Origin of the sequence: Nonomuraea montanisoli (genome assembly GCF_013363975.1) — a bacterium.
Taxonomy (GTDB): Bacteria; Actinomycetota; Actinomycetes; order Streptosporangiales; family Streptosporangiaceae; genus Nonomuraea; species Nonomuraea montanisoli.
Genome location: NZ_JABWGN010000029.1, coordinates 1 through 56,250, shown reverse-complemented (window position 1 = coordinate 56,250; position 56,250 = coordinate 1). Strand labels below are relative to the sequence as shown.

The window sequence follows — 56,250 nt, the reverse complement described above, 5'->3', positions numbered from 1 at the left end:
GCTCACCAAAGGGCATGACATGCTGGAAGACATGCTGGGCCGGTCGGTGAGTCCCGTCTTCGTCGGACGGGCCGAGGAGTTGGCGTCCCTGTTCCAGGCGCTCGACGAGGCCCGGCGAGGCGCCGCGACAGCCGTGCTTCTCGGCGGCGAGGCCGGCGTCGGCAAGACGAGACTCGTTCAGCGCTTCGCCGAGCAGGCGGCCCACGACGGCACCCTCGTCCTGTACGGCGGCTGCGTCGAACTGTCGGCCGAGGGCCTGGCGTACGCGCCGTTCACCGCCGCTCTGCGGCAGCTCGTCCGTGAGCACGGCCGTGCCAAGGTGTCCGCGTTACTGCCCGAGGGCGCCGAGCGCGACCTGGCCCGGCTGCTCCCCGAGTTCGGCGAGCCCAGCGGCGACGGCGAGACCGACAGCGGCCGCGCCCGCCTGTTCGAGCAGATCCTCACGCTCCTGGAACGGCTGGCCGAGAGCCGCCCGGTCGTCCTGCTCATCGAGGACATCCACTGGGCCGACCGGTCCAGCCGCGACCTGATCGCGTTCCTGTGCCGCAACCTGAGCGCCCCGCAGGTGCTCATCGTCATGACGTACCGCTCCGACGACCTGCACCGCCAGCATCCCCTGCGGCCGGTGCTGGCCGAGCTGGGGCGGGTCGGCGGCGTGCTCCGGCTCGACCTGCCGCGCCTGTCGAAGGACGAGGTGGCCCAGCAGATGGCCGGCATCCTCGGCAGGTCGCCCGCGTACCACAAGGTGGAGAAGGTCTACGACCGCAGCGAGGGCATCCCGCTGTTCGTCGAGGCGCTGCTCGACTGCGGCGTGGACAGCGCGTTCCCGTCCTCGATGCAGGACCTCATCCTCGGCGCGGTCGAGCGGCTGCCCGAGGAGACGCAGCGGGTGCTGCGCATCGCCGCCGCCGGCGGCATCCGCGTCGGCCACGCGCTGCTCGCCGCCGTGAGCGGCCTGTCCGACGTGGAGCTGGAGAGCGCGCTGCGCCCCGCCATCGCCGGCAACGTGCTCCAGATCGCCGACGGCCGCGCCTACCTGTTCCGCCACTCCCTCATCCGCGAGGCCGTCCACGACGAGCTGCTGCCCGGCGAGCACCAGCGGCTGCACGCCCGCTACGCCGAGGAGATCTCCCGCGACCGCTCGCTCGTGCCGCCCGGCCGGGCCAAGGTCGAGCTGGCCCACCACTGGTACGGCGCCCGCGACGACGAGTGGGCGCTGATCTCCGCCTGGGAGGCGGCCCGCGCCTCGTTCCACGCGTTCGCCTACACCGAGGCCATCCCGCTGCTCGAACGCGTGCTCATGCTGTGGGACCGGGTGCCCGACGCGGCCGAGCGCATCGGCGCCGACCACACCGCGGTGCTGGAGAAGGCCAGCGGGGCCGCGCGCGCCAGCGGCGACCTCGACCGGGGCCTGAAGTTCGTCAAGGCGGCGCTGGCCGAGCTGGACGAGACGCGCGAGCCGGCCCGGGTCGCCAGGCTGCTCGTGCGCTGGGCCCAGCTCAAGGTCTACAAGGAGAAGACCGACGTGGTGGAGCAGCTCCGCCACGCGCTCAGCCTCGTCCCCGAGCCCGACCTGGCCCGCGTCGAGGTCATCATGCCGATGTCGCAGCACCTCATGCTGCGCGGCGACACCAAGGAGGGCACCGCGCTCGCCGAGGAGGGCCTGGCCCTGGCCAGGAAGCTCGGCGACCGCTGCCAGGAGGCCGAGCTGCTGCTCAACCTGGCGCTCGGCCACTCGCTCGCCGGCGACACCGAGGCCACGCTGGCCACCAACCTGCGCGCGCTGGAGATCGGCCGCGAGGAGGGCTCCGGCCGCGTGATCACCCGCGCGATCGGCAACAACGTCGACACGCTCAACGACCTCGGCCGCTGGCAGGACGCGCTGGAGCTGGGCGAGGAGGGCTGGCGGCAGGCCAAGAAGTACGGCCGCGTCCGGCTGTCCGGGCTGTTCACCCTGAACAACGTCGCCGAGACGCTGGAGGCGATCGGCCGCTGGGACGAGGCCCTCGAGACCGTCGAGCGGGCGCTCAACCTCGGTCCCGTGCCGCGCAACCGTCACAACCTGCTGCGCATACGGGCCGACGTGGCCATGGGCCGGGGCGAGGTGGACGTCGTGGAGACCACCCTGCGCGAGACGGGCGTGCTGTCGGACCGGCCCGAGGACTTCGTCCAGGACATCACCAACGGCATGCGACAGCACATCGGCTGGCACATGCTCCGGGGGGAGCCGGACGCCGCGCTGGCGGTCGCCGAGCGCACGCTCGCGCGCGCCCAGTCGCCGAAGGCCATGCTCGGCTGGCGGCTGCTCGCCCTGCTGACGGTGGTGTGCGACGCGACGGAGGAGGCGGAGCCGGCCCGGGCCCGCGCGATACGCGAGCAGGCCGCGGAGATCGCCGCCGGGCTCGTGGTGAGCGGGCCGGTCGCCGAGGCGTACCGGCTGTCGTACTCGCGTGACTTCGACGCCGCCGCGGCCGCGTGGGAGCGGCTCAACCGGCCGCACAACCAGGCCAAGGCCCTGCTGCGGGCCGCGAAGATCGCGGCCCGCTCCGGCGACCGCGAGGGCGCCGCGTCGCGGCTGGCGCTGGCCCGGCCGCTCGCGGCCGAGCTGCGGGCCGCGCCGCTGCTGGAGGAGATCGACGTGCTCGGCCGCCGCGTCGGCGCGCCGCAGCAGCCCGACCAGGCGGCGCCCGAGCTGCTCACGCCGCGCGAGCTGGAGGTGCTGCGGCTGGTCGCCCTCGGGCGCACCAACCGCGACATCGCCAAGGAGCTGTTCATCTCGGCCAAGACGGTCAGCGTCCACGTGTCGAACATCCTGGGCAAGCTGGGGGTCACGACCCGCGGGGAGGCCGCCGCCGCGGCCCACCGCCTCTCGCTGCTCTCGCTCTAGCCGCCGCCGGACCGGCGGTCAGACGAACGGCTCGACCAGCAGGATGATGCCGAACACCGCGAACGCGGCGGCGGCGCCGTACTTGATGGCCTTCTCCGGCAGGTGCTTGCCCAGCATGCGGCCCACCACGATGGCCAGCGCGTCGGCGGCGACCATGCCGACGGTGGAGCCGATCCAGGTGCCCAGCCAGCCGTGCTGGGTGGCCAGCGTGATCGTGGCCAGCATGGTCTTGTCGCCCAGCTCGCTCAGGAAGAACGCGACGGTGACGGCGATGATCGCGTGGCGGGTGGTGCGCTGCGCCTTCTGCGACTCCTCCTCGGTCAGCTCGTCGCCCCTGAGCGTCCACAGGGCGAAGCCGAGGAACGCGATCCCGGCCACGATCGAGATGGCCGTGACCGGCAGCGCCTCGCCCACCAGCCCGCCGACGGCCACGCTGAGGAGGTGGACGACGGCCGTGGCCAGGGTGATGCCGGCCAGCACCGGCCAGGGCCTGAAACGGGTGGCGAACGTCATCGCCATGAGCTGGCTCTTGTCGCCCAGCTCCGCCACGAAGATGACGGCGAGACTGATCCAGAAAGCTTCCAACGGTCCTCTTCCGCGCGGCCGGACCGTGAGCGGCCGCCCGGGGGAGATTCCGGGCATGACTCCGGCCCGGCAGCGTCTTGGTGCATGACGTACATGTCCACGACTGCCAGGCCGAAGGTCTCGTCCGCCCGTCTCAGGCCCGCGCGACCGGGCGCCGGAGCGCCAGTGTGTCGATCACGCGATTGGGACTACTCCCCCTCGGGTTGTTTCCGGAGAACTCTAACAAGCCTCCGGGCATGTCTTATTCCGGGCCCGCGTCACTCGGGGGCGGCGTCGAGGGCGCAGCCGACCAGCACCGGCTCGTTGACCAGCGTCACCCCGAACTTCTCGCGCACCCCGTCGCGCACCTCCCTGGCCAGCGCCAGCAGGTCGGCCGCGGTGGCCTCGCCCGTGGGGTTGGTCAGGGCCAGCGTGTGCTTGGTGGAGATGCGGGCCGGGCCGCGGGAGTAGCCCTTGGGGAAGCCCGCCTGCTCGATCAGCCAGGCCGCGGGCACCTTGACGGAACCGTCGGGCAGGCCCCAGCGGGGGTGGCCGGGCGCGCGGGTCTCCAGCCGCTCGGCCTCCTCGGGGCTCAGCACCGGGTTGGTGAAGAACGAGCCCGCGCTGCGGGTGTCGGGGTCGGCCGGGTCGATCACCATGCCCTTGGAGCGGCGCAGCTCCAGCACGGCCGCACGGGCGCTGGCCAGCGGCACCCGCTCGCCGGGCTCGACGCCGAGCCGCCCGGCCAGCTCCTTGTACGCGACGGGCGCCGACAGGCCGGACACGTCCAGCGCGTACGTCACCGCGAGCACCACGTGGCGGCCGGGGTCGCGCTTGAACGCGCTGTCGCGGTAGGAGAAGCCGCACTGCCGCGCCTCCAGGTCGACCACGTGCCGGGTGCGCCGGTCGTAGGCGCGCACGCACCGGATGGTCTGCGAGACCTCCTGGCCGTACGCGCCGACGTTCTGGATGGGGGTGGCGCCGACCAGGCCGGGGATGCCGGACAGGCATTCGAGCCCGGACCAGCCCTCCTCCACGGCGCGGGCGACCAGCGGCTCCCAGCTCTCGCCCGCCTCGACCGTGACGATCACCTGCTCGCCGTCGCGCGAGACCGACACGCCCTCGGAGGCCATCTTGACGACCAGGCCGTCGAAGCCGTCGTCGGCCACGACGACGTTGCTGCCGCCGCCGAGCACCAGGACCCGCCCGCCCGCCCGGTCGGCCTCCGCGACCTCGGAGACCACCTGCTCCGCGGTGGCGGCCTCGACGAATCGGCGGGCGGGGCCGCCCAGGCCCAGCGTGGTGTACGGCGCGAGCATCTCCATGGGCCACAAGCTTAGGAGATGCCGGACCGTGCGCCAGAGGGCCGGCTCAGGACGGAGCAGCCGTTCTGAGGCCGGGGCAGGAGCGGGGTCAGGCGGTTGCGGCGGACGGGCAGAGCGGGGTCAGGCGGTGCGCTGGCGGCGGACGGGCAGGCGGTCGGCCGGGACGACCCTGACGCCGCGCAGTCTCCGGGACAGCTCCGTGCCGTCACGCGTCTCCTCGGGGGCGTCACCGAGGGCGGCCGACCTCCGTACCGCCAGCAGCTCCTCCCCGAGCGCGGGGACGTCCCTCGGGCCCTCTCCCGGCTCGGTCTCGCGCCACGTCCGGCCGTCCGGCTCCTGCCCCGTCCACCCGGCGGCCACCGCGCCGTCGTCGATCGCCGCGACGAGCGGCGTGATCGCGTCCCCCTCCAGCGCGACGGAGCCCTCCATGACGACGAACACCTCGGCCGTGTCCAGGTGCAGCAGCTTGGTCAGGCACTCGCCCCACGTGGCCGTGCCGCCCCGCCATTCCGGCTGCTCCTCGACGTACCAGGCCGTGACGCGCTCCGGGTGGCGCGAGGCCAGCTCGCGCAGGACCGCGCCCGCGCCGTCCACGTCGCCCAGGTCCAGGGCCAGGATGTGCGCGGCGGTGTGGTCGATGACCGACTGGAGCGCCCGCCGGGTGTCCTCGGGGTGGCCGTCCACCAGGAAGCCGACGGTCGTCGTGATGTCCTCGGTGCGTACGCGCTGGCGCTCGGTGTTGACGCCGAGGGCGTCGAGGCGGTTGGCGGCCAGGGTGCCGTCCCAGAGGCGCTGGGCGTGGAGGAGGTCGTCGTCGGGGACGCCGCGCTGTGCGGGGTCGCCGGAGAAGCCGAACTCCGCGGCGGGGTTGCCGCGCGCGCCCGTGCCCGCCTCGCCGGTGCCGGAGCCGGCGCCGCCGGAGCCGCCACCCGTGCCGGTCCCGGCGGGCCGCGCCCGCCCGGTGCCCACGCCGGTGGCGACGGGCCCCCCTTGGCCGGCCGAGGACGGACGGTCGCCGGTGTCCGCCCCCGTACCGCCCGCTCCGGATCCTTCCGGACCGGGACCGCCCGGGCGGGCGCCGCCGGCGGTGTCGCGGCCGGTGCCGATGCCGCCGGCGGTGTCGCGACCGGTGCCGGTGCCGCCGGCGATGTCCTGCGGCCTCGGGGGACGCAGGCGTCGCGACGGGTCGCCGTCGGTCACGGCGGACACGGGGATCGAACGGACCGTGGGCCAGACTGTGACGTGGTGCGGAGCTTCGGTCATGGTCACACGGCTACCCCGAAGCCGCCCGCCCTATCATCGCGCCCGCAGGTCAACGGGCCGGGAAGGCCGCTCAGGCGAGCCGGACGACGGCGCGGGCCTTCGAGAGCACCTGGGCGTCGTCCGCGCGGGCGGTCAGGCCGACGACCACCCGCTGGTCGTCGAGCTTCTCCTCCACCACGCCGCTGACGGTGATCGTGGCCCCCTCGTCGTCGTCCGGGACGACCACCATCGACGAGAAGCGCACCCCGTAGTCCACGACCGCGGCCGGGTCGCCGGCCCAGTCGGTGACGAAGCGGCCGCCCTGCGCCATCGTGTACATGCCGTGCGCGATGACGTCGGGCAGCCCGACGGCCTTGGCGAAGCGCTCGTTCCAGTGGATGGGGTTGAAGTCACCCGAGGCGCCCGCGTACATGACCAGGTTGACCCGCCGCACCCGGTACTCCGCGGCCGGGATCTCCTGGCCGACCTCGACCTCGTCGTACTTCACCGTCGCGGTCATCAGGCCGCACCTCCGCGCTCGACGATCGTGTTGTAGGTGGTGCAGACCGGCTCGCCGGACACGGTGGTGACCTCGCTGCGGATGGTCATCAGCTCGTTGCGGCCGGCGCTGCGGATGTCGGTGATCGTGGCGCGGGTGACCAGCTCGTCGCCGGCGTGGATGGGGCGGGTGTACTCGAAGCGCTGCTCGCCGTGGACGACCATCGCGATGTTCAGGCCGAGGTCGGGGTCCACCAGCGCCTCGCTGCCGCCCTGGAGGCTGAAGACGATGGGGAACGTCGGCGGCGCGACCACGTCGGGGTGCCCGGCCGCCCGGGCGGCCTCCTTGTCCCGGTAGATGGGGTTGGCGTCGCCGATGGCGGCCGCGAACTCCCTGATCTTCACCCGGCTGACCTCGTACGGGGCACTGGACGCGTATGTGCGTCCGACGAAGTCACGGTTCAAGGCCATCTGCGCTCCCTCGCGTGTGCTGCGCCGTCGAGGCAGACGCTAACAGAACAAGGTTCGGCTGTCGCCGTCGCTTTTCCGGGTTTTTGCCGACGGGATCGTGCCTGTGCCGTCCCCTCCACGGCACAGGCCCGAGCCCTGTCTGGAACCACCTGGGCACACGACAAACCGGCGCCTCGATCCGGGGCGCCGGTTGTGTGTGGTGCGTATGGCCAGGTGGTACTGCTGCCTGGCGAGCCGCGCTCGGAAGGAGCTAGCGGGTCTCGCGGTGCGCGCGGTGGCAGCGGCAGTTGGGGCAGTACTTCTTCAGCTCAAGCCGATCCGGGTCGTTGCGCCGGTTCTTCCGCGTGATGTAGTTGCGGTGCTTGCACTCCTGGCAGGCCAGCGTGATCTTCGGCCTAACGTCGGTGGCAGCCACGTGGGAGTGCCTTTCTACGTTTGGGACTAGGACATACCCATGCCCAGGTCGACGACCTGGGGAGGGGCAGTAGCGGAGGCCGGACTTGAACCGGCGACACAACGATTATGAGCCGTTTGCTCTGCCTGACTGAGCTACTCCGCCTTTGAACCGGGTGAAACGACCCGGCCCGTAGAGGATACCCGACCCGTGACGCACATATGTACTTCACCTGATCGGGTAAGTGCTCCCAGTATGCCTCAGGAGCACCGGTCTGACGAATTCAACGTCAACAGCCCGTTCCCGCATTCCGGGAACCGGCCGATCGCTCCAGCGGGTCCGGAGAGGCGGCGGCTCGTTGATCCGCGCCGGAGTGCGGGCCAGCGTAGCAGCGGGGCCAGGCGCGCGCCAACGGCCTGAGCCTCCTACAGGGCCGGGCACACATCGCGATAGGACACACCCTTGAGGTACTGGTTCCACTCCTCCCGGCTCATGGTGCGCCGCGCGCGCTTGCACACCAGCTCGGCGACGCGGTTCCCGTCGACCGGGATCTCGGTCACGGTCCCCGAGCTGTTGCCCGAGACGTACAGCGTGTGGTCGTCGGCGCTGAACGCCAGCAGGTCGAGGATCTCGATGGGGAAGGAGCCGAGCCTCTGCCGCGAAGCGACGTCCCAGATCTGGGCGGTGTACACGTCGTCGAACGTCTCACCGATGGACCTGCTGATCAGGGCGATGAGGGCGCCGTCGTGGCTGAACAGCACGGCTTCGACCTGGCCGTTGCTCGCCACGCGCATGGCGGGCGACAGCTCGGCGCCCTGCGCGCGGTCCCACAGCTCGACCGTGCTGGAGCCGAGGGCCAGGAGCGGTGCCGTGGGGCTGACCGCGATGGCCACCCCGGCCCCGTTGAACCCGCGGCCGACGACCTTGCCGGTGTTCAGGTCGAACATCTTGCCGAGGTTGCTCACCACCGCCGTGCCGTCGCGGGTCGCGACGATGGTCCCCGTGGTGGTGGTGAGCTTGTGCCGGTGGAGCACGCGGCCGGTGTCGGCGGCCAGCACGACCAGCTCGTTGCGCGCGTCGCGCTCGCTCTGCTCCGCGAGCGACAGCACCAGCTCGCGGCCGTCGGGGGTGAACGTCTTCGACAGCACGAACTGTCCCTGGGGAACGGGATGGCGCCAGAGGCGCCTGCCGGTGGCCACCTCCCAGAGGGACACCGCCGCGTCCTCACCGACGGCGGCCAGCCGCTTGCCCGCCGGATCGAACAGCGGGCCGGCGGCGCCCTCGCTGCCGGCCATCGGCACGCCCAGGCGGTGCGTGTCCCAGACGCGCACGGGGTGGGCGTCCTTCGTGGCGGCGATCAGGCGGCCGTCCTGGCTGAACGCGCTGACCTGGTATCCGCTCGGCAGCCTGCCGGAGGAGACGCGGGAGCCGAGGTCGACGGTGATGATCGAGCTGTCGAGCAGATAGCGGATGGTCTTGCCGTCAGGCTCCAGCCAGGCATCGTCGAGCGGGCCCTCCGCCTGGTAGGTGTAGAGCTCGGTGCCCTTGGCGGCGTCCCACAGGTGGATCGTCCTCCCGTCGATGCCGAGCATCCTGCTGCCGTCCCGGCTGACGCGCAGACGCCCGCCCACGAAGTCCTCCGCGGCCGACTCCTGCCAGAACGGCCGGTCCTCGTCGGGCACCTTCCTGGCGGTGGCCAGGTTCCACTCCTCGATGTCGCCGTTCGCGCACAGCAGGCGCCGGCTGTCCGGCGTGAACGCCACCGTGGTGCCGCACTTCTTCGGCGTCCGGGTGTCCACCGCGAGGTCGGAGAGGCGGATCACCTTCAGTCCGCCCTGATTGATCCCGATCCCGGCGACGTAGGCGCCGGACGGCGCGATCGCCAGGGTGGAGTCCGCCTCCAGCGCCGGCGAGGGGGTGTAGGACCTGCCCGTCCTGCTGTCCCACAGGTACTCCAGGGTGCTCTCCCGCATGACCGCGACCAGGCTCTCGTGCGCGTCGAAGACGACGTCGACGCCCGGGGTGCCCTCACTCACGGCGTGCTCGTGCAGCTTCCTGCCCGTCATGGTGTCCCAGGAGGACGCTCCGTTCCTGCTGATGATCACCAGCGTCCTGCCGCTCGGGCTGAGCGCGGCGGCCGTCGGCAGCGCGCCGAACCCGCTCGGCCACTTCCAGAACGTCGTCTGCCGCCGTGAAGGGACGTCGTAGACCCGCACGCCGTCCTCACCGGCGATGACCCGCGTCCGCCCGTCGACCGCCGCCGCCGTCGCGGAGACTCCCTTGGCGCCCGGGTCGCGGAAGACCGCGCTCTCCGGCATGGTCAGCGAGCTCGTCAGGCTCCGCCTGCTGTCGGTGTCCGGGGCCAGCCGCCAGCCCGCCACGCTGAGCAGCATCGCCTTGACCGGATCGGTGGTGCGCCACCTGTCGGCCTCGGCCGCGACCTGCCGCCCCACGGCCTGGTCGCGCTGCCGGGCGACCAGGCGGCTCTGCTCGGCCACCTGCCTGCTCTGCAGCACCGCGAGACCTCCGGCCGCCAGCGCCACCGCCAGCAGCCCGGCCAGCGCGACCGTGGTCAGCCGCCTGCGGCGGATGCGCCTCCTGGTCAGCTCGGTGCCCGCGGCGAGGAAGTCGCGTTCCTGCGGGGTCAGCGTGATGTGCCTGCGCCCGGTGGCGGCCCAGGTGAGCGCGTGGTCGAGACGGCTGCCCTGCAGCAGGTCGCCGTCCTTGCGCCCGTTGTCGTCCCACTGGCGGGCCGCGCTGCTGATCTGGCTCAGGACGGCCAGGCCGTCACGGTCACCGTCCACCCACACCCGCAGCCGCGGCCAGGCACGCAGCAGAGCGGGACGCGACAGCGCCACCGCGTCGCCCTTCTGCGTCACCAGGTAGGAGAAGACCTGCAGGATGCGCTCGATGGCCTGGGCCTCCCGCTCCGAGCGGCCGGCGAGCAGTTCCTCCTTCAGCGCCCAGCGCACGGCCTCGTACCCGTCGTCGGTGACCGCCACCATCCGGAGGAAGACCTCGGCGGCCAGCTCCCGCTCGTCGGGCGCGAGCGCGCCGTACGCGTCCTCGGCGATCGTGCCCAGCGCCGGGTCGGCCGCGTCGGGCACGAACGCGCCCCTGGCCGCGTGGCTGCCCGCGGTCAGCAGCCCGCGCGTGTCCGAGGCGTTGCCGCTGACCAGCGCGAGCAGCAGGTCGCGGGCCGTGGGACGCACCGCGGGATCCTTCTCCATCGCGGCGGCCACCAGCGAGGCCAGCCGGGGCGGCAGCCCCCTCAGGTCGGGCTGCGCCGACAGCACCCGGTGCATGACCCCGCCCAGGTTGTCGGCCCTGAACGGGTCCTCACCCGTGGAGGCGAACACCATGATCGCCCCCCAGGCGAACACGTCGGCGGGCGCGCCCGCCCGCTGTCCGGTGAACACCTCGGGCGCCATGTAGCTGGGCGTGCCGGACACCTCGCCCGTCTTGGTCAGCGACATGTCCACGGTGCGCGCGATGCCGAAGTCGATCACCCGCGGGCCGTCCGGGCCGAGCAGCACGTTGTCCGGCTTGAGGTCTCGGTGGATCACACCCGCGTCGTGCACGGCGGTCAGCGCGGTGGCGATGGCGGTGGCGAGCCGGTGCAGATCGTCCCCGGTGAACCTGCGCCCCTGGCCGACCGCCTGGCGCAGGGTCGGCCCCGCCACGTACTCGCTGACGATGTACGGCCTGCTGCCCGACAGGTCGGAGGCCAGTACCCGGGCGGTGCAGAAGGAGGCCACCCGGCCGGCGGCCGCCACCTCCTTGGCGAACCGGTCGCGGCCCGCCTGGCCGTCGGCCGCATGGAGCATCTTGAGCGCGACCCTGCGCCCTTCGCGGTCGTAGGCGTCGTACACGACTCCCTGGCCGCCGGAGCCGAGCCTGCCCGCGAGCCAGTACTCCCCGATGTGCTGCGGGTCTCCGGCGATCAGCGCTTCCACGGCGAGTTAGATGTCGGGCCCGCCGACAAAGTTCCGCTCGCCGAGTCGGGCGGCCGGTCGGAAACGCATGTACCTGCACCAGGACTCGAACCTGGGACCTCCGCATTATGAGTGCGGCGCTCTCGCCGACTGAGCTATGCAGGCTCCGGCGAACGATCTCGACTATCGCAGCCGCGACGAGCCGGCCGCCACCGGTTTATCCGCTTGATCCGCGCGGCCCGCCGGAACGCGAAACGCCCGACTCCGCGATGCGGGTCGGGCGTCGTGCCTGTTCAGAGTGAGAGCCCCCAAACGGAATCGAACCGTTGACCTTCTCCTTACCATGGAGACGCTCTGCCGACTGAGCTATAGGGGCCTGTCCGGCGCTGCGGACAGGTGTAACCATACACGTCCCTCAGCGATGATGCGAACCGGACGAGGGCGCGCAGGTCGCGTCAGCCGACGGCCTCGAAGCCGCGCCGCGGCCGCAGGGTGACCACCTCGCACAGGTCGGCCAGGTCGACGAGCGCGGCCACCTCGGCGACCGAGAAGCAGTCGGCGACGACCCGCCCGTCGCGGCGCACCCGCAGCACCTGCCGGCCGTCGCGCAGCCCCGGAACGATCTCGAAACCGTCAGGCCCGACCCATCGACTGTCCATAGCGGCACAGATTAGCCCTCGGGTCTCTCATTTTCCGGAAGGCGACAGGCGTTACACCCATACCTGGAGCGTCAGAGCCGGTAGAAGCCGGCGAAGTCCTTGAGGCGGGAGACCGGGTCCACCCGGACGAACGCCCCGGTCTCGGGCGCGTTGATCATCTTTCCGTCGCCGAGATAGATGCCGACGTGGTGGGTGTCGAGGCCCTTCGCGGTGGTCCTGCCGAAGAAGACGAGGTCTCCGGGCAGCGCCGAGACGACCCGGCGCATCCTGCGCACCTGGTCGTTCGTGGTGCCCGGACCCAACACGTCCTGGCCGTGCGCCTGCGCGTACACCCAGCGGGACAGGCCCGAGCAGTCGAGCCCGCGCGTCCGCTCGGCCGGGCACGGCAGGATGCTCCCCCGGTAGCCGACGCACGTGCCCGTCGACGGCCCGGGGTCGCCGCCGTGCCCGCCGCCCCACGAGTACGCGATCCGCTGCCCCTCGATCCGGAGGGCGATCCGCACGATCTCGGGCTGCACGTACGGCATGAGCGGCACCGACGCGGTGGCGGTCACCACAAGGAGCGCCGTCACCAGCGCGATCCGCCGCCTGCTGGACACCCCGGGCTCCCCTCGGTAGGTCAGGCTCTCCTCGGTGGAGATCCTGCCTCATCACCTCACGAGGCGCTCAGGGTCAGCCGTACGGCCCCGACCGTGAACCGCAGTCCCACGGCGCCCTTGGCCGAGCCAGGCCTGGTGGTGAAGGACAGCGTGACCTTCTGTCCCCGCCCCAGTTCGGCGATCTCACAGCGCACCGCCGTGCCGCTGAAGGAGCAGCCGGGCGCCTTCACCACGCGCTGCCCGCCGTACGCGCGGCCGGAGACCTTGATCTGCGTCACCGGGTGCGGCCCCGTGTTGGACACCGTGACCGTGTAGCGGGTCCGGCTCCTGGCCTCGCCCGCCACGGTGATCTCGGCGGGCGGGTTGGCGAGCTCCTCCAGCTCGTCCTGGGTGCCGTTGAAGGTGTTCTGCCCGCCGGGCAGCGCGCCCTTCTCGGCCGACTGCCAGAACGTGTGGCGCTTCCAGCCCTTGGGCAGCTCGCCGGGGTCGGCCGCCCAGCGCGCCAGCCACAGCGGGTTCGCCTTGAACGCGGCGGAGTCGCCCGTGCAGGTGCGCCACCAGCTCGTGGTCGTGTAGATGATCACCCGCCGGCCGGACTCCTGCCGATACCTGTCCGTGAACCCCTTGATCCAGGTCACCATGTCGGCGGGCGACAGGCCGTAGCAGCCGTTCTTGCCGTTGCGGTCCTTGTACGGGTTGTCCTCGAGGTCGAGCACGCCGGGCAGCGTCCAGCCGTCGGCCTTCCAGGCGCCGCCGTTGAGCAGGAAGAACTCCGCCTGCGCCGCGCCGTCGGACTCGTGCGGCTGGGCGAAGTGGTAGGCGCCGCGGACGAGCCCGGCCGCCAGGGCGCCGCCGTACTGCTCCTCGAAGCGCTGGTTGCGGTAGTCGACGCCCTCGGTGGCCTGGACGAAGGCGAACTTCCCGCCGCCGGAGGTCACCGCGCCCCAGTCGACCTCGCCGGTCCAGTTGCTGACGTCCACCCCGGCGATCGCGCCGTCGGCCGCCGCGGCCGGCCCGCCGGAGACGGCCACGGCGCCGGCCGTCACGGCCGCGATCGCGGCACCCCAGAGACGATTCACGGCCGCGATCATCGCGGAGCCCTCACCCGGCCGCAAGTCGAATGAGTTGGCCGTTATAGAAGCGCTTTCTACGAAAAATCGCTTTGTTTCCGAAAAGTGCAGCTCAGTGCGGGAAAAAACCCTGAGCAGCCCTTCGCCGATGACGTCGTTTTCCCAGGTCAGCGCCATATGTGAACGTAACGTTCGCGTTTGCCGCAAAGGGATATGCGGTCGCAGGATGGCCTGGATTCCAAGAACCGACCCCGGCCGGGGTCTCCTCGCCATGCCCAGAGGAGCCACAGCATGATCCACGCCCGGGCGCTGACCCGAGTGTTCACCGTCAAGAAGGAGACCGTCCACGCCGTACGCGGCATCGACCTCGACGTGGAGGCCGGCAGCCTCGTCGCCCTCCTCGGCCCCAACGGGGCCGGCAAGTCCACCACGCTGCGGATGCTCACCACGCTGCTCCCGCCGAGCTCCGGCACCGCGACGGTCGCCGGCCACGACGTCGCCCGCGAGCCCGCCCGGGTGCGCGCCCGCATCGGGTACGTCGGCCAGAAGAGCAGCGCCGGCGAGAACTTCCAGGTCCGCGACGAGCTCGTCAGCCAGGGCCGCTGCTACGGCATGACGACCGCGGCGGCGGCCGAGCGCGCCGACGAGCTGCTCGACCTGCTCGGCCTGCGCGCGCAGGCCCGCCGCAAGCCGGGCACGCTGTCGGGCGGCCAGCGCCGCCGCCTCGACATCGCCCTCGGCCTCGTCCACCGCCCCGACCTGCTCTTCCTGGACGAGCCGTCCACCGGCCTCGACCCCAGGAGCCGTGCCGACATCTGGGAGCACATCACGCGGCTGCGCGAGGTGTACGGCACGACGCTGTTCATGACCACGCACTACCTGGAGGAGGCCGACACCATGGCCGAGCGGGTGGTGATCGTGGACGGCGGCCGGATCATCGCCGACGGCACGGCCGGCCGGCTGAAGAACGAGCTGGCCGGCGACCACATCACGATCACCACCCGGACGGAGACCGAGGCGGCGACGGCGGCGGCCGTGGCCGCCTCGGTGACGGAGGCACCGGACGGCGTCACCGTGGACGGGACGACCGTGCGGGTGCGGGTGGCCCGCGCCCCCGCCGCACTGCCCGCCTACCTGCGCGCGCTGGAGGAGGCGGGCGTCGGAGCCGCCACCGCCGAGACCGCCCGCCCCACCCTCGACGACGTGTTCCTCACCCTCACCGGGAGAAGCCTCACCGATGACGACCTTCCTGCGTGACACCGCCATCGTCTTCAGCCGCGAGATCACCCCGTCGCTGCGCGAACCGGCCGGGCTGGTGCTGGAGATGGGCCAGCCGCTGGTGTTCCTGTTCCTGTACGGTGCGCTGCTGGACGGGGCGGTCGGCTCGTCCTGGCAGTGGTTCGTGCCCGGCATCCTCGTCATGATGTGCCTGACCGGCCCGATGGGCGCCGGCTACACGATGCTGGTGGAGCTGATCGGCGGCTCGCTGGAACGCCTCCTGGTCACCCCGCTCAACCGCACGGCCATGCTCGTCGGCCGGACCATGAAGGTCACCGTGGTGCTGTTCTGCCAGGCCGTCCTCATCGTCGTGCTGGCGCTCCCGCTCGGGTTCCGGCTGTACCCCGTCGGGGCGCTGGCCGGGATCGCGATGCTGCTGCTGTTCGCGACGGGGCTGGGCGCGCTGTCCTTCGTGCTGGCCATCAGGTCGGCGCCGGACGGCACTTTGTTCTGGCTCGTCACGCAGGCGCTGATGTTCCCGCTGCTGCTCCTGTCCGGCGTCTTCCTGCCGATGGACGGCGGTCCGGACTGGCTGCGGGTGGTGGGGGACGTCAACCCCGTCACGCACGTGGTGGACGCGCAGCGGGCGCTCTTCTCCGGCGACCTCACCCACCCGTCGATCCTGTACGGCACGGCCGCCGCGGCGCTGATCGCCGCGGTCGGGCTCGTCGCCGGCAACCGCGCCCTGCGCAAGGGCGTCTAGCCGGGAGCGCTCAGGGGCTGATCGCCAGGAACAGGAACGCGGCGAACAGCCCCAGGTGCACCCCGCTCTGCAGCAGCGTGGCGCGCCCCGGTACGACGGTGAGCGTGGAGACCGCCACGGTCAGCGCCAGCAGCACCATGTGCGTGCCGCCGAGGCCGAGCACCAGCGGTCCCTCCAGCCAGATGGACATGACCGCGATGGCCGGGATCGTCAGCCCGATGCTGGCCATCGCGGAGCCCAGCGCCAGGTTCAGGCTGATCTGGATCTGGTCGCGGCGGGCCGCCCGCACGGCGGCGAGGGTCTCGGGGAGCAGCACCAGCAGCGCGATGACCACGCCGACGACGGCCTGCGGCATCCCGGCGTTCGCCACGGCCAGCTCGATGATCGGCGACTCGACCTTGGCCAGGCCGACGACGGACACGAGGGCCACGAGCAGCAGCCCGAGACTGGTCAGCGCCGTCCGCCCGGACGGCCTCGGTGCGTGCTTTTCCGCGCCTGTCCCCTGCCCGGCGGCCTCCGTGTGCGGGGTGGCCACGGGGAGGAAGTAGTCGCGGTGCCGCACGGTCTGGGTGAGGACGAACAGCCCGTACATCGCCAACGACACCACGGCCGCGAACCCGAGCTGGGCCGGTGAGAAGGCGGGCCCGCGCGCGCTCGTCGTGAACGACGGCAGAACCAGGCTGAGCGTGCTCAGCGTGGCCACCGTCGCCAGCGCCCCGCCGGTGCCCTCGGCGTTGAAGACCGCGACGCGCCGCCGCAGCGTGCCGGCGAGCAGCGACAGCCCGACGATGCCGTTGCACGTGATCATCACGGCGGCGAACACGGTGTCGCGGGCCAGCGACGCCGTCTTCTCCCCTCCCGACAGCATCAGGCTGACGATCAGCGCCACCTCGATCACCGTCACGGCCACCGCCAGCACCAGCGATCCGAACGGCTCGCCGACCCGGTGCGCGATCACCTCCGCGTGGTGGACGGCGGCCAGCACGGCCCCGGCCAGCAGCAGGGCCACCAGGACCCCCGTGACCGCGGACAGGCTCCGCCCCCAGGTGAGCGCCAGCGCGACCAACGCCAGCGCCGGAACGGCCACGGTCCACCATCGCGCGATGTGACGACGCATATAGGGTGTTACGCCCTTTCTTTCGCAGAAACAACGGCAATCACTCTCATCATGCCCGTTTCATGCGAGAAGTCGCCCTAGATCAGCCGCGCACCGCCGTCACCGTGGCGCCCGGAGGGACCTCCAGGGTGGTGGCGGAGCCGTCGGGGAAGGCGGCGGTCCACGTGTACGCCACCTGGCCGGACAGGTTGGTGAGCGTCGTGGCGTCCCCGCCGTCGTGGCGCACCGCGACGCTCCCCCGCCCGATCGGGATGCCGCTGACGGCCGCCCAGCCGATCTCCGCGGGCAGCCCCGACAGGGTGGACAGCGCGTTCGCCGGCGCGTCGGGCCGGACCCCGAGCAGGCCCGCCACCACCTGGCTGACCAGCGTGAACGAGACCTCCGGATAGTCGCCGTTGAGCCCGCCCGCCACATGCCCGCCGGTGCGCGCGTGGAAGATCTCCCGCATCCACCGCCAGGCCGCCTCCGGCCTGCCGTTGCGGAAGAAGACGTCGGGCAGGTACGTCCACGCCTCGACGTTGCCGGGGCGGCCGGGGCCGCTCGCCTGCGCGTCGACGTAGTCGAGATAGGCGGGGTCGTCGCGCAGGCCCTTCAACGGCATGAAGAAGCTGTTCTCGGCGCCCCAGCCGGTGACCGGCCGGCCGTCGAGGGTGAAGCCGCGGGCGCCCTTCCAGTCCTGCTCGTAGTGGCGGCGCAGCTCGGCGGCCCGCGCCTCGAACCGGTCACCGTCCTCGCCGCGCGCCCTGGCCAGCGCGGCCATGGCCAGGTGGGCGGCGTACTGCGTGGCGAGGCCGTCGCCGGCCACCGCCAGCGGCTCGCCGCTCAGCTCGTTGTAGCTGGCGACGCCCTCGAAGATGCTCGTCCCGCGCGCGGTGGCGGGCAGGGCGATCGCGTTCGCGCAGTAGTCGCGCAGCACGGGGTCGTGGACGTAGACGGGGTCCCCGGTCCAGCGATGGAGCTCCGCCACGCACTCCACCAGTTCGAAGACCGCGGGCACCTCCCGGACGAACGCGTCGGGCCCGCGGTAGTCGATCGACAGGTACGAGCCGTCGAAGTTGAACGCCCACACCGGACGATGGCCGTGCTCCGCGGTGGCGGAGGCGGCGAAGCGGCGCAGCATCGTCAGGTTGGCCTCGGTCAGGCCGAGCAGGTGCGCGCCCGCCGCCTGGTGGACGAAGTCGCGCAGGTAGAAGCCGCTGCGGTGGGCGTACCCGGCCCAGTAGGACGGCAGGTAGACGCCCTCGCCGGTGCCCCGCGGGCAGTGTTCGTCGACGTTGACGGGACCACGCGTCCCGCCGGGGTGGGCCCAGCGCAGCGCGCGGTCGCGCGCCCAGGAGAACAGCTCCAGGAGCTCGTCATGGCTGGATTCACAGTGCATTCGGGGGTCCCAGGCTCGGGCGGACCACCGGCTCGCCGGGGAGGACGAGCCCGGCCCGCGGAGTGACGCCGTCCTCGATGATCTGGAGGAGGCGGCTGATCAGGGCCTTCGCGATGCGGTGCAGCGGCAGCCGCACCGTGGTCAGCGCCGGCTGGAGCCACGCGGTGACCGGCAGGTCGTCGAAGGCGGCCACGGCCAGGTCGGTGCCGATCTCCAGCCCCTCCGCGCGCGCCACGGTGTAGACGCCGAGCGCGAGCCAGTCGCCCCCGGCCACGATCGCGGTGGGCCGGTCGCGGCCCGTCAGCAGCTCGCGGGTCGCCCTGACGATCTCGCCGGGGTCGTCGCCCGGCACGGAGTAGACCTGCCCGGCCAGGCCGTGGCGCCGCACCCCGGCCAGGAACCCGTCGCGCCGGTCGTCCATCCACGGCAGCCCGGAGGAGGAGGCCAGGAAGGCCACCCGCCGGTGCCCCCTGGCCGCCACCAGGCCGACCATGTCGATCATCGCCTGCGCGCTGTCGACGTCCACCCAGGACTGCGGCTGGTCGGGGCCGGTCCGGCCGAAGGCGGCGAACGGGAAGCCCGCCCTCGTCAGATGGGCCAGGCGCGGATCGTCGCGCAGCACGTCCGACAGCAGGAAGCCGTCCACGGTCCGCGCGGCGATCAGCTCGTCGAGCGCCTGCTCCTGGCTCTGGCCGGGGCGCGGGCGCACGAGCAGGACGCGGTACCCCGCCTCGCCCGACGCCGCAACGACCGCTTCGAGGAAGCCGCCCATGAGCGCGTTGGGGTTGGCCGGATCGTCGACGGGCGCCGGATAGGCGATGATCCGCCTGGTGCCCGATCTCAGGCTGCGGGCCGACTGGTCGGGCCGGTAGCCGAGCTCCTCGATGACCGCGGAGACGCGTTCCAGGGTCTCCGGTTTCAGCCGGTGCGGGGCGTTGAGGGCGTTGGAGACCGTCTGGCGGGACACGCCGGCCACCCGCGCGACGTCCTCGACGGTGACCCCGCGCGCGCGTGGCCGGCGTGCCGCCACTCAGTCTCTCCTCAGCGTGAGCAGACCGCCCGTGGGCACCTCGACGACGCTCGCCCCGGAGTCCAGCGCGAGCTGGGCCGTGTGGACCAGGCTCCCCCGGCAGTCGCGGACCTCCACGCGCGCCGGGCCCGCGCCGAAGAGGACCACGCGCGGGTCGCCGGCGGCGTTGGCGACGAGCAGGTCGCCGGACTCCGGCACCTCGACGGGCAGCGGCGCGTAGCGCGCGACGATCGTGGCCCGCTCGTCGCTCGCCCGCACCAGCGGGTAGCCGTGCTCGGGCTGCTCGGGCTCCAGCGTGCCCGACTGCAGCGTCCCCAGGTGCTCGCGGAAGACGCCCAGCCAGAACCGGAGCGCGGCGAGCTGGTCGGGCCGCTGCGCCGCCAGGTCCACCGAGATCTGCGGCACCGAGAACAGCACGTTGATCAGGTGGACGGCCACCTGCTCCGCGGGCTCGTCGGGGTGCCACAGGAGCATGTCGGAGTGGACGGCCACGGGGCCGGCCGCGAGCCGCAGGTCCACGGTCCGCTGCCGGTTCTCCTGCGGGCTGAGCGGGCAGTCCGTCGCCCTGACCATGTTCGCGTACGGCCACAGGCCGGGGCTCGTGTACGGCTGGCGGTGCTCGACGAGCAGCTCCGGCCGGACCCGGCGCAGCCGCGCGTCCAGGTCGCGGAGCAGCCGCCTGACCCCCTCGTCCACCTCGGCGCAGTCGGCCCCCTCGGCCGGGGCGGGGTCGCCGCCCGGGGTCGCGAAGCGGTCCACGAAGTCGATCTTCAGGCCGTCCATGCCCCACGCCTCGACCGCCTGCGCGAGCCGGTCGATGAGGAACTCGCGCACCTCCGCGTGGCGCGGGTCCAGCACGGCGGCGTCCATGTGGTCGAGGTAGCGCAGGCACCTGCCCTCGAAGCGCTCGAAGGCGGCGTTGTGCTTGCCGACGAACGGCAGGGCGTACCAGAGCATGTACGCCATGCCGAGCTCGCGCACCCGCGCCACATGCCCGGACATGTCAGGAAATGCGGTGGTGTTCGGCTCCCAGTCGCCGCAGAACGCGTAGCCGCGGGCCCGGTCGGCGGTCTGCCAGCCGTCGTCCACGATGATCGTCTCGCAGCCCAGCTCCTTGGCCAGCCGCGCCTGGAGCTCGACGGACTCGGCGCCGACCTCCTGGTGCATGCTGTACCACGTCGAGTAGACCGGCAGCCGGGCGCGCTCCGGAGTGAGCGGCAGGTCGCCCGCCTCCGCCTGCCACCAGGCCGCCATCCCGGACACCGCCGCGGAGAACGGCTGCCCCGACAGGTCCAGCCGGAACCGCAGCCCGTCCCCGTGCAGGGTGAACGCGAACTCGCCCGTCTCCTCGATCACCCCGCCCGTGAAGCTCACCGGCGCCACGGGCTCGGCCACGCCGACCGTGCAGACGTTGGCCCCGGCCGCGCCGACGAGGGAGACCACCGGCGCGCCCGCGGTCAGCCTGGACGTCAGCGGCGCGTTCCAGATCGGGGGCACCCAGCGGGCGCCGCCGATCGGCGTCCAGAACGCGCTGACGCCCACGCACGGCACCCGCCACTGCGCGGCCGTGGCGCCCGGCGCGTCGACCAGCCAGACGCCCTCGGCGACCTGGCTCACCTCCGCCTCGTCCGCTCCCGCCAGGGCCAGTTCGATGGCGCCGGCCCGTACCGTGCTCGTCTCACCGAGCGCGTAGGGCTCCCAGACCTGCATGCTTATCCCTTCGTGGCACCGGCCAGCAGGCCGGAGATGAACTGTTTCTGGAGGACGAGGAAGAGGACCATCATCGGCAGCGAGGAGATCGCGGTGCCCACCATGACCTGGCCGAAGTCGGTCCTGGCCTGCGCTTGCAATGTCGCCAGGGCGACCGGCAGCGTGAACATCTCCGGGGTCCGCAGCGCGATCAGCGGCCACAGGAAGTCGTTCCACGCCCCGAGGAAGAGGAAGACGCCCAGCGCCGCCAGCACCGGGCGCATGACCGGGACCACCACCCGCCACAGCACGCGCAGCTCGCCCGCCCCGTCCACTCGGGCGGCGTCCAGGAGCTCGTCCGGGATGGCGAGCAGGGACTGCCGCATGAGGAAGATGCCGAAGGGGACCGTCAGGTTGGGCAGGATCAGCGCCGGCAAGCTGTCGATCAGATCGAGGTCGTTCATCATCTCGAAGATCGGAATGATCGTGACGCCGCCGGGGATCACCAGCGTGGACAGCAGCAGCACGAAGAACGCGTTCCTGCCGCGGAACTCGAACTTGGCGAAGGCGTACCCGGCCAGCAGCGCCACGACGATCGCGATCGAGGTCTGCACGATCGCGACGAACAGCGTGTTGCCCAGGACGTGGACCAGGCTGATCGACTCCTCGAGTTTGGCCGTGTTCGCCCCGAGCTGGTCGCCCGGATAGAACTTCGGCGTCTCGGCGAAGATCTCGGAGTTGGCGTGGGTGGCGGCCATCGCCAGCCAGTAGAACGGCCCGACGCACAGCGCGAACACCGCGGCCAGCACGAACGTCAGCGCCCAGCCCTTCACTTCTTGCCTCCGGTGAGCTTGAGCTGGAGCAGTCCGAACCCGGCGACGATCAGCGTGAGCGCGTAGGCGATCGCCGCGGCGTAGCCGAAGTCGAAGTAGCGGAATCCGTTCTCGTAGAGATACAGCGAGATGGTGAGGGTGGAGTTGTCCGGGCCGCCGCCGGTGAGCACGAACGGTTCGTCGAACAGTTGCAGCGTGCCGATCGTGGACAGCACGACCGTCAGCAGCAGGATCGGCCGCAGCTGCGGAACCGTGATCGACCAGAACCGGCGGGCCGCCCCGGCGCCGTCGACCATCGCCGCCTCGTAGAGCTCCTTGGGGATGCTCTGCAGCCCGGCGAGGTAGATCACCGCGTTGTAGCCGGTGTAGTGCCAGGTGAGTGCGATGACGACGGCGATGCGGGCCCAGAAGGGGCTGCCCAGCCAGTCGATCGCGTCGATGCCGAAGATGCCGAGCAGCCAGTTGAGCAGGCCGGAGTCCTTGCTCAGGATCACCGAGAACATCACGCCGTAGGCCACCAGGCCGGTCAGTGACGGCATGAAGACGCCCAGCCGCCACAGGCCGCGCAGCCGTAGGAGCGGGGAGTTGAGCCCGAGCGCGAGCACCAGCGCGAGCAGCAGCATGATCGGCACCTGGACGACGAGGATCAACGCGGTGTTCCACAACGAGGTCCAGAACAGCGGGTCGTTCACCAGCCGGACGTAGTTGTCCAGCCCGACGAAGGTGCGGGCCGCGCCCGCGCCGGTGGTCAGGCTGATGTACAGCGCGGCGAGGATCGGATACGCCTTGAAGGACACGAAGCCGAGCAGCGCGGGCAGGATCAGCAGGTAGGGGATGTTCCTCTTGGTGATCAGCCGCGGCCGATGGGAGCGGGGCGAGCCGCCACCCTCGGTGGCGGCCTCCCGGGTCATCGTGAGTGTCATCCCGCGAGCTTCCTGCCGGTCTGCTGCGCGAGCTGCTGGGCGGCGGTGGCCAGGGTCGCCGCCGGGTCGGCGCCCTTGGTCAGGACCTGTGTCTGGGCGTCGCTGGCGATCTTCAGGGCCCTGGCGTAGTCACTGGAGTAGAAGGTGGCGTCGGCCCCCTCGTTCAGCGAGTCCACGAACGTCTTGAGCGTGGGCTGCCCGCCGTAGTACTCCGTCGGGGAGGAGAACATCGGGTCGGAGTAGGCCGCGGTCAGGGCGGGGAAGACGCCGCCCTCCTTGAAGACCTTGTTGATGACCTCGGGCTTGGTCAGCGCGTACTCGATGAACTTGAACGCCTTGGCCTGGTGCTTGCTGGTGCCGGAGATGGCCAGATGGGTGGAGTTGACGATCGCGGTCCGCTTTCCGCCCGGGGTGACCGCCGGCGGCTGCATGACCCGCCACAGGCCCTTCTGCTCCGGGCGCATCTCCGGGATGTAGCTCGCCGCCCAGGCCGCCCACGGCAGCACGGCCAGCTTGCCGCTGCTGATCAGCTTCTTGGCGGTGCCCTCGCCGGAGGTGTCGGCGACGATCCCGGCGTCGTTCATCTTCTTGATCAGGGTCATCGCCTGTACCGCGGGCGCCGAGCTGAGTGTGACGTCGCCCTGCTGGTTGAAGTAGAAGGCGCCCTGCTGCTGCAGGAGCGACTGGTAGAAGTCCATGTCCATGCTGCCGGCGGCCGGCTTGTTCAGGCCGATCAGGGACGCCCCGGTCTTCTCCTTGAGCTTCTTGCCCGCTTCGATGGCGTCGTCCCAGGTCTGGATCGCGGCTGGGTCGATCCCGGCCTTCTCGAAGAGGTCGGAGCGGTAGAAGAAGCCGATCGGGTTGACCTCCCAGGGCATCGCGTAGACGCCGCCGTCCTTGCCGGTCACCGTGGGCCACAGGCCCTTGGCGAAGGCGTCCTTGTACTTGTCCGCGCCGAGCTTGCGCAGGTCGGCCAGGCCGCCGGGGAACTTGTCCACGTAGCTGGGCAGGTAGTCGATGCCGATGTGCAGGATGTCGCCGAGGCCCTTGCCGCCCGCCGCCATGCCGACGGTGATCTTCTCCCAGATCGTCGGGTTGCCGATCACCTGGACGTCGACCTTGATGTTCGGGTTGGCCTGCTCGAAGTCCTTGGCGACGGCGGCCAGGCCGTCCGAGGCGGGCTTCCAGCTCCACACGGTGATCTTGACCGGGCCGCCGCCGCCCTCCGCCTTCTCTCCGCCGCCGCAGGCGGCGAGGGCGAGGGTACCGGCGAGGGTGAGCGCGAGGACTCCACGACGGTTGATCATGCGCGTGCTTCCTTTCGGGGGATGAGCGCCGCGTCGGATATGAACGTTCAAACGATCTTCTACCTGGCTTTACGGGGCAGGAGAGGGGATGTTTGCCGGCCAACCGGCGGGCGACTTGGGGTTAAGGTATTTGATCGTTCATATTGTGCGCAAGAGGGCGCGCCGGGTTCGCAGGACGTCCGGCAGTCCGGCGGCGAGGCGGTCGTAGTCCTCGCGCGTGTTGTAGATCTGCGCCGACAGGCGGAGCAGCCCGACCGGCTCGACCTTGATCTGGCATCCGAGGCGGTCGAGGATCTCGGCGCACAGCGCGTCGGCCTCCGCCTTGGTCGTGCCCAGCCCGGACGCCAGCCGTACCACCCGCATCGGCACGCCGGGGTGGCCGGTCGCCTGCGGGGCGTCCGCGCACAGACCGGCCTCGTGCAGGGACTCCGCCACGACCCGCTGACCGTAGGCCGCCAGCGCCGTGTTGTGCGCACGCACCCGGTCGAGCCCGAGCCGTTCCAGCAGGTCCAGCCCGTACGGCGCGGCCAGCAGGGCGGTGTAGTCACGCGTGCCCTGGAACTCCACCGCGTCCGGGAACCCGTCGCCGTAGGAGACGACCAGCGGCCTGACCCGGCCCCTCCAGTGCGGCGCGACGTGCAGCAGCGCGGCCGGACGCGGCGCGAACGCCCACTTGTGCAGGTTGCCGACCCAGAAGTCGGCGTTCACCGCGTCGAGGTCCACCGGCAGCATCCCCGGTGCGTGGGCGCCGTCCACCACCGAGACGACGTCCCGGGCGGCCAGTTCCCCGGCCAGCCGGGCGACCGGCAGGAGGCGGGCCCCGGCCGAGCTGACGTGGTCGAGGACCGCGAGCCGGGTCCGCGCGGTGACCCCGCCGAGGACCGCCGCCACCGGATCGTCGCCCAGCGCCACCCTGACCAGTCTCGCCCCGCTCTCCCCGGCCCGCCGGCGCAGCGCGCGCTCCACGGCCGCGTACCCGTGGTCGGTGTAGAGGATCTCGTCGCCCGCCGCGAGCGGCACCGACTCCAAGGCGACGGCGACCCCCTCGGTCGCGTTGGCGACGAATGCCGCTCCGGAGCTGTTTCCGGAGCTGTTGAGGAAGGCGGCGACCCGCTCCCGCGCCACGGCCAGGCGCGCGGGCAGCCGGGCGAAGAACCGGTCGGGCGCCCGCTCCATCTCGGCCCGCAGCTCCGACTGCCGCTCCTGCACCTCGACCGGCACCGCGCCGTACGAACCGTGGTTGAGCTGGATCACCTCCGGATCCAGCGAGAACATCTCCCTCGCCCCAGGGATCGCTGTAATCTCCACAAGACCTCCCAGATCGTCATATGTGACATCGCGCATGATATGAACGTTCACAGGACCTAGGATGTCCGGGCCATGGCCGCGCCCTCGCCCCGAGGAGGAGAACCCGAGCATGCCGGCGCAACGGCCCCGCGGGGTCAGCATCCAGGACGTCGCGCGCGCGGCGGGCGTGTCCCGGCAGACCGTCTCCAACGCGATCAACGCCCCGCACAAGCTGCGCGCCGACACCCTCGAACGGGTCACCGCGCTGATCGAGGAGATGGGCTACCGTCCCGACCAGTCGGCGCGCAGCCTGCGCTCCGGCACGCGCCGGGTCATCGCCTACACCACCCCGGAGACCGACCCGGACAACCCCAACGCGCTCATGAGCGGCTTCCTGGAGGCGATGGTCGCCGCCGCCGGCGAGGCGGGCTACCGCATCCTGCTGGTGCGCCCCCGTCCCGGCCAGAGCAAGGCGCGGGCGCTGGAGGACGTCATCGCCGCGCGCACCGCCGACGCGATCCTGCTCTCCGACGTGCTGGAGGACGACCCGTGCGTGGACTACCTGCACGAGACCGGCTTCCCCTTCGCGGTCTTCGGCCGCACCAGGCCCGGCATGCCCCAGGCGTGGGTGGACGTCGACTCGGCGCAGGCGATGATCGACATGGTGGGCCTGCTGACGTCCCACGGCCACCGGCGGGTGGCCTACCTCGGCACGTCGGCGGCGCTGCCCTGGCTGCGGCACCGGGAGGCCGGGTTCCGCATCGGGATGCGCCGCTTCGGCCTGGTCGGCCACGAGGCGTTCGTCGACGGCCTGGACGAGGTGATGGCCGTGACGCGTGACCTGCTGAACCGCTCGCCCCGCCCCACCGCGCTGGTCCTGGACGACGACTGGCTGGCGCCCGGCGCGTACGCCGCCGCCCAGGCCGAGGGGCTGACCGTCGGCGTGGATCTCGCGGTGACCGGGTTCAACGACATGCCGTACACCCGGCTGCTCCAGCCGGCGCTGACCACCGTCCGGCTGCCGCTGCGGCGCATCGCGGACGCCCTGGTGAGCCGGCTCCTCCAGAGCGTCGAGGAGGGGACGCCGCCCGAGGCCGGGCTGCTGCTCGCGGGCGACCCGGTGCTCCGGGCGAGCATGACCACGGTCGCGTAGGCGGCCGGGTTCGTCGCCGCCGCCGCCGTGGTGCGCCGCGGAACGGCACTCCCGGTGGACAATGGGGCGATGACCCGTGTCCTCGCGTCCATCACCGTGCCGTGGATCCCCGCACCGCACCGCCTGGAGGTCGCGCTGACCCGGAGGCTGCCGCCGGTGGAGCAGACCACCTCCGCGTTCGCGTTCGTCCTCGACGCCGCGGGCCGCACGCTGCTGACCCGCGTCGCCCGCGAGGGGCGCGGCTGGGACATCCCGGGCGGCCACCTCGACCCGGGTGAGCGGGCCGCCGACGCCGCCTCCCGTGAGCTGGCCGAGGAGACCGGCCTCGCGCTGCCGCCCGAGCGGCTGTCGGTGTTCGCCTGGCAGCGCATCGAGCTGACCGGCCCCGCCCCGGCCGGCTACCGCTACGCGTCGCTGACGTACATGGTGATGTTCGAGGCCCGCCTCGCCGAGCCCGGGCCGCCCACCGCGCCGCCCGCCGGCTCGGAGAGCACGGGCGCCGAGTGGCTGACGCCCGAGGAGGTCGAGCGGCGCTGCACCGGCCAGGTCTGGCTCACCGCCCACCGCGCCCTGCTGGCCCGCGACTCCCCCTGAACAGGGAAGGGCACCGCCCGGTCGAACGCTGAAGGGCGCCGCCCGGTCGAACCGGTCGGCGCCCTTCAGGATCAGGCCGTGCCCGCGCGGGTCACGAGCAGTGCTCGAACCCGCTGTCGTAGGTGTACGTGCCCGCCTTGCCGCCCCACTTGACGCACTTGTCGGCGGCGGCGGCGATCACCGGCCCGGCGTAGTACGAGAAGTTGCCGCTGTTGGTGACGCGGGTCTGGCCCTCCACCTCCAGGTAGGCGCTGGTGGCCGTGGCCTGGCCGATCGAGGCGGTCTTGATCGTGGCCACGCAGTTCTTGCCGCTGGTGGAGTTGTAGAGCAGGTAGACCTTGCCCGCCGTGCCGAGGGGCGCGGAGTCGATGACCTTGTAGCCGCTGCCGCACACCGACTCGGGGGTGTGCGGGTTGGTGGGCCCGCCGGTGCCGTTGACGTAGTTCATGTACGTCGTCCAGTTCCAGTAGGGACCGGGGTCGGTGTGGTCGGCGGTGGGCACCTCGCTGTGCCCGATGATGTGGCTGCGGTCCTTCGGGATGCCGTAGCGGTCGGCGATGTTGCGGGTCAGCGCGGCCGAGGAGCGGTACATCGCGTCGGTGAACCAGGACGCCTGGTCCACCCAGCCCTCGTGCTCGATGCCGACCGAGCGGCGGTTGTAGTCGCCGGCGTGGAAGGCCCGGTCCTTCTCCCTGACCATCTGCGTGATGGCGCCGTCGGAGGAGCGGACCACGTAGTGCGCGGAGGTCGGGTTCGGCCGGGGCCCGGTCTGGAACCAGTCGATCGTCCCGGCGTAGGTGCCCTGCGCGACATGGATGACGATCCGGTCGATGGCATCGCTGGTGGGCCGGTCGGAGACGGCATAGTTGGAGCTGTGGGCGGCCGCCCAGGTGGCGCCGGGGTAGTCCACCGCGGCCGCGGCCAGCGTGGAGTTCTCGCCGAGCTTCTGGACCTTGGCGTACGAGCCGCGGTCGGGCTCCACGGCGCGGGCCGCCACCTTCACCGTCTCGCCCTCGGGGGTGGAGGCGCTGACGCCGCCGCCGAGGAGGTCGTACACGGTGTCGGCGTACAGCTTGGCCACCTCGGGCTGGGAGGCGTTGCCGTACCTGGCGACCGCGGAGTACCACTTCGCCGGGTCCTTGCGCGCGTCGGCGCCCAGCCCCAGCTCGTCGGCGAGGGCGCGGAGCACGGCGGCGCCGCCGGTGATGTTGGCCGTGGTGTCGGTCTTCAGGGAGGCCACGGGCAGCTTCGTCAGCGTGGCGGCCCGCTCCAGCGAGTGCGTCTTGGGGTTGCTCACGAGGTGCATCACGCCGTAGCCGCCGGAGGCGCTGGGCTTGCCGCCGTGCCCGTCGAGGTGGGTCTCGGCGTAGGCGACGGACACCAGCAGATCGCGGGGCACCTCGTACGCGGCGGAGGCCCGCGCGAAGGCGTCGGCGACGGGACCGGCGCTGGTGGCGCCGGCCGGTTGCCCGATGAGAAGCGAGAGGGGGATGATCGCGCCCGCCAGCAGCGCGGCTGGACGTCGGAGACGAGGCTTCACGTGTTTCTCCTCAACGTTACGTCGGAGGACTCGCACGACACCGTCTCCGGCCTCGGCCGGCGCCGCGTCAGCCGAGCCCCCGAAACGCTCCTGCTGGCGACAAGCGTGATCGGGCCACGCATAAAGATCGTCCAGAAAACGCACGACGCCGACCGGCCCTTCGGCGCACCGTACGATCGCCTTCGAGAACCGGGGGGATCGTGTGGACGAGAACGTGTCGCTGGCCCAGCTCACCCGCCGCCTCGAAGAGGTGGTCGGCGTGCTGAGCGGCGTCCCCGTGGAGGTCGAGCGGGTGGAGGACAACGAGCGCGTCCGGCGGCAGATCCTGGAGCTGGCCGGCTCGTCCCGGGAGCTGCGCGCCCTGCAGCCGGTGGGCTCGCGGGAGGAGGGCCGCGAGGAGCAGCGCAGCAGGCTCGACGTGCTCGGCGCCCTGCGGCGCGGGATGAGGATGCGCACGGTCGTCCACTCCAGCGTCCTGGACGACGACGTCAAGGCGGCCCGGCTCAGGGAGCTGCACGCCGCCGGCGACCTGCACCGGGTCATCGACGAGCAGGTGCAGCAGCTCCTCGTCTTCGACCACGCCGTGGCGTTCCTCCGCATCACCCCTGTCGCGTACTCGCCCGGAGCCCTGGTGATCAGGCAGCAGAGCCTCATCACGGCCCTCATCGACCTGTTCGAACTGACCTGGTCCCGCGCCAGGGAGGTGACCGAGCCGACGCCTCGCCTGACCCCGCGCGAGCGCGAGGTGCTCGCCCTGATGGCCGAGGGGCGCTCCAACGGCGCCATCGCCGGCGCCCTGTCCATCACGGAGGCGGCCGTCGGCAAGCACGTGGCGAGCCTGTTCGCCAAGCTGGAGCTGCCGGCGACCCAGGACGACAACCGGCGGGTGCTGGCGGTGCTCGCCCACCTTCGCGGGACGGCGAGGTAGTGCCAGACCCACCCCGTCCTCGTCCCACCCCCCGCGCGGCCGGGATCCGGCGGACGATTCAATGAGCGCCATGCAACGAATGACTGGATTATTGGTGGGCGCCGTCTTCGGCGCGGTCTTCGTGGTCGTCAACGCCCAGAGCCCGCTGAACACCGTGGCCGTCAACATCCTGCGGGTCGCCGCCTGCCTGGGTGCCGCGGCCGTCGTGGCCATGTGGTTCGCCACGGCCCGGAAGGAGCGGACCGCCCCGGAGCGGCCCGCACCGGAGGCGCGGAAGGGCATGTTCGGCCGCGGATACCTGATCATCGTGGCCGCCGAGGTGCTGCTGCTCTTCGGCGGGCTGCGGGTGCTGGCCGTCCTGGGAGGTCCCGAGCAGGGCAACGTGGCGTGGGTGGCGTTCGTGGTCGGCGTGCACTTCGTCGCGCTGGCGCCGGTCTGGAAGGACCGGAGCATCGCCGTGCCCGGCGCCGTCCTCACCCTGCTGGGGGTGGCGGGCCTGGTCATGGCCTCGACGTCGGCCGTCGCCTGGGTGCCGCTGCTCAGCGGCGTGCTGTCGGGGGTGGTGCTCCTGGCCGGCTCCGTCACCTTCGGGTGGCGCTCTCTTGTCGGTGCCTCCTGATTGTGTGGTCGCCACTGATCACACGACTGTAGGAGTACGGATGGAGCGGCGGTTCCCGGCGGAGGACGAGGAACGTCTCTGGAGCCTGGTGGAGGCGGCGTGGGCACCCCTGGGCGCCGAGGTCGGCCAGGCGCGGTGGGCGCTGGCGAACCGGACGTCCGGTGAGGACCTCAGTGGCCGGCCGCCGTTCACGGTGGTGGCGGAGGCCCTCGACGACTTCCTGAGCAACCTGCGCTTCATCAGCGAGGAGCTGCCGTCGGACGAGCTCGTCCGCCTCGACCGGGTCGTCGAGGCCAAGCTGTACGACATCGACCGCGCCGACCTCCACGAGATCACCGAGGGCTCCGACGACGGTTTCCTGTACGCCCGCGGCTTCGTCGTGGCGCTGGGCCGCGACTTCTACGCCGCCGTTACCGACGACCCGAAGACCGCGGTGCCCGACGCCTGGTGCGAACGGATGTGTTACTTCTTCGCCCACCTCCACCACCAGCGCCACGGGGACTTCCCCGACACCGGGTCGGGGATCAGCCGCGAGTCGTGCTCCAACGCGGCGGGCTGGCGCGACTCCTAGCCACCGGCGCCCGCCTCGTCCCGGGACACGTTGTCCCGGGACGAGGCGGGTGGCATCCGGGACCCGATCAGGGACGCGCGCCCCTGCCGGCCCGGGACGGCGGACGCCGATCGTGGACACCGTCACACCCCGACGGCCCCGCAGGAGGCACTCATGGACGCGCGCATCACCGACGAGCCGGCCAAGGCCCGCACGGATCTTCCCCCGGCTGCTCCCCCGAGGGGCGTCAACGGATCACGACCGGCTGGTGCGTCTCGGCCGGTCGGTGAATCGCGGTCGGCTGGTGTGGTGCGACCTCTCAGCGCCGCCGCCGTCCGCCGCGCCGGCGCCGGGCTCACGGCCGGGGCGCTCACCTGGGCAACGGCCATCTCCATCTTCGGCTCGACCGGCGTCGGCGTGGGCGAGCGCGTCGTCGACCTGACCGGCCTGTGCTTCCAGCTCGGCGTGTTGTGCCTGCTGTGGGTGCAACTGCGGACCCGGGCCATCGGCACCTCCCGCGCCGCCGCCGTCGCGCTCCGCGTCGAGGCGGTCGTGCTCGGCGTGGCCTCCGTCTGGTCGCTGCTGCACGGCGTCCTGCCCGACGACCTCAAGAACGGGGCCTGGCTGGCCCCGCTGGACATGTGCTGGCCGCTGTCGATGCTCGGCATGGCCGCCATCAGCGTGAAGCTCGCCGTCACCGGCCGGTGGAGCGGGCTGCTGCGCTGGTGGCCGCTGGTCGCCGAGAGCTGGGCGGTCGTCACCGTCCCCGCCTTCCTGCTGGTCGGCGAGGACCTCTCCCGCTGGGTGGGCGCCGGCCACCTGGTCATCGGGTACGCGGCGCTCGGGCTGATGCTCGTCACCCGGCCGGGCCAGGTCCTGGGCTCCCCCGTCTCCGGAAAGGCGTGAGCAGGTGGAGTTCCGAGTCCTCGGACCGTTGGAGGCGCGCGACGACACGGGCGGGGCCGCCGCGCTCGGCGGCCCCCGTCCGCGCACCGTGCTGGCCCGGCTGCTGGCCGCGCCGGGCGCGCTCGTCTCCACCGACGCCCTGCTGCACGCCATGTACGGGGACACGCCGCCGCCCAGCGCCCTGCCGTCGCTGCACTCGTACGTGTCCCATCTGCGCCGTGCCCTCGAACCCGGGCGGCGGCCGCGCTCCCGGCCGGCCCTGCTGGTCAGCCGCCCGCCCGGCTACCTGCTGGCGACCGAGCAGGTGGACGCGGTCCGCTTCACCGAGCTCGTGGACCAGGCGGGACGGCAACCGCCCCGCGCGGCCCTGGCCTGCCTGGAGGAGGCGCTGAGCCTGTGGCGCGGGCAGCCGTACGCCGAGTTCGACGACCAGCCGTGGGCGGTCGCGGAGGTCAGGCGGCTGACGGAGTCGCGGCTCGTCGCCGTGGAGCGGCGCGCACGGGCGCTGCTCGCGCTGCGCCGGCCCGACGCCGTGGTCGCGACGCTGGAGGCCGAGACGACGGCCAACCCGCTGCGCGAGCGGCTGTGGTGCCTGCTCGCGCTCTCGCTGTACCGTACGGGCCGGCAGGCGGAGGCGCTGGGCGTGCTGCGCCGGGCGGGCCGGCTGCTGGCCGACCAGCTCGGCCTGGACCCGGGCCCCGAGCTGCGGGCCCTGGAACGCGACATCCTCCACCACGCCGACTCCCTCGGCGCGCACCTCGGCACCCCCGCCCCCGCCCTCACCCCCACCCCCACCCCCGCCTCCGCCGAGCCCCGGCGTCCCGCACCGGAGCCGTCGACCGCTCCCCCGCTCCGCGAATGCGCCCTTCGCCGGCCGGCGGCCCTGCGCCGCGCCAGGGGTGCCGCATCAGAAGTGTCGGTCCGGGCCCGTACCCTGTGCCGGTGGCGGCAGCCATGAACCTGCCCGCCACCCTCACACACCCCGGACGGCACGAATCGAGGCAGGATCTTGAGCACGGTCATCTCCCAGGACGGCACGGTCATCGACTACGACCGCTACGGTGACGGACCGGCGATCATCTTCATCGGCGGTGCCACCCAGTACCGCGCCATCGACCCGAGCACCGCGGAGGTCGCGCGACGGCTCGCCGACGAGGGTTTCACCGCGATCGACTACGACCGGCGCGGACGCGGCCGGTCCGGTGACACCGCGCCGTGGGCGCTGGAGCGGGAGGTCGAGGACGTCGCGGCGCTGGTCAAGGCGGCCGGCGGCACCGCGACCCTCTACAGCAGCTCGTCCGGGGCGACCGTGGCGCTGGCGGCCGCGCAGGCCGGCGTCGGCGTCACCGCGCTCGCCCTCTACGAGCCGCCGCTGTTCGCCGGCCTCGACCACGGCGTGCACCTCGACACGTTGCGCGCCCTGCTGGCCGAGGGCAAGCACGACGAGGCGATGCGCTACGAGATGACGGCCGTGTTCGGCGTGCCGGCCGAGGCCGTCGAGGGCATGGCGCAGGGCCCCGGCTGGGCCGACCTGGTGGCGGTCGCCCCCACGCTCGTCTACGACCTCGCCTCCGTCCACGACGTCAACACCGACCCCGACTGGGCGGCCCGCTGGTCCTCGGTCACGGTGCCGGCGATCGTGTACTCCGGCACCGAGACCTTCCCCGGCATGCCGGAGACCGCCGACGCGGTCGCGGCCGCCCTCCCCGACGCGAGCCGCCGCGTCCTGCCGGGCCAGGGCCACGGCCCCACCCCCGACGCCATCGTCCCGGTGCTCCTGGAGTTCCTCCGCTGAGCCGAGCCGACCGCTTGGCCCACGCGGGGCGGGACCGTCCTGACGCCGGCACCGCGTGGGGCGGGACATCCCGTCCGGTGCGAGCATGGAGCCATGACATCGACCGGAAAGGGCCATGCCGCGTAGGCGCCCTTCCGAGGTCCGTACGCGGCGATCGTCGTGCGGCACCCACAGAGACCTGATCCACCATGTCCCGGGGCCCGGCCGTCGTCCCATGGTCGCGGTGATCGCCCTGGCGCTCCCGATCGACCGGTACTTCGTCAGCCGGGCCGCGCCGGTTCCCCACACGTCCCCTGAATCGCCGTGGTGGTGGCGACAACGGCGGTGACGTGGGGCGTCTTGCCCGCTGTTGTGCGGTTCTGGCACCTTGTTCGCCATGCCCGAAAATCTGTCCGCGGAGGCACCGGCCACAGGCTCGGAACTCCCGAACAGTCGGGATCTCCTGGGCACTCGTGAGGCGACCGGCCGTGTGTCCCGGATCGCCGGGTACGTCCTCGCCGGCGTCGTCCACCTCCTGGCCCCGGCATTCCTCGGGACCGGCGTGTACCTGATCACCCGCCTGAACGTGCCCGGGGTCCTCTTCGGTCTCGTGGCGCTGGATTTCGCGTGGCTGCTGCGTCCCCGCCCCGCCCCCTTCCCCGCCTCGGCCGTGCCGCTCCCCCGCTCGGACGCCCCGCACCTGTACGCCCTGGTCGACCGGATCGGCGCGGAGCTGGGAGCGCCCCGGACGGACCTGATCGTCATCAGCGGCGCGGTCAATGCCTCGTTCCGCACCTACGGATGGCGGCGCAGCCGCATGGTGGAGATCGGCTACCCGCTCTGGCTGATCCTCGGCCCGCAGGAACGCGTCGCACTCCTGGCCCACGAGATGGCGCACTCCCGCAACGGCGACGCCCAGCACGGCCTCGTCGTGGGCAGCGCCCTGCACTCGCTCCACCGCCTGTGCCTGGCCACCGGCTTCGCGTGGCAGCCCGGTGACGGGATGTCCGCCCTCGTCACCGCATGCCTCCACACCGTCCTGAACGTCCCCGCCCGCTTCCTGATCTTCGTCTTGGAACGCCTGCTGTACCGGTCCTCCCAGCTCGCCGAACACCGTGCCGACGAGATGGAGGCCCAGGTGGCCGGTGCCGCTGCCGCCGCCTCGCTGCTGGACGCCCTGACCACCCGGGCGCCCTCCGCCGACCGCTTCCTGCGCTCCAGCGCCGTGGCCGTCGGCACCTGGGACCTGTGGACCGCCCTTCGTACCCACGTGGACGATCTCCCCGAAGCCGAACGCGAACGCCGCCGCGCTGCCGCCCGCCTCGAGAGGACGCGGGTGGACACCGCCCATCCGCCGACGCACGTCCGCATGGGACGCGTGCTGGCCCTGCCGTATCCGGAGCCCCGAGTGCCCGCCACGGGGATGGAGCAGATCGCCGCCGAACTGCACAAGGCGGCCGTACGCGTGGCGCAGAGCCTCCGCGAGAACGCCCAGTCGGCCCTCTACCAGTGAGCCGGGGTCACCGACGCCGGAAATGCGATCGACAAGGCCGCCGCCGTCCGCCTATGGTGCGGGCCATGACGGAGAACCCCATCACGGCTCGGTGCGAGTGCGGTGCGACAGCCGGCCCGCTGGGGGTGTGCGCGGACTACTACCACCAGATCCTGTCCGACGAGCAGGCCGATCCGCAGATGTACAGCTGGCACACACCGGTGGTCCTCGCGTACCTCCTGCAGCACCCCTCCCGGGCCCGCGAGAAGTACCTCGACGGCCAGTTCCGCCAGTTGCAGCTCTACGTGGACAAGGGCCTCGACGCGCTGCTGCGCGTGGCGGCCCACCAGGTGGCGCGCAACAGGCACGGGTCACAGTCGGGCTACGACATGGCGCCCCTGGAGCCGTACGAGCCGCTCCCGGCGGGCGGACCTCCGGCGCGCTTCCGCACCGGTTTCTCCGCGTTGCCGGTCAGGGAGGGCAGCTTCGTGGCCGACGGGCACGCGGCGTACGGCCGCCACATCGAGCTCATCGCCGAGGCGACCGTGGAGGCGTGGAGATCCCTCCAGAGCTGACGCACGCCCCCACCGCGCGTGACCGCCCCTTGCTCTACAGCCTGTAGAGTGTGCGCGATCATCCGAGTGGGAAGGTGAGGCATGCTGCGCTGGTTCCGGGTCGTGGCGGTGGCCGAGGCGTGCTCGTGGGCGGGCCTGCTGGTCGGGATGTTCTTCAAGTACGTGGTCGCCACCGGCGAACTCGGCGTGAAGATCTTCGGGCCGATCCACGGGGCGCTGTTCGTGCTGTACGCGGCCGGCGTGATCCTCTCGGCGCGGGAGGCCGGCTGGAGCCGGGGCGCGGTGGTGCTCGGCCTGGCGTGCGCGGTGCCGCCGTTCACCTCGGTGTGGTTCGAACGCCGGATGGCGGCGCGCACACCGGCCGGCCGGCTCGCCTGACCCCGGCCACCGCGGCGCTCAGCGCTTCGCGGCCTTCCGGTAGTGGTCCAGGACGTGCTGCCGCAGCAGGTGGCCGAAGCCGGCGTGTTCGAGGCGTAGCCCGAGCTGCTCCGGGGTGGTCCCGAGGGCGGCGGCCGTCCGCCCGATGTGCCAGTCGTGCGCGGCCAGCCTGGTCAGCAGGTAGCCGCGCCTGATCTGCGCCTGCGAGAGGCGGAAGGTCTTCAGGTAGGCGACCCGCCCGCCGTCGGAGGTGATCGTCTCCCCGATGTGGTTCTCCCGCTGCGGCTCGAAGCGCGGCAGGAACCGGGAGAGCCGGAACGGCCCGAACCGGTAGATCTCCTCCACCCGGCCGGGGGACGACAGCATTCCCGCCGCCATGGTCGTGTCGTGGAAGGACGCCCACTCCCGAGCGTGCCGCTCGGCCGCCGCGCGCAGGTCGTCCAGCGAGGCCACGCCCGAGGTGTCCAGCACGGCGGGGACATCGCGTACCGGGTGGTACAGCGCGTACTCGTGGATCAGCTCGCCGTACAGGTCGTGGATGAGCGTCGGGTGCAGCGCCCGGTAGTCGTCGGGGTGCGGCACCACGGTCGCGGCGGCGAGCGAGTCGGCCACGTAGATCATCAGCCCGCACTGACCGGGGTGGATCTCGAAGACCCGCAGGGCGTCCGCCAGCCCGCTGATCTCGGCGCCGCTGTAGACGGCCTCCACCCGCGGCGACAGGTCGCGGCGCGACCACTCCTCCCAGACGATCTCCGGCCCGTTGAAGTGCAGCGCCAGGTAGCCCTCCACGGCCAGGTGCATCGGCAGGAAGCGCAGCCTGTTCCTGTCGACGCGCCGCGCCATGCGGCGCCGCGTCCTGATCCCCATCCGGCGGGCCGGCTCGTCGATCTGGGTCCCGTACGCGGCGGCGGGCGTCCCGTCGCCGGTCCAGGAGGCGACGAAGGCGTGCGGGACGTAGGCCCAGTAGTCGGTCTTGTCCGGCAGCGACACCACGGACAGCTCGTCACCGTAGATCTTGGCGTGCAGCCGCAGGTCGAGGATGGGCTCGCGGCGGACGAGCGGCACCAGGCGCACCGATCCCCAGGTCTGCGCGGGCCGCGTCTCCAGCCCGGTCAGGTCGATCATCGCCCCGCCACCCTCTCCGCCGCCCTCTCGGCCAGGTATCCGCGCAGCTCGGCCAGGCCGGTACGGCCCTCGGCGAACTGGGCCAGCTCGACCAGCACCGGGAGGTCCTCCGCGTCGCGGATGCCCGTGGTGGGCACGCCGGGCGCCAGCCGGCGCACCTCGAAGCCGCCGGCGTCGTACACCGGGTTGACGTGCACGATGCTCACCTTCCGATCGGGGTCCAGCCGGGTGCGCCAGACGCGCAGCACCTCTCCGGCCAGCCCCGGCGGCGCGTTGTCCCAGCCGTCGGAGACGATGACGAGCCGTTCCGGGGCCGTCTCCAGCCCGTCGATGATCCGCTGCCCGAGCGGCGTAGGACCGGTCGGCTGCGCCATCAGCGGGTCGTCGCCGCCCGACAGCCAGAGTCCGCGGTAGTCGCCCGCCAGCGCCTCCAGCAGGTGATGGCAGGCCACGGCGACCGCGAGCGGCCGGCGCCGCTTGGTGACCGAGCCGAAGGCGGAGAAGCTGTCGTCGAGGACGGCCGTGACGCGTCCCCAGGTCCCCGCGCGCGTTCCGGCCGCGCGCGCCGCCGACGCGCGGAAGGCCGCGGTGAGTTCGGCACGGCGGCGCGCCCGGGTCCGGAAGGGGAGCGACAGCGCGTAGGAGGCCAGCCGCACCAAGGGCATCGCGGCCAGGTCGGCCTCGACGCCCTGGTCTCGCGCGGACTCGGCCAGCCGCATCCGCTCCAGCCTGGTCAGCCGCGGCGCGATCCGCTCCAGGAAGACCTCGCGCCTGATCCCGTGCCGCGCGGCGAAGCCCTCGGCCACCGTGTACGGCAGCTCGTAGACGGCGGCCTTCTCGTAGTGCGCGCGGCGCCAGGCGTCCAGGAGCGGGTGGTCGAACCTGGTGCGGCCGCGCGGCGCGAAGAGGAAGTCGCCCAGCTCGCCCTCCAGCCGCAGGTGGGCGTGGCGCACCGCGTCCTTGAGCGCCGTGCGGTACTTGACCGCGTCGAAGGCCAGGTCGGAGCGGCCCGACAGCCATCCGGCGATGATCGCCCGGGTGCGCCGGTTGTTGACGCCGAGCCGCCGCAGGTCCTGGAACAGCCGGTAGACGCGCTGCGGCGCCATCCGTGACAGCCGCCACGCGATCAGGGCGCCGTCGCCTGCGTGCCGTACGAGCAGGTTGCGGATGATCATCGCGGCGTTGTGGTCGTTGATCTCCAGCGCCAGCGTCGCCGCGTAGATCTCGGGGTAGTTGCCGTCGATGTAGCTGTGCAGGAACCGGAGCGAGAGCCGCTGCTCGGCCTGCGTGCCGTGGAACTCGCGCTGCCCGGTCGACGTGATCGCCGCATTGACGAACAGCAGGACGTCTTCGCACTCGATCAGGTCGGCGAACGTCTCCATGATCGCCCCCTTGTCCGGGTCGGCCGGGGAATGAGGGCACGAACTGCGAAGGCGTCGCTTCATAGGCGGGTTCCGGAAGTCGCACCGAAGTCCCGCGGCCGACTGGAGAAGACGGTACCAACGATCACAAAAGGCGTCAGCTGAATATCAAGCCGTAGGAAGCGCAGAAGCGGGGGTGAATCCCTTCTTCTCCTCACATCTGCTGTGGATATCGCCTCCGGGCCGCGGCGCCACTCCTTCACCGGGCCGCTGCTCATCGAGGTGCTCCAGGCCGCTGAGCCGCTGTTCGACCCGGCCGAGCGCAAGGACCGGCTGCGCTGTCTGATCGCGGTGCCGGGACGGGACGGCCACCGCACGGTGCTGTCGTGGGGCGAGCTCGATCCCGAGTTCGGCAACACGCCGGCGCTGCCGGCCGTCAGCATGGACTGCCGGCCGCTGGACGATGACGGGCCGCACCTGGTGATGCCGGGTGATCGCTGCGGGGCGCGGCACATCAGCCAGGTCACCGACCTCAGGGTGTGCGCCGACGACCGGCTGTGGGGATGAGCGCGTCACCGCCGTCGAGCGGGAGCTCGTTCAGGCGGGGTAGGCGTGGGTCTCGGTGGCCTTGACCGAGGCCCAGATCGTCTGGCCCGGGGTGAGGTCGAGGTCGGCGACGGCCGCGGGGGTGATGTCGGCGAACGCCGTGACGGGGCCCTCCAGGTGGACGCGTACGTTGTCGCCGTGCCGTTCGATGCCGTCGATGCGCGCCTGCCAGAGGTTGCGCGGGCTGCCGTCCGGACGGGAGCGGTAGAGCGCCACGGCGGCCGGCGGGAAGGCCACGAACGCGGCTCCGTCGAGGTGCTCGGAGGTGTGCAGCAGCAGTTCGCCGGCCTTGACCCGGGTCCCGTCGGCCACGCCGCGATACAGGTTGAGCCCGACGAGCCGGGCGACGTAGTCGGTGCGCGGGTGGCGGGCCACCTCGGCGGGGGCGCCCTGCTGGACGATCGCGCCGTTCTCGATGACGACCAGCCGGTCGGCCAGCACCATCGCGTCCAGCGGGTCATGGGTGACCAGCACGGTGGCGCCGCCGAAGTCGGCCAGGTGACGGCGCAGCTCCGAGCGCACCTCCAGGCGGGTGTGCGCGTCGAGGGCGGCCAGCGGCTCGTCCAGCAGCAGCAGTTCGGGCCGTACGGCCAGCGCCCGGGCGAGCGCGACGCGCTGGGCCTGGCCGCCGGAGAGCTGGCGCGGCCTGGCGGCGGCGCGGTCGGCCAGGCCGACGCGTTCCAGGAGGGCGGCGGCCGTGCGGCGCGCCTCGGCCTTGGAGGCGCCCTGGCATCTGGGACCGAAGGCGACGTTGTCCAGCGCCGACAGGTGCGGGAAGAGCAGGTAGTTCTGGAAGACCATGCCGATCGGCCGCTGCTCGGGGGCCAGGGTGTGCAGCGGGTGCCCGTCCAGGACGATCTCGCCCTTCGACAGGGCGACGAGGCCGGCCAGGGCGCGCAGGGCGGTGGTCTTGCCCGCGCCGTTCGGGCCGAGCAGCGCGACCACCTCGCCCGCCCGGACGTCGAGCGCGATGTCGAGGGTGAAGGCCGGCCGGGTGACCACGAGCCGGGCGTGGAGGGTCACGGCGCGCTCACCCACCGGTCACGCAGGCCGGCCAGGATGACCACCGAGACGGCCAGCAGCACCAGGCTGAGCACGATCGCCGCCTCCGGCTCGGTCTCCAGCGCCAGGTAGACGGCCAGCGGCATGGTGCGGGTGGTGCCGGGGAAGTTGCCCGCGAACGTGATCGTGGCGCCGAACTCGCCCAGCGCCCGCGCCCAGCACAGCACCGCTCCCGCCACCACGCCCGGCATGACCATGGGCAGAGTGACGCGGCGGAAGACCGTCCAGCGGGAGGCGCCGAGCGTCGCGGCGGCCTCCTCGTAACGCCGGTCGGCGGCCCGCAGCGCACCCTCCACGCTGATGACCAGGAACGGCATCGCCACGAACGCCTCGGCGACGACCACACCCGCCGTGGTGAACGGCAACGTGATCCCGAACGCCGACTCCAGCCACTGCCCGATCAGCCCGCGCCGCCCCAGCACCAGCAGCAGCGCCACGCCGCCCACCACCGGCGGCAGCACCAGCGGCACGGTCACCAGCGCCCGCACCAGGCGCCGGCCCGGGAAGTCGACCCGGGCCAGCAGCCAGGCCAGCGGCACCCCGAGCAGCAGGCTCATGGCGGTGGCGACGGTGGCCGTCACCAGCGACAGCCGCAGCGCCTCCAGCACGTACGGCTCGGCCAGCCGCGCCGGCAGCGTGGACCACGGCGCGCGCACCAGCAGCCCGGCCAGCGGCAGCACCAGGAACGCCAGTCCTGCCAGCGCCGGCACGAGCAGCATCCACGGCGGCCGCCCGGAAAGCCTGCGGATCGGGCCCGGCCCCTCGGCGGCCCCGCCACGCGAACCCGCCGAGTCGAGCTGTTCCGGCGCCGAAGAGCTCATCCGGATCAGGGACCCTCGAAGCCGGCCTTGGTCAGCACGTCCTTGCCCTGCGGCGACAGCACCAGGTCAACGAACTGCTTGGCGAGGTCACCGGCCGGCGCCTTGGCCAGGGCGGCGATCGGGTAGTCGTTGATCGCCTTGTCGGCTTCGGGGAAGGCGATGCCCTGGACCTTGCCCGCCGAGGCGATCACGTCCGTCCTGTAGACCAGGGCCGCGTCCACCTCGCCCAGCTCGACCTTGGTCAGCGTGGCCTTGACGTCCTGTTCCAGCGTCACCGGCTTGACCTTGAGCCCGGCCGCGTCCAGCGCCTTGACCGCCGCCGCCCCGCACGGCACCTGCTCGGCGCAGAGCGCGACCTTCACCTTGGGATCGGTCAGATCCTGCAGGTCGTCCACCTTGGCCGGGTTGTCCTTGGGTACGGCGATCTCCAGCTTGTTGCGGACGAACGTCGTGGGCGAGGCGGCCAGCGAGGCGTCGGTCACGGTCTTCATCGTGGCCGGGCTGGCCGCGGCGAACACGTCCGCCGGCGCGCCCTGCGCGATCTGCTGCGCGAGCGTCGCGCTGGAGCCGAAGTTGAACTTCACCGACGTGCCGGGGTGGGCCGCCTCGAAGTGCTTGCCGAGATCGGTGAACGTGCCGGTCAGGGACGCCGCCGCGAACACGGTCAGCTCCTTCGCCTGCCTGGCTCCGCCGGTGGGGGCGGCCGCCGGGCCGGCCGGTTCGCTGGAACCGCATCCTGACAGGCCGAGCGCGAGCGCGACGGGGAGGGCGACGGTCCACCGCGAAAGGGCCCGCCGGGAGACGGCCCACCGGGAAAGCGGGGAAAGCCGGGAAAGCCGGGAAAAAGGCCTCAACACCAAGGGGCTCCTCACAGGCTGCTGGGAACGCGCTCGTGACCGGGGATCTCGACGACGACGTTGGTGGACTTGATCACGGCGATCGCCACCACTCCCACCTCCAGGCCCAGCTCGTCGGCGGCCTGGCGGCTCATCAGCGACACCACCCGGAACGGCCCGGCGGCGATCTCCACCTGCGCCATCACCGCGTCCCGGACCACCTCGGTCACGATCCCGCGGAAGCGGTTACGCGCCGAGGAACGGTTGCTGCTCTCGGTCTCCCCGACCTGAGCACGGGCGAAGGCCGCCAGATCGGCGCCGTTCACCTGCCGGTGACCGTGCTCGTCCCGCTCGGCCGCCAGCCGCCCCGCGTCCACCCACCGGCGGACCGTGTCGGCGCTGACCCCGAGCAACGCCGCGGCCTCGCTGATCCGAAACGTCGTCACAAGCCTCACCATACCGCTCGCACATACCAGCCTGAAGACCGCCTGCGCTCCGAAACAGCGGCACAATTCCGCCCCCTGTCATGGCATCCACGAGGCCGGCACCCATCGTCGCGGCCGCCGGACCGGACGCGAGAGGCCCGCCACCGCGTCTCCGCCGGTGACGGGCCTCTTCCTCCGCGGATCCGCGTCAGGCGATCGAGACGTGCTCCTTGATGGCGGCGGCGATCCCTTTCCGGTCGTAGCCGGCGGTGGGCAGGGTGGCGCTGTGAGCGTGGCGGACGACGCCCGCGGAGTCGACGAGGATGCTGCCGGACTGCTGCAACGAGCCGAAGACCTTCCTGCCCAGGCCGATCAGCTCGTGCGGGGTGTCCCCGCGGCCGACGAGGACGGGGAACGGCACCCCACGCCTGGCCTTCCACGCGGCGGCTTCGCCGCGGTCCTCAGGCACCGCGACCAGCACTTCGACGCCGTCGTTCGCGAACTCGCCACGGCGCCGGACGAGGTCCTGGACGTGCCGGTTGCAGACCGGGCACGACGTCGACCGCATGAAGTAGATCAGGACGGCGTGCCTGCCCCGGTAGTCGGACAGGCGGACGGCACGGCCGTCGGTGTCCTCGAGCGCCACGTCGGGCGCGGGGGATCCAATGTCGAGCATGGCGGAACTTCCTCTTCGTACTCGGGTTGTGGAAACGCGGACCTTCGGCGGTCCCGGGTCAGGCGGACCTCAGGCGGGGCCGGTCATGCCGTTCAGGCCGAGCCGGAGCCTGTTGCGGGCCCGGTGCAGCTGGGACTTCATCGCGGCGTTGCTCAGGCCGAGCGACTTCGCGACCATCGGCCCGGGATAGCCCAGGACGTCCCGCATGATCAGCACTCTGCGCTGGACGTCCGGCAGATCCTGGATCGCCTGCGCGACCAGCTCGGCCTCCAGGCGCCGGATGGCCTCGTCCTCGGCCGAGGAGACGAGACCGGCTTCAGCCTCGTCCTGACGCTCGGACAGCAGCCGCTCGTCCTGGCGCTCGAACACCATCCGAGCGCGGCGCAGGCACTCGTTCCGGACGATACGGAACATCCACGACGCCAGCGCCCCGGTGGCGCGGAGCGAACCAATCTTCCGATAGAGGATGATCAGCGCTTCCTGCGCGGCGTCCTCGGCATCCTGCGGAGAGGCGCACAGGTGCTCCGCGAAGCGTCGCACGTGAGCATGGGCCCCGTAGAGCACCGCGGCGATCGACTCGCGATCGCCGGCCTGCGCGGCCTCGATGAGCTGCGCGCTCGCCCAAGCCCGCATCGCGGCATCCCCCACACCCGTCTCCTTCCCCAGCGTGGCCATCACCTCATAAGAGGGCCCCACAGTACGAAAGGATTCACCCGACTTCCTCCGGCGCTCATGGACGGATACCGGGCTGCCGCGCTCGACGTCGCGGGAGAGATCGCGACCACGGCACGGATGCGACTGGGCGGAGACCGATGACCGGCCTCCACCAACGCGCCGACCAGCGCCGCCCCGATCCCTCCGGTGGCCCCGGTCACCAGTACGTGTCCCATGACGGCTCCCCTCCTCGGCGCGGCTACCGTGACCGCGGATGGGAAGGACCAGGTACGGGTGCTTCTCCGGGAGGGACTCGGAAGGGGGCCGGGACATGGACGGCTGGTACGTGGACGACCGGTGCACCAACTGCGACACCGCCCGTCAGCTCGCGCCCGACCTGATCGGCGAGGTCGGCGGAAGGTCGCGGATCCTGCGCCAGCCGAACGACGAGGCGGAGACACGGCGCCTCCACGCGGCCGCCTTCGCCTGTCCCACACGCTCGATCCGCCGGACGTCCGGGCAGCCGGACCAGGCGCTCGATCCCTTTCCGATGGCCCTGGACGACGGCGTCCTGCTGTGCGGGCACAACTCCCGGCACACCGCCGGAGCCAACTCCTACCTGCTGCTGCGGCCGTCCGGCACGGCCATGATGATCGACACACCGCGGTGGAGCCACGGGCTCGCCGAGCGTTACGCGGCGGCGGGCCGGGTCACCGACGTCCTGCTCACCCACCGGGACCACGCCGCGCACGGCCGCCGCTACGCGGACCGTTTCGGCGCTCGCCTGTGGATCCACGAGGGCGACCTCGACGCGGCGCCGGACGCGGACCGCGTGATCCGTGGCCTCGAACCCGTGGAGATCAGCGACGGGGTCACCGCCCATCCGCTGCCCGGCCACACCCGGGGCAGTGTGCTCTACCTCGCGGATGACCGGTACTGCTTCAGCGGCGACAGCTTCTACTGGTCGCGCACCACCGGTGATCTGGAGGTCGCGGAGAGCGTGACGTGGTACTCCGTCGAGGAACTGGCCGCCTCCCTGGCCAGGACGGCCGGACGGCTGCGCTTCGAATGGGTTCTGCCGGGCCATGGTGACCGCCGTCGGCTGGCCGCCGACGAGATGTCCCGGCGGCTGCGGGCGCTGGCGGAACGCACGCGACGGCTTCGGCCCACGCCGATCGACTTCAGGGCCGTGCGCTGGTGACGTTCGTCCCGTAGGCACGAGCCTGATTCCGGTGCGGTCGAAAGGCGCTGCCAGAGGCCTGACGCGCGCACCCGCCTGATCGATACGTTCATGCGCATGGGCAACGCGACAAGACCCCTGACCTTGACGGATGTCACCACGACATTAGCCATGACGCTCGACGCGCTCGCGGCGGCGGGCGCCGACACGGCGTACCGCGTGTGCGGCACCAGCGCCGCGCTCCTGCAAGGCGTCCCCCTCCCCGCCGGCGACATCGACATCCTGCTCGCCGATCGAGCAGACGTGGACACGTTCGCCGCGGCGCTCTCGTCGTTCCCCTGCCTCTACGCCGCCGCCTGGATCCCCGAATCCGCGCAGTACTTCACCCGCTTCTCGGTGAACGGCGTCTGGGTGGAGCTCAGCACCGTCGAGAGGCACGTCGATTCGGACGCGATGGAATGCGTGGGCAGCGGGCCATGGCAGCATTTCGTCCTGGTCCCCTGCGGCTCCCACCAGGTGCCGGTGATCCGGCTGGAACTCCGGTTGGCCACGGAGCTCCTGCGGGACCGGCCTGATCGATACGACCCGCTCCTCGACCACATGGGTGCGCACGGGTTCGATCCCGACCTGTTGCGACGGGGGATGGACGCCTGCAGCATCCCTGATCAGGGCCGGCGGCTGGTTCGGGACCGCCTGGCCGCCGTCGCAACCGAGATCCAAGTCGATCACCAGTGAGCCCTGCGACGCTCCGCGAGGTAAGCGAAAACACCTCGCAGGAGACACGCAGATGAGCAAGAAGACGTTATCCACCGCGGCAGCCGCCCTGACCGCCCTGGCGGCCGTGGCCGTGGCGGCTCCCGCGCCCGCGTCCGCGTCCGCCGCGGCCGTGACGATCAGGGTCGAGCGCGCCCACTCCGAGATGGTGCAGGAGTGGAGCGCCTCGTTCACCTGCCCAACGAACACGGTGCTCACCGGACGCTCGCACTACGGCGACGAGACCGACCCCACCACGTACTACTGCAGCTTCATCCTCATCAACGGCGAGCAGGCCCAGGTCTACCTCGGCGACTGGACCGCCCGCCAGAAGGAGAGCCGGTCCGACTACAGCGCCCCCGACCACCAGGCGGTCGCCGGCAGGTGGCACGAAGGCGACGAGAACGGCTACACGAGGTACCGCAGCGCCGGTATCTACTGGCGGGGCCAGCGGGTGCTGCTGGCCAACGGCGACATCAGCGGCGAGTACCGGGAGAGCAACCACCTCTGGCAGGCGGACGAGAACAAGGTCATGACCGGCCGGCTGCACAACGGCGACGAGAACGGCAAGACCTACTACCGGTTCGCCACCGTGACCTTCGCGGGCTGATCCCGCCGACCGCCGCCGTCCTCGAAGCGGCGGCGATCCGCTGACCGTCGCGTGATCGCACCTCGACGCGTGATCGCACCTCGAAAGGAACCGAAGACAATGAGAACGTACGGCAAGGCCCTGTCCGTCGTCGCCGCGGCCGCCGCCCTGTCGGCCGCCGCCATGGCCTCTCCCGCCTCGGCGGCGGTGACGATCAAGATGGAACGCGTCTACAGCGAGAGCGTGTGGGAGTCGATGGGCATCCAGTTCACCTGCCCGCCGAACCAGGTGCTCACCGGACGCTCGCACTACGGCGACGAGAGGAAGCAGACCACCTACTACTGCAGCCGGATCCTGATCAACGACGAGCAGGTCCAGGTGCACGCCGGTGACTGGACCTCCCCGCAGAGGGAGAGCAGGTCCGACTACAGCGCCCCCGACCGCCAGGTGATCGTCGGCAGATGGCACCAGGGCGACGAGAACGGCGACACGAGGTACCGCACCGCCGCGCTGTACTGGCAGGGACGGCAGGTGATGCTCACCGACGGGAACGTCAGCGGTGAGTACAAGGAGAGCAGCCACACCTGGCAGGCGGACGAGAACAAGATCATGACCGGTCGTGTCCACTACGGGGACGAGAACGGCAAGACCTGGTACCGGTTCGCCACCGTGTCGTTCGCGGGCTGATCTCCAGCGCGTGAACACCGCCGTCGAGCCCTACCGCCGGGCCCCCGACGCCTCCCTGGCCATGACCCGCCCGCTCCGGGACACTCCCGCCCTGTGCGCACGGCAACGGGAGCGACTCCGGCGGCCGTCCGGACCTTGTCAGTCTCCTGGACGAAGCCTTCGCCGCGCTCGCCGGTCCGCGGTGACAGTGGCTTGCAAGGCCGTCGCGGTGCAGTATGAGGCTTTTCGACGGCTTAGGCGGAGTATCGGTGCACGTAAGCATGACATGTCCGAACTGCGGGGCGGCATTGCCCGATACCGGGACCGGGCCTCAGGAGCCGGTGACCAGGTGCCCGGGGTGTGCGTTACCTCTGCAGGGACCCGCCGCGCACGAGCTCTGGCAGGTGAACCAGGCGCTCGCCGCGCTGAGGGATCAGCAGGCGCGGCTGCAGGCCCGCCGTACGGAACTGCTCGGCATCATGCGCGCCGGCGCGGCGAAGGGGCCGCCGGCCGGATCCGGCGTCACGGGGGCCGGCGTCACGGGGGCCGGCGTCACGGGGGCCGGCGTCACGGCGCGGGAGGTCTCCCCGGGTGCCGCGAAGAACGTCCTGCTCATCCTCGGCGGCCTGCTGCTGACGGTGGCGGCGGTGGTGTTCACCGTGGTGAGCTGGGGGCTGATGGGCATCGGCGGGCGCGCGGCCGTGCTGGCTGCGTTCACCGCGCTGGTCATGCTGGCGCCGGTCGTGCTGATCCGGCGGCGGCTCACCGCGACGGCCGAGACCGTGGCCGGGTTCGCGGTCGCGCTGCTGCTGCTCGACGGCTACGCGGCCAGGCGGGTGGGATTCCTCGGGGTCGACTCCCTCGACGTGCTGGACTACACGGCCGGGGTGCTCGGGCTCACCGCGCTCGTCCTGGTGGCCTATGCCCGGGTGACCCGGCTTCGCGGACCTGCTCCGGTCGCCGTGGTGCTGGCGCAGCCGGTCCTGCCGCTGCTGAGCGGCGACTGGCCGGCGACCTGGCTGGTGGCCATGCTGGTGGCCACGGCGGCGCTGGACGTTTTCCTGGTCCGCCATGGCCGGGGAGCGGTGAGGGTGACGGCCGTCCTGGCCGGCAGCGGGGTCGCGACGCTCGCCCTGCTGGGGGGTGCGACGTACGCGCTGGGGTCCCCGTCCGTCGGTCAGGCCCTGGTCCGGTCGGTGCCGCTGGTCGCGCTCGCTCTGCTCGGCGGGTTCGTGACGTGGCTGCTGACCAGGCCGGGCACGGCTGAGGGGCGGATCTGGGCCTCCGCCGTCACCGTCGGAACCACGCTCACGCTGATCGCCGCGCCGGCCGCGCTGGCACAGCCGGCGCTGAACGGCGCGGACTGGCGTCCCCTGGCCTACCTCGTCCCCGCACTCGCCGTCGGGCTCGCGGCCTCCTGGTTGCCCTGGCGGAGGGTACGGCCGGCGGGCATGGCCACGGGCGGGCTGGTGGCGCTGCTGACCGTGCTGACGCTGTTGTCTCGGCTCCTGGTCACGCTGGCGGCGCCGCTCGCCTGGCTGGACGTGCTCTGGACGGGCACGTGGAACGGACCGGAGTGGCAGCCGTCCGAGCCGGTCTCGCCGGCGGACGTGGTGGCGCTGGGCGCGGTGACAGCCGGCCTCCTGGCGGCGGCCGTGCGCGGCAGCGGCAGCGGCAGGCGGCCGACGGAGACGGAGACGGAGACGGCGTCGGCGTCGGCGTCGGCCGGAGGGGAGCTGTCCGGCGCGCCGGGATCCAGGGCGCCGGAGTCCGGCACGCCGGGATCCAGGGGGCCGGAGGCCGGTGTGCCGGGGTCCCGGGCGCTGCTGGCCGGCGCGCTGGTGTCCGGGGCGCTCATGGTCGCGCTCGCCCCGCAAACCTTCGCAATGCCCTACCCGGCCGCGGTGGCGGTGCAGGCGGTGCTGGCCGTGGCGTCGGCGGTGGCCGCCACGCTGAGCCGGACGCCCTGGTGGGCGACGGCCTGCGCGCTCGTCGCCGGTCCGGCCGCGGTACGGGCGGCGGCGTACGCGTTCGGCAGCGAGCAGGCGACGCTGACCGTGCTGCCGATCCTGGCGGCGGCCGCGACCGCCATGGCGCTGACGGCCAGACTGAACAGTCTCCGGGGCTGGGGACTGGGCTTCGCCGCGCTGTTCCTGGGGCTGGAGGCGGTGGCGGTGGGGTTCTCGCTGGGCCTGCGCGTCCTGGTCGCGGCGAGCTCGGGATGCGCCGTGGCCGGTGTGCTGGTGCTGCTCATGTCGCTGTGGGCGGCCCCGGCCGTCCGAGGCGGCGCGAACGGCCTCAGGTACACCGGCACCGTCCTGCTGTTGCTGGCCTCGTGGCTGCGGCTGGCGGCGGACGAGGTCACCGTCGTCGAGACGTACACGGTGCCGTGCTCGCTGGTCCTGCTGGGATCCGGCTGGTGGCGACGGCGGCGCGGAGCACCGGTTTCGTCCTGGGCGGCCTATGGTGCGGGCCTCTCCTTCACGATGCTGCCCAGCCTGGTGGCGGTGTACGCGGGCACGGAATGGCGGCGGTCGCTGGTGCTCGGCGTGCTGGCGCTGGCGGTGCTGCTCGCCGGCGCCCGGCTCCGGCTCCAGGCCCCTACGACGATCGGTGCCGTCGTGGTCGCCGGGGTCGCGGTGCGGGAACTGGCCCCGTACGTGTCGCAGCTGCTCCTCACCGTGCCGAACTGGGTGCCGATCGCCGTGGGCGGGTTGCTGCTCGTGGTGGTCGGGGCGACGTACGAGGCCCGGATGCGGGACCTGCGCCGGTTGCGCGACACCCTGACGGCGATGGGCTGACCCCTTTGCAGCGCGCTCGCGGAACCCTCCTTCCCACCGCAATCCCGGATCCACCGGCGCACTGCCTAGCAGATCGGATACCTCGCGTGGGGCGAGCCACGCTCGGATGATCTCGACGGCGAGCCAGTGGCCCCGCGGCACGCGCTGTGGTCCTGGATGCCGGTGACGTGCTCACGGAGGCGGGGCGCGGAGTTCTCGGTGCCCGGTCTGCGGTAGCGCGGCCCAGGGCGTCAGCACACGGCGGCGGCCTGTCTGCGCATCAGCAGGTGGCCGCGGCGGAATCGTTCGCCCTCCAGAGGCTCGCGCAACATCCGCGCCACCTCGACGAACTCCTCCTTGCGGGCCAGGTCGGCCAGGTCGTCGATCGGCCACCGGTAGGCCGGCGTGACCTTGTGGTCGAACTCCTGCACCGGGCCGCCCTCGGACTCGAAGAAGCCGAGCAGGAGGTGACCGCCCGGGGCCAGCACCCGGCGGAACTCGGCGAAGTACGGCGGCAGCTCCGGCGGCGGGACGTGGATCATGGAGTACCAGGAGAGCAGATCGCCCAGCTCGCCGTCGGCGACGTCGAAGGCGCCCATCGAGCCGACCTCGAAACGCAGGTCAGGGTAGTCCCTGCGGGCGATGTCGATCAACGCCGGAGACAGGTCGATGCCGAAGGCGTCCAGTCCGAGGTCACGCAGGTGTGCCGTCATGTACCCGGGACCGCAGCCGGCCTCGACGACGGGCCGGGGTCCGTCGGCCCGTACGAGTTCGGCGAACGCCGCGACTATCGCGCGATCCACCGGCAGGCGGTCGAGCGAGTCTCGGACGAAGTCGGCGTAGATGTCGGCGAGGGCGTCGTAGGCGTCCGCCGTCGCTGTCAGATAGGGGGAGGATTCGGCCACGGCGGACGACTGTAGTTCATCGGTCGGCAGAAATCGTCGATCATCGACCGGTCGGCGCGTCGGTTCGTTCGTCCGATCAAGCCGACCGTACGAGCGGCGGTCACACCGGGTAAGGCGTCCGCCTACGCGTGGGACAGCGTGCGGCGGAAATGGGCCGCTGCGGCGTCCACAGCCGTCGTGACCTGCGGTTCCTGGTCATAGAAGGCGAACTGGTCCCCCTCGGTCCAGACGAACTCCTTGGGCCCGGCCAGCCCGGCGTGGAAGCGCCGCGCCCCGTGCGGGATGGCGGCGTCCTCGCTGTGGACGAGCAGGACGGGCCGGCTGAGACGGGGGGCGAGGGAGATCGAGTCGTAGCCGAGCCAGCCCGGCCATGCCATCACCGCGAAGCGGTTGGGCCACTGCGGGAGGCCGCCGCGGTCGGGGTTGAGGTAGAAGTCGATGTCGAACGGCATGGCCGCGCGAGGGTCGGAGCCGCTGACGACCGGCACGTACTCGACCTCGCCGGTCGCCTCGTACGTCGCGCGGGCCCGTGCGGCGTCGGCGAGCTTGTCCGCGACGCCCTCCTCGCCGCCGTACACCTCCCGGCAGATCTCGGGGTCGTGCAGCCAGGGCGCGACGAGCGCCAGCGACCGGATGCGGGGATCGTCGACGGCGTTCCCGCTCATGTACATCGCGGCCGCGCAGACGCCGAGGGCGCCGAGACGGGTGGCGTCCACCGCGGGATGTCCGGCGAGGAAGGTGACCGCGTGGTTGATGTCGCGGACCTTGCGTTCCGGCACCTCGTAGTCGCGCGGCTCGCCCTCGGACTCGCCGTAGCCGGTGAAGTCGAAGGACAGGGCGGCGAAGCCGCGGTCGGCGAGCCGCTCGGCGTACCGGTCGGCCATCAGCTCCTTGACGCTCGTCCAGGTGCCCGCCACCACGATGCCCGGCGCCGGGCCGGCGCCGGCGGGCAGAAACAGGTTCCCGGTCAGCGTCACGTCGCCGGCGGAGAACGTCACCTTCTGCACGGTGGTCATGAACGTTCGCTCCTTCGATCAGTTCGCATAGGTCAGTTCGGCTCTGGTGATGGACGAGCCGTCGACGGTGAAGGCGTAGTAGGCCTCGAAGCCTCCCTGGCCGCCGGGGGCGAAGCGCACCAGGAGGCGCTGGTGGTCGGGCCGGTTCTCGGCGACCCTGACGACGGTCAGGGCGCCGCCGATGACCTCGGCCCGGGCCCAGTCGCGGATCGCGGCGCGCCCCTTGAAACGCCGCCCGACGTCGATGAGCTCCGCGTCGGCGGCGAACGCTCCCGCCAGCGCGTCGAGGTCGCGGCCGTTGACCGCGGTGACGTAGGCGCTCACCGGCGCCAGCAGCCCGGCCACCCCTTGCGCGGGGGTGTCCGCGCAGGCGGCGGGCGTCTTCGCGGGGTCCTCGGCGGACAGCTCCCGCGCGACGGCCTTGATGTTCTCCTGCACGATGGTCGGAAGGTCCGCGACCGGCGGATAGCCGGGGTAGGCGCGGTCCAGCTCCGCGATGATCGACTTCTGCTCGCCGGGGCCGGCCGTCCTGCCCTCGGGCGAGTCCGGGGCGACGGCCGGCCGCACCAGCCCGCGGAACGCCTGGAGATACCGGCGCTGCTCGTCGATCAACGCGCGGGCCGGGCCCGCGGCGCCGTGTCCCGGGTACATCGTCCTGGCCCCGGAGAAGCGCCCACCGAGCTGGTCGAGGACCTGGAGCCAGCCGCAGCTCGTCCCCTCGATCAGCGCGGGCGTGACCTTGCCGGTCGCCAGGTCGCCGGAGAAGAGGTCGCCGGTGTCGGGGCGGTAGTAGACGTTCGCGATGTCGGACTCGCCGTGCGCGAACGTGGCGGTCTCGAAGCGGAGGCCGCCGACCTGCACCGGTGCGCCGTCCTCGAACGTCCGGTCGGCGTAGGTGACCTTGGCGGGGAAGTCCGCGTTCGCCGAACGGGCCAGCGGGTAGAAGCCCCGGCCGTCCTCCCGCATCGTCTTGTCGGTCGCTCTGGACGCGTAGACGGGGGCCTGCGGGAACGCCTCGTGGAAGGCGCCCGCCCCGCCCACATGGTCGGGATGGGAGTGGGTGAGCAGGATGGCGGCGACCGGCTTGCCGGACTTCCTGATCTCCGCCACCGCCTTCCGGGCATCGGTCGGCGTGCGCAGGGTGTCGATGACGACCAGGCCCTCCGGCGCCTGGATCCAGTAGGTGTTGACCGAGCCCGGGTTGGACGAGGCGAAGCGTCCCGGCTCCGCCTTCTGCGCGGGCGTCGCCGCGGGCTTGTCGTCGTTCGAACAGCCCGCCACCGACGCGATCGCGCATGCGGCGGCGGAGCTTGCGGCCAGAAGGCGCCGCAATCTCTGGTTCATCGAAAACCTTCGTGGAGTCGGAGTGCGAGCGGGTTCAGCGGAAGTCGTCCGCGTGGGCCTGCGCCCACTGCTCGAAGGTGCGGGGCTCGCGGCCCGTGACCTCGCGGACGGTCGGGCGGACGATCGACTCGTCGAGCGAGCCGTTCACGTAGAAGTCGAAGAACGCGTCCACGTACTCGACGGGCGTGGTGGCGAGCAGGTCGGTGCGCGCCTCCTCGTTCGTCAGGCCCACGAACCGCAGGTCGCGGCCGAGGACCTCGGCCAGCACGGCGACCTGGTCGGCGGGCGGCATCGCGACCGGACCGGTCGGGCGGAGGATCTCGCCCCGGTACTCCTCCGACAGCAGCGCGCGGGCGGCGACGGCCCCGATGTCGTACGGGTCGACGCTCGCCGTCCGGACGTCCGGGAACGGGACCCGCACCTGATCGCCGGCCCGGAGCTGCGGCAGCCAGCGCAGAGCGTTGGACATGAACGCGCTCGGCCGCAGGAACGTCCACGGCAGCCCGGACTCCCGCACGGCGGACTCGGACGCGGCCATGAAACGGGTCACCGCGTTGGTCATGTCGCCGCTCCCGGCCGAGCCGCCGGACAGCAGCACGACCTGTTCCACTCCCGCCCGCCGGGCCTCGGCCAGCAGGCCCGGCATGTCCGCGTACCCGGGGAGCAGGAACACCGCGCGGGCCCCGCCCAGCGCTCCGGTCATGCTCTCCGGCCGGTTGAGGTCACCCGTCGCCGCCTCGACGCCGTCCGGCAGCGACACGGTGTCCGGCTCCCGCACCAGCGCCCGGACGGGTTCACCCGCTGCGACCAGGGCCCGGACCACTTCGGAACCGACGTTGCCCGTCGCACCCGTCACCAAGATCATTTCATTTCCTTCACAAGCGTTCACCAAGGGAGTGGGCGGCCGTCGCGGAAGAACCCGCCGGTCGGGCCGTCGTCGGGCAGTGTGGCCGCCCAGACGACGCCGGCCGCGCCCGCGGAGACGGGACGGCCGCCCGGGCCTCCCATGTCCGTCGCGACCCAGCCCGGGCAGATCGCGTTCACCAGGACACCGTCACCGCGAAGCTCCGCCGCCAGCATGCGGGTCAGGGCGTTGAGGGCCACCTTGGTGACGCTGTACGCCGGGGTGCCGCCGCCCATGTTGGTCAGCGAGGCCGCCTCGCTGGACACGTTGACGATCCGGGGGTGCGGGCTCTCGCGCAGGAGCGGCAGCAGCTCCTGGATCAGCCGCCAGGGACCGTAGAGGTTCGTCTCGGCGGCCTCGCGGACGACGTCCAGGTCGGCGGACGCGCCGCTCTGCCAGGTGTCGTAGGTGATGGCGGCATTGTTGACCAGGACGTCCAGCCGTCCGTACCGCTCGGCGACAGCGGCCGCCGCCGCCGCGACGTCCTCCTCGGAGGTGACGTCGAGCCGCAGCGGGACGACGTCACCGCCGATCTCCTTGACCGCGGCCCCGGCCGCCTCGGGCGATCGGGCGGTGAGAAGGACGGTGTGGCCGAGTGCCGCCAGCTCGCGGCAGACCTCCCGGCCGATCCCCCGGTTGCCGCCGGTCACGAGCGCGATCATCGGTTTCCGGCCGCCAGGGACATCAGGTTCCGGTTGCCGTCCGCCCAGGTGGCGGTCATCACCACAGCGCCGATCTTCCACGCGCCGTCCGAGCGGACCAGGTCGAAGCGGTAGGTGCCGCCCAGCGTCCACAGCGGCGAGCCGAACGGATCGGCGAGGCGGTGCGTGGCCTGGAACGACGCCGTGCAGAGCGCGGTGTCGCCGCCGACGGTCACCAGGTGGTTCGTGATCAGGTGCTGCGTGGCGTCGAACGCGCCGAGCAGGCCCGACCACGCCTCGACGATCTGCGCCGGCGTCAGCACGGCAGGCTCGCCGCCGTTCAGGCTGGTGTAGTCCAGGGTCACCGAATCCGCGAACACCTCGCCCAGGCGGTCCCACTCACGCTGGTCGGCGTGCCATGCCATGCGGGTGCAGGTCTCGATGATCGCCAGGCGATCCTCCGTGGTGCTCATGCCGCCATCGTGGCGGCGAACTTCCCGGTACGTCCAATATCTGCTGTAATAGCCAACGGCTATGGATGCTCATCTGCGGGACCTGAGGTATTTCGTGACCGTGGCGGAGGAGCTCAGCTTCACCCGCGCGGCCGAGCGCCTGTTCATCGCGCAGCCGACGCTCAGCAAGCAGATCCGCCAGCTCGAAGATCTGATGCGGGTGAGGCTGTTCGACCGCGACCGGCGCACGGTGCGGCTCACCGCGGCGGGTGAGGCGCTGCTGCCGGCCGCCCGCGAGTTGCTCCTGCAGTGGGACGAGGCCCAGCGGGCCGTCGGCGACGCCGCCGCCGCCGAAGCCTCACGGCTGACCGTCGGCATGTCGACCAGCGTCGGGCGCGGCCTCCTGGGAACGCTGCGCGAACGGTTCACCGCCCGCCGTCCGGGCTGCGACCTGCGGCTGCGCCAGGTCAACTGGACCGACCCCACGGCGGGGCTGGCCGAGGGCGAGGTCGACGTGGCGTTCGTCTGGCTGCCGTTCCCCGGCCAGGACGATCTCAACATCCGGGTCGTGGCCCGGGAGCCGCGCTGGGTCGCGTTCCGGAACGACCACTGGCTGGCCGAACGGGACGAGGTCGACTTCGCCGAGCTCCTGGACGAGAACTTCCTCGCGCTCCCCGAGAGCGCCGGCCCGCTCCGCGACCACTGGCTCGCGACCGACGAGCGCGGCGGGCGGCCACCGGTGACCTGCACGACCGTGACGAACGCCGAGGAGACCTTCGCGGCGCTCGAGAGCGGCGACGCCATCGTCCTGCTCGCCGCCGGCAACGCCGAGATCTACCGGCGGCCGGGGATCATGACCATCCCGGTCACAGGCCTGTCCCCCAGCGTGCTCGCCCTCGCGTGGCGGCCCGGCGATCATCGCAGCATCATCCGCGACCTGGTCGAGGCCCTCTCGTCCGAGCCTTCGTCCGAGCCGTCGTAATCTTTCGAGGTGGCGAACACGTCGGAAGATCTCGCATTGCCCCCTGCCCTGGCCGAGGTGGCCGAAATCGGCTTCGCGTGGGAGTGGGACGAGGAGGCGGACGAAGCCCGCGGCTGTGACTTCGAGCTGTACAACCGGTTCGAGGAGCCTGGCCGGACGACGTGGTGGTTCCGTCTGTGGACCGGCAACCAGGAGGTCGACGGCAGCGAGTTCCGCTTCTTCGGCGCGACCGGGACGGGTGACTACACCGGCTTCTGGCTGGTACGTCCTGATGCGGCGATCACCGACCAGCCCGTCGTCCACATCGGCTCCGAGGGGGAGCGCGGGGTGATCGCCCGCGATCTCGGCGACCTCCTCTGGCTGTTCGCCGCCGGCCTGGGACCCGGCGAGGCCTTCGCGGACCCCAACTCCACGGCGCAGCCGAACGAGGCCTTCCGTGCCATCGCCGAGCGGCACGCACCCGGCGGCCGCCGTTCCCCCACCGAGATCGTGACCGCCGCGCAAGCGGAGTTCCCGCATTTCTCCGATCTCATCGACGCGATGTGCCGCTGAGCCGCTCCCCGCCCCTGTGTCAGCGGCGACGTCAGGACGGCGCCAGCCCCGTGTCAGAGCGGTCGGCGATGGTGGTGGACATCGAAAGAACGCACCACAAGGAGCACATCATGCAGCAGTTCGCCACCCCCGCCCCGATCGCCGCCGTCCTGGACATCCCCGCCGGACGCATCCGGTTCCTCGCCGCCGACCGCGCCGACACCACGGTCGAGGTCCGGCCCG

General features: G+C 72.2%; 55 protein-coding genes and 3 tRNA genes. 22 read left to right on the top strand and 36 right to left on the bottom strand.

What is annotated here, in order from left to right; genetic code table 11:
• Positions 1–19 precede the first annotated feature (19 nt).
• Positions 20–2,887 carry a helix-turn-helix transcriptional regulator gene (locus HTZ77_RS48615; protein WP_175595719.1) on the top strand — a complete coding sequence of 956 codons (2,868 nt, stop codon included), beginning with the start codon at positions 20–22 and terminating at the stop codon, positions 2,885–2,887.
• Between the two features lie 18 nt (positions 2,888–2,905).
• Here the strand turns inward: HTZ77_RS48615 and HTZ77_RS43825 are convergent, their stop codons facing one another.
• The 13 genes from HTZ77_RS43825 to HTZ77_RS43765 all read right to left on the bottom strand — a co-directional run bounded on the left by HTZ77_RS43825 (position 2,906) and on the right by HTZ77_RS43765 (position 13,653).
• Positions 2,906–3,472: a TMEM165/GDT1 family protein gene (locus HTZ77_RS43825; protein WP_205304710.1), complete on the bottom strand. Its 567-nt coding sequence runs from the start codon at positions 3,470–3,472 to the stop codon at positions 2,906–2,908.
• A gap of 257 nt (positions 3,473–3,729) precedes the next feature.
• Positions 3,730–4,770: a UDP-N-acetylmuramate dehydrogenase gene (locus HTZ77_RS43820; RefSeq protein WP_175595727.1), complete on the bottom strand. Its 1,041-nt coding sequence runs from the start codon at positions 4,768–4,770 to the stop codon at positions 3,730–3,732.
• A 126-nt stretch (positions 4,771–4,896) separates the two neighbouring features.
• The gene (locus HTZ77_RS43815) at positions 4,897–6,039 is read right to left on the bottom strand and encodes a hypothetical protein (protein WP_175595717.1); all 1,143 of its coding nucleotides are present in this window, start codon (positions 6,037–6,039) and stop codon (positions 4,897–4,899) included.
• 70 nt (positions 6,040–6,109) lie between these two features.
• Entirely contained in the window at positions 6,110–6,538 is a 429-nt protein-coding gene (locus HTZ77_RS43810) for a MaoC family dehydratase (protein WP_175595716.1), read from the bottom strand.
• Positions 6,538–6,987, bottom strand: a complete 450-nt coding sequence (locus tag HTZ77_RS43805; RefSeq protein WP_175595715.1) for a MaoC family dehydratase N-terminal domain-containing protein — start codon at positions 6,985–6,987, stop codon at positions 6,538–6,540. The genes HTZ77_RS43810 and HTZ77_RS43805 overlap by 1 nt, the downstream gene beginning before the upstream one ends.
• 250 nt (positions 6,988–7,237) lie before the next feature.
• Positions 7,238–7,402 (bottom strand): 50S ribosomal protein L33, encoded by a 165-nt coding sequence (gene rpmG / locus HTZ77_RS43800; RefSeq protein WP_019632658.1) that lies wholly within the window; start codon positions 7,400–7,402, stop codon positions 7,238–7,240.
• Between the two features lie 70 nt (positions 7,403–7,472).
• Positions 7,473–7,546: transfer RNA gene (locus tag HTZ77_RS43795), tRNA-Met, on the bottom strand.
• A gap of 260 nt (positions 7,547–7,806) precedes the next feature.
• Positions 7,807–11,337, bottom strand: a complete 3,531-nt coding sequence (locus HTZ77_RS43790; RefSeq protein WP_175595714.1) for a protein kinase domain-containing protein — start codon at positions 11,335–11,337, stop codon at positions 7,807–7,809.
• Between the two features lie 70 nt (positions 11,338–11,407).
• Positions 11,408–11,481: transfer RNA gene (locus HTZ77_RS43785), tRNA-Met, on the bottom strand.
• Positions 11,482–11,619: 138 nt separating this feature from the next.
• Positions 11,620–11,692: transfer RNA gene (locus HTZ77_RS43780), tRNA-Thr, on the bottom strand.
• A 79-nt stretch (positions 11,693–11,771) separates the two neighbouring features.
• Positions 11,772–11,975: a transposase gene (locus tag HTZ77_RS43775; RefSeq protein WP_175595713.1), complete on the bottom strand. Its 204-nt coding sequence runs from the start codon at positions 11,973–11,975 to the stop codon at positions 11,772–11,774.
• 71 nt (positions 11,976–12,046) lie between these two features.
• On the bottom strand, positions 12,047–12,574 hold the full coding sequence (locus tag HTZ77_RS43770) for a C40 family peptidase (protein WP_328809116.1): 528 nt from the start codon (positions 12,572–12,574) through the stop codon (positions 12,047–12,049).
• Between the two features lie 56 nt (positions 12,575–12,630).
• The gene (locus HTZ77_RS43765; protein WP_205304709.1) at positions 12,631–13,653 is read right to left on the bottom strand and encodes a GH25 family lysozyme; all 1,023 of its coding nucleotides are present in this window, start codon (positions 13,651–13,653) and stop codon (positions 12,631–12,633) included.
• A gap of 282 nt (positions 13,654–13,935) precedes the next feature.
• Between HTZ77_RS43765 and HTZ77_RS43760 the strand changes: the two genes are divergently transcribed.
• Both HTZ77_RS43760 and HTZ77_RS43755 read left to right on the top strand, forming a co-directional pair.
• A complete protein-coding gene (locus HTZ77_RS43760) occupies positions 13,936–14,901 on the top strand; it encodes an ATP-binding cassette domain-containing protein (RefSeq protein ID WP_175595711.1) in 966 nt (321 codons plus the stop codon).
• Positions 14,882–15,625 carry an ABC transporter permease gene (locus HTZ77_RS43755; RefSeq protein ID WP_175595710.1) on the top strand — a complete coding sequence of 248 codons (744 nt, stop codon included), beginning with the start codon at positions 14,882–14,884 and terminating at the stop codon, positions 15,623–15,625. Before HTZ77_RS43760 ends, HTZ77_RS43755 begins: the two co-directional genes overlap by 20 nt.
• Positions 15,626–15,635: 10 nt before the next feature.
• Here the strand turns inward: HTZ77_RS43755 and HTZ77_RS43750 are convergent, their stop codons facing one another.
• From HTZ77_RS43750 to HTZ77_RS43715, 8 genes are all read right to left on the bottom strand, one after another.
• Positions 15,636–16,712 (bottom strand): calcium:proton antiporter, encoded by a 1,077-nt coding sequence (locus HTZ77_RS43750; RefSeq protein WP_205304708.1) that lies wholly within the window; start codon positions 16,710–16,712, stop codon positions 15,636–15,638.
• A 112-nt stretch (positions 16,713–16,824) separates the two neighbouring features.
• Entirely contained in the window at positions 16,825–18,120 is a 1,296-nt protein-coding gene (locus HTZ77_RS43745; protein WP_175595708.1) for a hypothetical protein, read from the bottom strand.
• Positions 18,110–19,150 carry a LacI family DNA-binding transcriptional regulator gene (locus HTZ77_RS43740; protein ID WP_175595707.1) on the bottom strand — a complete coding sequence of 347 codons (1,041 nt, stop codon included), beginning with the start codon at positions 19,148–19,150 and terminating at the stop codon, positions 18,110–18,112. Before HTZ77_RS43740 ends, HTZ77_RS43745 begins: the two co-directional genes overlap by 11 nt.
• Positions 19,151–20,860, bottom strand: coding sequence for a glycoside hydrolase family 36 protein (locus tag HTZ77_RS43735; protein ID WP_175595706.1), 1,710 nt, complete (start codon positions 20,858–20,860; stop codon positions 19,151–19,153).
• A gap of 2 nt (positions 20,861–20,862) precedes the next feature.
• Positions 20,863–21,672, bottom strand: a complete 810-nt coding sequence (locus tag HTZ77_RS43730; protein ID WP_175595705.1) for a carbohydrate ABC transporter permease — start codon at positions 21,670–21,672, stop codon at positions 20,863–20,865.
• Positions 21,669–22,595 carry a carbohydrate ABC transporter permease gene (locus HTZ77_RS43725; RefSeq protein ID WP_205304707.1) on the bottom strand — a complete coding sequence of 309 codons (927 nt, stop codon included), beginning with the start codon at positions 22,593–22,595 and terminating at the stop codon, positions 21,669–21,671. Before HTZ77_RS43725 ends, HTZ77_RS43730 begins: the two co-directional genes overlap by 4 nt.
• Positions 22,592–23,902 carry an ABC transporter substrate-binding protein gene (locus HTZ77_RS43720; RefSeq protein ID WP_175595704.1) on the bottom strand — a complete coding sequence of 437 codons (1,311 nt, stop codon included), beginning with the start codon at positions 23,900–23,902 and terminating at the stop codon, positions 22,592–22,594. Before HTZ77_RS43720 ends, HTZ77_RS43725 begins: the two co-directional genes overlap by 4 nt.
• Positions 23,903–24,040: 138 nt before the next feature.
• Positions 24,041–25,177, bottom strand: a complete 1,137-nt coding sequence (locus HTZ77_RS43715; protein ID WP_205304706.1) for an aminotransferase class V-fold PLP-dependent enzyme — start codon at positions 25,175–25,177, stop codon at positions 24,041–24,043.
• 142 nt (positions 25,178–25,319) lie between these two features.
• Here HTZ77_RS43715 and HTZ77_RS43710 point away from each other — a divergent pair, with 142 nt between their 5' ends.
• Both HTZ77_RS43710 and HTZ77_RS43705 read left to right on the top strand, forming a co-directional pair.
• Positions 25,320–26,342 carry a LacI family DNA-binding transcriptional regulator gene (locus tag HTZ77_RS43710; protein WP_175595702.1) on the top strand — a complete coding sequence of 341 codons (1,023 nt, stop codon included), beginning with the start codon at positions 25,320–25,322 and terminating at the stop codon, positions 26,340–26,342.
• Between the two features lie 69 nt (positions 26,343–26,411).
• Complete coding sequence (locus HTZ77_RS43705; protein ID WP_175595701.1) at positions 26,412–26,936, top strand: NUDIX domain-containing protein; 525 nt, start codon at positions 26,412–26,414, stop codon at positions 26,934–26,936.
• 91 nt (positions 26,937–27,027) lie between these two features.
• Here the strand turns inward: HTZ77_RS43705 and HTZ77_RS43700 are convergent, their stop codons facing one another.
• Entirely contained in the window at positions 27,028–28,476 is a 1,449-nt protein-coding gene (locus tag HTZ77_RS43700; RefSeq protein WP_328809115.1) for an N-acetylmuramoyl-L-alanine amidase, read from the bottom strand.
• Between the two features lie 202 nt (positions 28,477–28,678).
• Here HTZ77_RS43700 and HTZ77_RS43695 point away from each other — a divergent pair, with 202 nt between their 5' ends.
• The 9 genes from HTZ77_RS43695 (at position 28,679) to HTZ77_RS43655 (ending at position 35,698) form a co-directional block, all read left to right on the top strand.
• Positions 28,679–29,404: a LuxR C-terminal-related transcriptional regulator gene (locus tag HTZ77_RS43695; protein ID WP_328809114.1), complete on the top strand. Its 726-nt coding sequence runs from the start codon at positions 28,679–28,681 to the stop codon at positions 29,402–29,404.
• A 70-nt stretch (positions 29,405–29,474) separates the two neighbouring features.
• The gene (locus tag HTZ77_RS43690) at positions 29,475–30,023 is read left to right on the top strand and encodes a hypothetical protein (protein ID WP_205304705.1); all 549 of its coding nucleotides are present in this window, start codon (positions 29,475–29,477) and stop codon (positions 30,021–30,023) included.
• Between the two features lie 40 nt (positions 30,024–30,063).
• On the top strand, positions 30,064–30,594 hold the full coding sequence (locus HTZ77_RS43685) for a DUF4240 domain-containing protein (RefSeq protein WP_175595698.1): 531 nt from the start codon (positions 30,064–30,066) through the stop codon (positions 30,592–30,594).
• A gap of 288 nt (positions 30,595–30,882) precedes the next feature.
• A complete protein-coding gene (locus HTZ77_RS43680) occupies positions 30,883–31,479 on the top strand; it encodes a hypothetical protein (protein ID WP_175595697.1) in 597 nt (198 codons plus the stop codon).
• A 4-nt stretch (positions 31,480–31,483) separates the two neighbouring features.
• Complete coding sequence (locus tag HTZ77_RS43675) at positions 31,484–32,437, top strand: AfsR/SARP family transcriptional regulator (protein WP_175595696.1); 954 nt, start codon at positions 31,484–31,486, stop codon at positions 32,435–32,437.
• A 51-nt stretch (positions 32,438–32,488) separates the two neighbouring features.
• On the top strand, positions 32,489–33,274 hold the full coding sequence (locus HTZ77_RS43670; protein WP_175595695.1) for an alpha/beta fold hydrolase: 786 nt from the start codon (positions 32,489–32,491) through the stop codon (positions 33,272–33,274).
• Between the two features lie 469 nt (positions 33,275–33,743).
• Entirely contained in the window at positions 33,744–34,766 is a 1,023-nt protein-coding gene (locus HTZ77_RS43665) for a M48 family metallopeptidase (RefSeq protein ID WP_175595694.1), read from the top strand.
• Between the two features lie 65 nt (positions 34,767–34,831).
• A complete protein-coding gene (locus tag HTZ77_RS43660) occupies positions 34,832–35,320 on the top strand; it encodes a DUF5946 family protein (RefSeq protein WP_175595693.1) in 489 nt (162 codons plus the stop codon).
• Between the two features lie 81 nt (positions 35,321–35,401).
• Positions 35,402–35,698: a DUF3817 domain-containing protein gene (locus HTZ77_RS43655; RefSeq protein WP_175595692.1), complete on the top strand. Its 297-nt coding sequence runs from the start codon at positions 35,402–35,404 to the stop codon at positions 35,696–35,698.
• An 18-nt stretch (positions 35,699–35,716) separates the two neighbouring features.
• Here HTZ77_RS43655 and HTZ77_RS43650 read toward each other — a convergent pair whose 3' ends face one another.
• A complete protein-coding gene (locus HTZ77_RS43650) occupies positions 35,717–36,823 on the bottom strand; it encodes an ARPP-2 domain-containing protein (protein ID WP_175595691.1) in 1,107 nt (368 codons plus the stop codon).
• Entirely contained in the window at positions 36,820–38,205 is a 1,386-nt protein-coding gene (locus tag HTZ77_RS43645; RefSeq protein WP_175595690.1) for a hypothetical protein, read from the bottom strand. Before HTZ77_RS43645 ends, HTZ77_RS43650 begins: the two co-directional genes overlap by 4 nt.
• Positions 38,206–38,409: 204 nt before the next feature.
• Here HTZ77_RS43645 and HTZ77_RS43640 point away from each other — a divergent pair, with 204 nt between their 5' ends.
• The gene (locus HTZ77_RS43640; RefSeq protein WP_175595689.1) at positions 38,410–38,751 is read left to right on the top strand and encodes a hypothetical protein; all 342 of its coding nucleotides are present in this window, start codon (positions 38,410–38,412) and stop codon (positions 38,749–38,751) included.
• Positions 38,752–38,781: 30 nt separating this feature from the next.
• Here HTZ77_RS43640 and HTZ77_RS43635 read toward each other — a convergent pair whose 3' ends face one another.
• From HTZ77_RS43635 to HTZ77_RS43610, 6 genes are all read right to left on the bottom strand, one after another.
• The gene (locus tag HTZ77_RS43635; RefSeq protein ID WP_175595688.1) at positions 38,782–39,813 is read right to left on the bottom strand and encodes an ABC transporter ATP-binding protein; all 1,032 of its coding nucleotides are present in this window, start codon (positions 39,811–39,813) and stop codon (positions 38,782–38,784) included.
• Positions 39,810–40,673, bottom strand: coding sequence for an ABC transporter permease (locus HTZ77_RS43630; protein WP_407940648.1), 864 nt, complete (start codon positions 40,671–40,673; stop codon positions 39,810–39,812). The genes HTZ77_RS43635 and HTZ77_RS43630 overlap by 4 nt, the downstream gene beginning before the upstream one ends.
• 5 nt (positions 40,674–40,678) lie before the next feature.
• On the bottom strand, positions 40,679–41,416 hold the full coding sequence (gene modA, locus HTZ77_RS43625; protein WP_175595722.1) for a molybdate ABC transporter substrate-binding protein: 738 nt from the start codon (positions 41,414–41,416) through the stop codon (positions 40,679–40,681).
• A 125-nt stretch (positions 41,417–41,541) separates the two neighbouring features.
• Positions 41,542–41,955: a TOBE domain-containing protein gene (locus tag HTZ77_RS43620; RefSeq protein ID WP_175595687.1), complete on the bottom strand. Its 414-nt coding sequence runs from the start codon at positions 41,953–41,955 to the stop codon at positions 41,542–41,544.
• A 187-nt stretch (positions 41,956–42,142) separates the two neighbouring features.
• Entirely contained in the window at positions 42,143–42,610 is a 468-nt protein-coding gene (locus tag HTZ77_RS43615; RefSeq protein ID WP_175595686.1) for a peroxiredoxin family protein, read from the bottom strand.
• 69 nt (positions 42,611–42,679) lie between these two features.
• Positions 42,680–43,285 carry an RNA polymerase sigma factor gene (locus HTZ77_RS43610; protein WP_175595685.1) on the bottom strand — a complete coding sequence of 202 codons (606 nt, stop codon included), beginning with the start codon at positions 43,283–43,285 and terminating at the stop codon, positions 42,680–42,682.
• 310 nt (positions 43,286–43,595) lie between these two features.
• Here HTZ77_RS43610 and HTZ77_RS43605 point away from each other — a divergent pair, with 310 nt between their 5' ends.
• The 5 genes from HTZ77_RS43605 (at position 43,596) to HTZ77_RS43585 (ending at position 49,253) form a co-directional block, all read left to right on the top strand.
• Positions 43,596–44,465: an MBL fold metallo-hydrolase gene (locus HTZ77_RS43605; RefSeq protein WP_175595684.1), complete on the top strand. Its 870-nt coding sequence runs from the start codon at positions 43,596–43,598 to the stop codon at positions 44,463–44,465.
• Positions 44,466–44,561: 96 nt separating this feature from the next.
• Complete coding sequence (locus tag HTZ77_RS43600; protein ID WP_175595683.1) at positions 44,562–45,179, top strand: hypothetical protein; 618 nt, start codon at positions 44,562–44,564, stop codon at positions 45,177–45,179.
• 52 nt (positions 45,180–45,231) lie between these two features.
• On the top strand, positions 45,232–45,807 hold the full coding sequence (locus HTZ77_RS43595) for a hypothetical protein (protein WP_175595682.1): 576 nt from the start codon (positions 45,232–45,234) through the stop codon (positions 45,805–45,807).
• Between the two features lie 99 nt (positions 45,808–45,906).
• Positions 45,907–46,473: a hypothetical protein gene (locus tag HTZ77_RS43590; RefSeq protein ID WP_175595681.1), complete on the top strand. Its 567-nt coding sequence runs from the start codon at positions 45,907–45,909 to the stop codon at positions 46,471–46,473.
• A gap of 383 nt (positions 46,474–46,856) precedes the next feature.
• On the top strand, positions 46,857–49,253 hold the full coding sequence (locus HTZ77_RS43585; RefSeq protein WP_175595680.1) for an SCO7613 C-terminal domain-containing membrane protein: 2,397 nt from the start codon (positions 46,857–46,859) through the stop codon (positions 49,251–49,253).
• A gap of 230 nt (positions 49,254–49,483) precedes the next feature.
• On the opposite strand, the gene HTZ77_RS43580 is transcribed toward HTZ77_RS43585, so the two are convergent.
• From HTZ77_RS43580 to HTZ77_RS43555, 6 genes are all read right to left on the bottom strand, one after another.
• Positions 49,484–50,137, bottom strand: coding sequence for a class I SAM-dependent methyltransferase (locus tag HTZ77_RS43580; protein ID WP_175595679.1), 654 nt, complete (start codon positions 50,135–50,137; stop codon positions 49,484–49,486).
• Between the two features lie 122 nt (positions 50,138–50,259).
• Positions 50,260–51,153, bottom strand: a complete 894-nt coding sequence (locus tag HTZ77_RS43575; RefSeq protein ID WP_175595678.1) for an alpha/beta hydrolase — start codon at positions 51,151–51,153, stop codon at positions 50,260–50,262.
• 18 nt (positions 51,154–51,171) lie between these two features.
• Positions 51,172–52,497 carry an MBL fold metallo-hydrolase gene (locus HTZ77_RS43570; RefSeq protein WP_175595677.1) on the bottom strand — a complete coding sequence of 442 codons (1,326 nt, stop codon included), beginning with the start codon at positions 52,495–52,497 and terminating at the stop codon, positions 51,172–51,174.
• A 34-nt stretch (positions 52,498–52,531) separates the two neighbouring features.
• Positions 52,532–53,362, bottom strand: coding sequence for an NAD(P)H-binding protein (locus HTZ77_RS43565; RefSeq protein ID WP_175595676.1), 831 nt, complete (start codon positions 53,360–53,362; stop codon positions 52,532–52,534).
• A 20-nt stretch (positions 53,363–53,382) separates the two neighbouring features.
• Entirely contained in the window at positions 53,383–54,063 is a 681-nt protein-coding gene (locus HTZ77_RS43560; protein WP_175595675.1) for an SDR family NAD(P)-dependent oxidoreductase, read from the bottom strand.
• On the bottom strand, positions 54,060–54,515 hold the full coding sequence (locus HTZ77_RS43555; protein ID WP_175595674.1) for a nuclear transport factor 2 family protein: 456 nt from the start codon (positions 54,513–54,515) through the stop codon (positions 54,060–54,062). The genes HTZ77_RS43560 and HTZ77_RS43555 overlap by 4 nt, the downstream gene beginning before the upstream one ends.
• 61 nt (positions 54,516–54,576) lie before the next feature.
• On the opposite strand from HTZ77_RS43555, the gene HTZ77_RS43550 reads away from it, so the two are divergent.
• Positions 54,577–55,476 (top strand): LysR family transcriptional regulator, encoded by a 900-nt coding sequence (locus HTZ77_RS43550; RefSeq protein ID WP_175595673.1) that lies wholly within the window; start codon positions 54,577–54,579, stop codon positions 55,474–55,476.
• A gap of 9 nt (positions 55,477–55,485) precedes the next feature.
• Positions 55,486–56,028, top strand: a complete 543-nt coding sequence (locus HTZ77_RS43545) for an SMI1/KNR4 family protein (RefSeq protein ID WP_328809113.1) — start codon at positions 55,486–55,488, stop codon at positions 56,026–56,028.
• Positions 56,029–56,250 lie beyond the last annotated feature (222 nt).

Bases quoted from the DNA above. Each gene is read 5' to 3' on its own strand.
- HTZ77_RS48615 (WP_175595719.1), top strand. From the start codon at position 20: ATGCTGGAAGACATGCTGGGCCGGTCGGTGAGTCCCGTCTTCGTCGGA.
- HTZ77_RS43820 (WP_175595727.1), bottom strand. From the start codon at position 4,770: ATGCTCGCGCCGTACACCACGCTGGGCCTGGGCGGCCCCGCCCGCCGA.
- HTZ77_RS43815 (WP_175595717.1), bottom strand. From the start codon at position 6,039: ATGACCGAAGCTCCGCACCACGTCACAGTCTGGCCCACGGTCCGTTCG.
- HTZ77_RS43810 (WP_175595716.1), bottom strand. From the start codon at position 6,538: ATGACCGCGACGGTGAAGTACGACGAGGTCGAGGTCGGCCAGGAGATC.
- HTZ77_RS43805 (WP_175595715.1), bottom strand. From the start codon at position 6,987: ATGGCCTTGAACCGTGACTTCGTCGGACGCACATACGCGTCCAGTGCC.
- HTZ77_RS43775 (WP_175595713.1), bottom strand. From the start codon at position 11,975: ATGGACAGTCGATGGGTCGGGCCTGACGGTTTCGAGATCGTTCCGGGG.
- HTZ77_RS43760 (WP_175595711.1), top strand. From the start codon at position 13,936: ATGATCCACGCCCGGGCGCTGACCCGAGTGTTCACCGTCAAGAAGGAG.
- HTZ77_RS43755 (WP_175595710.1), top strand. From the start codon at position 14,882: ATGACGACCTTCCTGCGTGACACCGCCATCGTCTTCAGCCGCGAGATC.
- HTZ77_RS43745 (WP_175595708.1), bottom strand. From the start codon at position 18,120: ATGCACTGTGAATCCAGCCATGACGAGCTCCTGGAGCTGTTCTCCTGG.
- HTZ77_RS43735 (WP_175595706.1), bottom strand. From the start codon at position 20,860: ATGCAGGTCTGGGAGCCCTACGCGCTCGGTGAGACGAGCACGGTACGG.
- HTZ77_RS43725 (WP_205304707.1), bottom strand. From the start codon at position 22,595: ATGACACTCACGATGACCCGGGAGGCCGCCACCGAGGGTGGCGGCTCG.
- HTZ77_RS43720 (WP_175595704.1), bottom strand. From the start codon at position 23,902: ATGATCAACCGTCGTGGAGTCCTCGCGCTCACCCTCGCCGGTACCCTC.
- HTZ77_RS43715 (WP_205304706.1), bottom strand. From the start codon at position 25,177: ATGTTCTCGCTGGATCCGGAGGTGATCCAGCTCAACCACGGTTCGTAC.
- HTZ77_RS43710 (WP_175595702.1), top strand. From the start codon at position 25,320: ATGCCGGCGCAACGGCCCCGCGGGGTCAGCATCCAGGACGTCGCGCGC.
- HTZ77_RS43705 (WP_175595701.1), top strand. From the start codon at position 26,412: ATGACCCGTGTCCTCGCGTCCATCACCGTGCCGTGGATCCCCGCACCG.
- HTZ77_RS43690 (WP_205304705.1), top strand. From the start codon at position 29,475: ATGCAACGAATGACTGGATTATTGGTGGGCGCCGTCTTCGGCGCGGTC.
- HTZ77_RS43685 (WP_175595698.1), top strand. From the start codon at position 30,064: ATGGAGCGGCGGTTCCCGGCGGAGGACGAGGAACGTCTCTGGAGCCTG.
- HTZ77_RS43660 (WP_175595693.1), top strand. From the start codon at position 34,832: ATGACGGAGAACCCCATCACGGCTCGGTGCGAGTGCGGTGCGACAGCC.
- HTZ77_RS43655 (WP_175595692.1), top strand. From the start codon at position 35,402: ATGCTGCGCTGGTTCCGGGTCGTGGCGGTGGCCGAGGCGTGCTCGTGG.
- HTZ77_RS43650 (WP_175595691.1), bottom strand. From the start codon at position 36,823: ATGATCGACCTGACCGGGCTGGAGACGCGGCCCGCGCAGACCTGGGGA.
- HTZ77_RS43645 (WP_175595690.1), bottom strand. From the start codon at position 38,205: ATGGAGACGTTCGCCGACCTGATCGAGTGCGAAGACGTCCTGCTGTTC.
- HTZ77_RS43630 (WP_407940648.1), bottom strand. From the start codon at position 40,673: ATGAGCTCTTCGGCGCCGGAACAGCTCGACTCGGCGGGTTCGCGTGGC.
- HTZ77_RS43615 (WP_175595686.1), bottom strand. From the start codon at position 42,610: ATGCTCGACATTGGATCCCCCGCGCCCGACGTGGCGCTCGAGGACACC.
- HTZ77_RS43610 (WP_175595685.1), bottom strand. From the start codon at position 43,285: ATGGCCACGCTGGGGAAGGAGACGGGTGTGGGGGATGCCGCGATGCGG.
- HTZ77_RS43605 (WP_175595684.1), top strand. From the start codon at position 43,596: ATGGACGGCTGGTACGTGGACGACCGGTGCACCAACTGCGACACCGCC.
- HTZ77_RS43600 (WP_175595683.1), top strand. From the start codon at position 44,562: ATGGGCAACGCGACAAGACCCCTGACCTTGACGGATGTCACCACGACA.
- HTZ77_RS43595 (WP_175595682.1), top strand. From the start codon at position 45,232: ATGAGCAAGAAGACGTTATCCACCGCGGCAGCCGCCCTGACCGCCCTG.
- HTZ77_RS43590 (WP_175595681.1), top strand. From the start codon at position 45,907: ATGAGAACGTACGGCAAGGCCCTGTCCGTCGTCGCCGCGGCCGCCGCC.
- HTZ77_RS43575 (WP_175595678.1), bottom strand. From the start codon at position 51,153: ATGACCACCGTGCAGAAGGTGACGTTCTCCGCCGGCGACGTGACGCTG.
- HTZ77_RS43570 (WP_175595677.1), bottom strand. From the start codon at position 52,497: ATGAACCAGAGATTGCGGCGCCTTCTGGCCGCAAGCTCCGCCGCCGCA.
- HTZ77_RS43565 (WP_175595676.1), bottom strand. From the start codon at position 53,362: ATGATCTTGGTGACGGGTGCGACGGGCAACGTCGGTTCCGAAGTGGTC.
- HTZ77_RS43560 (WP_175595675.1), bottom strand. From the start codon at position 54,063: ATGATCGCGCTCGTGACCGGCGGCAACCGGGGGATCGGCCGGGAGGTC.
- HTZ77_RS43555 (WP_175595674.1), bottom strand. From the start codon at position 54,515: ATGAGCACCACGGAGGATCGCCTGGCGATCATCGAGACCTGCACCCGC.
- HTZ77_RS43550 (WP_175595673.1), top strand. From the start codon at position 54,577: ATGGATGCTCATCTGCGGGACCTGAGGTATTTCGTGACCGTGGCGGAG.